Annotated in this window: 60 protein-coding genes, 2 pseudogenes and 1 riboswitch (2 of these 63 only partly in view); of the genes and pseudogenes, 39 read left to right on the top strand and 23 right to left on the bottom strand. The window is 33.7% G+C overall.

The genetic code is table 11. The annotated features are described in order from the left end of the window. The 8 genes from AAA453_RS02820 to AAA453_RS02855 form a co-directional block, all read left to right on the top strand. Positions 1 to 734, top strand: the 3' portion of a protein-coding gene (locus AAA453_RS02820; RefSeq protein WP_427706125.1) for a PTS sugar transporter subunit IIC. Its footprint begins 595 nt before the window's first position; only the last 734 of its 1,329 coding nucleotides appear in the window; its start codon lies off the left edge, out of view; its stop codon occupies positions 732 to 734. 13 nt (positions 735 to 747) lie between these two features. Further along, positions 748 to 1,644, top strand: coding sequence for a haloacid dehalogenase-like hydrolase (locus AAA453_RS02825; protein WP_427706127.1), 897 nt, complete (start codon positions 748 to 750; stop codon positions 1,642 to 1,644). 30 nt (positions 1,645 to 1,674) lie between these two features. Beyond that, on the top strand, positions 1,675 to 1,995 hold the full coding sequence (locus AAA453_RS02830; RefSeq protein ID WP_427706129.1) for a PTS sugar transporter subunit IIB: 321 nt from the start codon (positions 1,675 to 1,677) through the stop codon (positions 1,993 to 1,995). A gap of 10 nt (positions 1,996 to 2,005) precedes the next feature. Then, positions 2,006 to 2,332, top strand: a complete 327-nt coding sequence (locus AAA453_RS02835; RefSeq protein WP_069817822.1) for a PTS lactose/cellobiose transporter subunit IIA — start codon at positions 2,006 to 2,008, stop codon at positions 2,330 to 2,332. A 242-nt stretch (positions 2,333 to 2,574) separates the two neighbouring features. Beyond that, positions 2,575 to 4,518, top strand: a complete 1,944-nt coding sequence (locus AAA453_RS02840; protein ID WP_427706131.1) for a BglG family transcription antiterminator — start codon at positions 2,575 to 2,577, stop codon at positions 4,516 to 4,518. A 14-nt stretch (positions 4,519 to 4,532) separates the two neighbouring features. Continuing rightward, positions 4,533 to 4,973, top strand: coding sequence for a PTS sugar transporter subunit IIA (locus tag AAA453_RS02845; protein WP_069817824.1), 441 nt, complete (start codon positions 4,533 to 4,535; stop codon positions 4,971 to 4,973). Between the two features lie 5 nt (positions 4,974 to 4,978). Continuing rightward, positions 4,979 to 5,263, top strand: coding sequence for a PTS sugar transporter subunit IIB (locus AAA453_RS02850; protein WP_427706133.1), 285 nt, complete (start codon positions 4,979 to 4,981; stop codon positions 5,261 to 5,263). Positions 5,264 to 5,286: 23 nt separating this feature from the next. Beyond that, positions 5,287 to 6,645: a PTS ascorbate transporter subunit IIC gene (locus AAA453_RS02855; protein ID WP_069833131.1), complete on the top strand. Its 1,359-nt coding sequence runs from the start codon at positions 5,287 to 5,289 to the stop codon at positions 6,643 to 6,645. A 116-nt stretch (positions 6,646 to 6,761) separates the two neighbouring features. Here AAA453_RS02855 and AAA453_RS02860 read toward each other — a convergent pair whose 3' ends face one another. Further along, positions 6,762 to 7,118, bottom strand: a complete 357-nt coding sequence (locus AAA453_RS02860; protein ID WP_069833132.1) for an MmcQ/YjbR family DNA-binding protein — start codon at positions 7,116 to 7,118, stop codon at positions 6,762 to 6,764. A gap of 194 nt (positions 7,119 to 7,312) precedes the next feature. Here AAA453_RS02860 and AAA453_RS02865 point away from each other — a divergent pair, with 194 nt between their 5' ends. Continuing rightward, entirely contained in the window at positions 7,313 to 8,809 is a 1,497-nt protein-coding gene (locus AAA453_RS02865) for a glycosyltransferase (RefSeq protein WP_427706135.1), read from the top strand. A gap of 70 nt (positions 8,810 to 8,879) precedes the next feature. Then, a complete protein-coding gene (gene galU, locus AAA453_RS02870; RefSeq protein WP_427706137.1) occupies positions 8,880 to 9,743 on the top strand; it encodes a UTP--glucose-1-phosphate uridylyltransferase GalU in 864 nt (287 codons plus the stop codon). A 60-nt stretch (positions 9,744 to 9,803) separates the two neighbouring features. On the opposite strand, the gene AAA453_RS02875 is transcribed toward galU, so the two are convergent. Next, on the bottom strand, positions 9,804 to 11,174 hold the full coding sequence (locus AAA453_RS02875) for an MFS transporter (RefSeq protein ID WP_427706139.1): 1,371 nt from the start codon (positions 11,172 to 11,174) through the stop codon (positions 9,804 to 9,806). A 325-nt stretch (positions 11,175 to 11,499) separates the two neighbouring features. Further along, complete coding sequence (locus AAA453_RS02880; protein WP_427706141.1) at positions 11,500 to 12,213, bottom strand: IclR family transcriptional regulator; 714 nt, start codon at positions 12,211 to 12,213, stop codon at positions 11,500 to 11,502. A gap of 262 nt (positions 12,214 to 12,475) precedes the next feature. On the opposite strand from AAA453_RS02880, the gene AAA453_RS02885 reads away from it, so the two are divergent. From AAA453_RS02885 to AAA453_RS02900, 4 genes are all read left to right on the top strand, one after another. Further along, positions 12,476 to 13,423, top strand: coding sequence for a fumarylacetoacetate hydrolase family protein (locus tag AAA453_RS02885; protein ID WP_427706143.1), 948 nt, complete (start codon positions 12,476 to 12,478; stop codon positions 13,421 to 13,423). A 20-nt stretch (positions 13,424 to 13,443) separates the two neighbouring features. Then, entirely contained in the window at positions 13,444 to 13,932 is a 489-nt protein-coding gene (locus tag AAA453_RS02890) for a DinB family protein (RefSeq protein ID WP_427706145.1), read from the top strand. A gap of 28 nt (positions 13,933 to 13,960) precedes the next feature. Further along, positions 13,961 to 15,073 carry a cupin domain-containing protein gene (locus tag AAA453_RS02895; protein ID WP_427706147.1) on the top strand — a complete coding sequence of 371 codons (1,113 nt, stop codon included), beginning with the start codon at positions 13,961 to 13,963 and terminating at the stop codon, positions 15,071 to 15,073. A gap of 76 nt (positions 15,074 to 15,149) precedes the next feature. Then, positions 15,150 to 16,358 (top strand): FAD-dependent monooxygenase, encoded by a 1,209-nt coding sequence (locus AAA453_RS02900; protein WP_427706148.1) that lies wholly within the window; start codon positions 15,150 to 15,152, stop codon positions 16,356 to 16,358. 82 nt (positions 16,359 to 16,440) lie between these two features. Here the strand turns inward: AAA453_RS02900 and AAA453_RS02905 are convergent, their stop codons facing one another. The 3 genes and pseudogenes from AAA453_RS02905 to AAA453_RS02915 form a co-directional block, all read right to left on the bottom strand. Beyond that, positions 16,441 to 16,983 (bottom strand): thioesterase family protein, encoded by a 543-nt coding sequence (locus AAA453_RS02905; protein ID WP_427706150.1) that lies wholly within the window; start codon positions 16,981 to 16,983, stop codon positions 16,441 to 16,443. 12 nt (positions 16,984 to 16,995) lie between these two features. Next, a pseudogene (locus AAA453_RS02910) lies at positions 16,996 to 17,136 on the bottom strand (hypothetical protein); the annotation flags it as partial. Beyond that, the gene (locus AAA453_RS02915) at positions 17,076 to 17,258 is read right to left on the bottom strand and encodes a hypothetical protein (protein WP_427706152.1); all 183 of its coding nucleotides are present in this window, start codon (positions 17,256 to 17,258) and stop codon (positions 17,076 to 17,078) included. The gene AAA453_RS02915 and the pseudogene AAA453_RS02910, both read right to left, overlap by 61 nt. A gap of 332 nt (positions 17,259 to 17,590) precedes the next feature. Between AAA453_RS02915 and AAA453_RS02920 the strand changes: the two genes are divergently transcribed. From AAA453_RS02920 to AAA453_RS02930, 3 genes are read left to right on the top strand one after another with little or no spacing between them, the layout of a single operon-like run. After that, entirely contained in the window at positions 17,591 to 18,571 is a 981-nt protein-coding gene (locus AAA453_RS02920; protein WP_427706154.1) for a tripartite tricarboxylate transporter substrate binding protein, read from the top strand. A gap of 12 nt (positions 18,572 to 18,583) precedes the next feature. Beyond that, positions 18,584 to 19,027 carry a tripartite tricarboxylate transporter TctB family protein gene (locus tag AAA453_RS02925; protein ID WP_069817837.1) on the top strand — a complete coding sequence of 148 codons (444 nt, stop codon included), beginning with the start codon at positions 18,584 to 18,586 and terminating at the stop codon, positions 19,025 to 19,027. Positions 19,028 to 19,041: 14 nt separating this feature from the next. Beyond that, the gene (locus AAA453_RS02930; RefSeq protein WP_277575657.1) at positions 19,042 to 20,541 is read left to right on the top strand and encodes a tripartite tricarboxylate transporter permease; all 1,500 of its coding nucleotides are present in this window, start codon (positions 19,042 to 19,044) and stop codon (positions 20,539 to 20,541) included. Between the two features lie 291 nt (positions 20,542 to 20,832). Here AAA453_RS02930 and panE read toward each other — a convergent pair. Beyond that, positions 20,833 to 21,749 (bottom strand): annotated as a pseudogene (panE, locus tag AAA453_RS02935) (2-dehydropantoate 2-reductase). 307 nt (positions 21,750 to 22,056) lie between these two features. After that, a riboswitch (SAM riboswitch) is annotated at positions 22,057 to 22,161 on the top strand. Positions 22,162 to 22,253: 92 nt separating this feature from the next. Between panE and AAA453_RS02940 the strand changes: the two are divergent. The 6 genes from AAA453_RS02940 to AAA453_RS02965 all read left to right on the top strand — a co-directional run bounded on the left by AAA453_RS02940 (position 22,254) and on the right by AAA453_RS02965 (position 30,159). After that, positions 22,254 to 23,072, top strand: a complete 819-nt coding sequence (locus AAA453_RS02940; protein ID WP_427706156.1) for a MetQ/NlpA family ABC transporter substrate-binding protein — start codon at positions 22,254 to 22,256, stop codon at positions 23,070 to 23,072. Positions 23,073 to 23,156: 84 nt separating this feature from the next. Next, positions 23,157 to 24,089: a lactate/malate family dehydrogenase gene (locus AAA453_RS02945; protein ID WP_427706158.1), complete on the top strand. Its 933-nt coding sequence runs from the start codon at positions 23,157 to 23,159 to the stop codon at positions 24,087 to 24,089. Positions 24,090 to 24,291: 202 nt separating this feature from the next. Next, positions 24,292 to 26,157 (top strand): BglG family transcription antiterminator, encoded by a 1,866-nt coding sequence (locus tag AAA453_RS02950; protein WP_427706160.1) that lies wholly within the window; start codon positions 24,292 to 24,294, stop codon positions 26,155 to 26,157. Positions 26,158 to 26,236: 79 nt separating this feature from the next. Next, positions 26,237 to 28,201 (top strand): fructose-specific PTS transporter subunit EIIC, encoded by a 1,965-nt coding sequence (locus AAA453_RS02955; protein WP_427706162.1) that lies wholly within the window; start codon positions 26,237 to 26,239, stop codon positions 28,199 to 28,201. 16 nt (positions 28,202 to 28,217) lie between these two features. Further along, entirely contained in the window at positions 28,218 to 29,153 is a 936-nt protein-coding gene (gene manA / locus AAA453_RS02960; protein ID WP_427706164.1) for a mannose-6-phosphate isomerase, class I, read from the top strand. Between the two features lie 109 nt (positions 29,154 to 29,262). After that, positions 29,263 to 30,159, top strand: coding sequence for an ROK family protein (locus AAA453_RS02965; protein ID WP_427706166.1), 897 nt, complete (start codon positions 29,263 to 29,265; stop codon positions 30,157 to 30,159). Positions 30,160 to 30,244: 85 nt separating this feature from the next. Here AAA453_RS02965 and AAA453_RS02970 read toward each other — a convergent pair whose 3' ends face one another. From AAA453_RS02970 to AAA453_RS02980, 3 genes are all read right to left on the bottom strand, one after another. Further along, a complete protein-coding gene (locus tag AAA453_RS02970; protein WP_002506578.1) occupies positions 30,245 to 30,703 on the bottom strand; it encodes a threonine/serine exporter family protein in 459 nt (152 codons plus the stop codon). A gap of 12 nt (positions 30,704 to 30,715) precedes the next feature. After that, positions 30,716 to 31,468 carry a threonine/serine exporter family protein gene (locus AAA453_RS02975; protein WP_069817846.1) on the bottom strand — a complete coding sequence of 251 codons (753 nt, stop codon included), beginning with the start codon at positions 31,466 to 31,468 and terminating at the stop codon, positions 30,716 to 30,718. Positions 31,469 to 31,726: 258 nt separating this feature from the next. Continuing rightward, on the bottom strand, positions 31,727 to 33,013 hold the full coding sequence (locus AAA453_RS02980) for a homocysteine synthase (protein ID WP_069817847.1): 1,287 nt from the start codon (positions 33,011 to 33,013) through the stop codon (positions 31,727 to 31,729). Between the two features lie 224 nt (positions 33,014 to 33,237). On the opposite strand from AAA453_RS02980, the gene AAA453_RS02985 reads away from it, so the two are divergent. Together AAA453_RS02985 and AAA453_RS02990 are read left to right on the top strand one after the other, a co-directional pair. Further along, positions 33,238 to 34,137, top strand: a complete 900-nt coding sequence (locus tag AAA453_RS02985; protein WP_427706168.1) for a PLP-dependent cysteine synthase family protein — start codon at positions 33,238 to 33,240, stop codon at positions 34,135 to 34,137. Next, on the top strand, positions 34,137 to 35,282 hold the full coding sequence (locus AAA453_RS02990) for a bifunctional cystathionine gamma-lyase/homocysteine desulfhydrase (protein WP_069817849.1): 1,146 nt from the start codon (positions 34,137 to 34,139) through the stop codon (positions 35,280 to 35,282). Before AAA453_RS02985 ends, AAA453_RS02990 begins: the two co-directional genes overlap by 1 nt. A 163-nt stretch (positions 35,283 to 35,445) precedes the next feature. On the opposite strand, the gene AAA453_RS02995 is transcribed toward AAA453_RS02990, so the two are convergent. Further along, the gene (locus tag AAA453_RS02995) at positions 35,446 to 35,916 is read right to left on the bottom strand and encodes a thioesterase family protein (RefSeq protein ID WP_427706170.1); all 471 of its coding nucleotides are present in this window, start codon (positions 35,914 to 35,916) and stop codon (positions 35,446 to 35,448) included. Positions 35,917 to 36,256: 340 nt separating this feature from the next. On the opposite strand from AAA453_RS02995, the gene AAA453_RS03000 reads away from it, so the two are divergent. Together AAA453_RS03000 and AAA453_RS03005 are read left to right on the top strand one after the other, a co-directional pair. Continuing rightward, positions 36,257 to 37,339: a YkvI family membrane protein gene (locus AAA453_RS03000; RefSeq protein WP_427706172.1), complete on the top strand. Its 1,083-nt coding sequence runs from the start codon at positions 36,257 to 36,259 to the stop codon at positions 37,337 to 37,339. 124 nt (positions 37,340 to 37,463) lie between these two features. Beyond that, on the top strand, positions 37,464 to 37,670 hold the full coding sequence (locus AAA453_RS03005; RefSeq protein ID WP_002511563.1) for a hypothetical protein: 207 nt from the start codon (positions 37,464 to 37,466) through the stop codon (positions 37,668 to 37,670). Positions 37,671 to 37,904: 234 nt separating this feature from the next. Here the strand turns inward: AAA453_RS03005 and AAA453_RS03010 are convergent, their stop codons facing one another. The 7 genes from AAA453_RS03010 to AAA453_RS03040 are packed head-to-tail and all read right to left on the bottom strand — an operon-like array spanning position 37,905 to position 42,948. Continuing rightward, on the bottom strand, positions 37,905 to 38,747 hold the full coding sequence (locus AAA453_RS03010; protein ID WP_427706174.1) for an urease accessory protein UreD: 843 nt from the start codon (positions 38,745 to 38,747) through the stop codon (positions 37,905 to 37,907). Then, a complete protein-coding gene (gene ureG / locus AAA453_RS03015) occupies positions 38,747 to 39,361 on the bottom strand; it encodes an urease accessory protein UreG (protein ID WP_069817853.1) in 615 nt (204 codons plus the stop codon). Before ureG ends, AAA453_RS03010 begins: the two co-directional genes overlap by 1 nt. Positions 39,362 to 39,374: 13 nt before the next feature. Beyond that, a complete protein-coding gene (locus AAA453_RS03020) occupies positions 39,375 to 40,064 on the bottom strand; it encodes an urease accessory protein UreF (RefSeq protein ID WP_427706176.1) in 690 nt (229 codons plus the stop codon). After that, the gene (gene ureE, locus AAA453_RS03025; RefSeq protein ID WP_427706178.1) at positions 40,057 to 40,509 is read right to left on the bottom strand and encodes an urease accessory protein UreE; all 453 of its coding nucleotides are present in this window, start codon (positions 40,507 to 40,509) and stop codon (positions 40,057 to 40,059) included. Before ureE ends, AAA453_RS03020 begins: the two co-directional genes overlap by 8 nt. A gap of 10 nt (positions 40,510 to 40,519) precedes the next feature. After that, entirely contained in the window at positions 40,520 to 42,235 is a 1,716-nt protein-coding gene (gene ureC / locus AAA453_RS03030; RefSeq protein WP_046466000.1) for an urease subunit alpha, read from the bottom strand. Further along, on the bottom strand, positions 42,232 to 42,630 hold the full coding sequence (locus tag AAA453_RS03035) for an urease subunit beta (RefSeq protein ID WP_427706180.1): 399 nt from the start codon (positions 42,628 to 42,630) through the stop codon (positions 42,232 to 42,234). Before AAA453_RS03035 ends, ureC begins: the two co-directional genes overlap by 4 nt. A 15-nt stretch (positions 42,631 to 42,645) precedes the next feature. After that, on the bottom strand, positions 42,646 to 42,948 hold the full coding sequence (locus tag AAA453_RS03040) for an urease subunit gamma (protein WP_069817856.1): 303 nt from the start codon (positions 42,946 to 42,948) through the stop codon (positions 42,646 to 42,648). A gap of 215 nt (positions 42,949 to 43,163) precedes the next feature. Between AAA453_RS03040 and yut the strand changes: the two genes are divergently transcribed. The 10 genes from yut to AAA453_RS03090 all read left to right on the top strand — a co-directional run bounded on the left by yut (position 43,164) and on the right by AAA453_RS03090 (position 52,046). Further along, on the top strand, positions 43,164 to 44,069 hold the full coding sequence (gene yut / locus AAA453_RS03045) for an urea transporter (RefSeq protein WP_427706182.1): 906 nt from the start codon (positions 43,164 to 43,166) through the stop codon (positions 44,067 to 44,069). 118 nt (positions 44,070 to 44,187) lie between these two features. After that, positions 44,188 to 45,666, top strand: a complete 1,479-nt coding sequence (gene nikA / locus AAA453_RS03050) for a nickel ABC transporter substrate-binding protein (protein ID WP_427706184.1) — start codon at positions 44,188 to 44,190, stop codon at positions 45,664 to 45,666. Next, complete coding sequence (nikB, locus tag AAA453_RS03055; RefSeq protein ID WP_069833156.1) at positions 45,663 to 46,640, top strand: nickel ABC transporter permease; 978 nt, start codon at positions 45,663 to 45,665, stop codon at positions 46,638 to 46,640. Before nikA ends, nikB begins: the two co-directional genes overlap by 4 nt. Beyond that, positions 46,640 to 47,461, top strand: coding sequence for a nickel transporter permease (nikC, locus tag AAA453_RS03060; RefSeq protein WP_427706186.1), 822 nt, complete (start codon positions 46,640 to 46,642; stop codon positions 47,459 to 47,461). Before nikB ends, nikC begins: the two co-directional genes overlap by 1 nt. Beyond that, positions 47,454 to 48,233 carry an ATP-binding cassette domain-containing protein gene (locus AAA453_RS03065; RefSeq protein WP_427706188.1) on the top strand — a complete coding sequence of 260 codons (780 nt, stop codon included), beginning with the start codon at positions 47,454 to 47,456 and terminating at the stop codon, positions 48,231 to 48,233. The genes nikC and AAA453_RS03065 overlap by 8 nt, the downstream gene beginning before the upstream one ends. Then, positions 48,226 to 48,915, top strand: a complete 690-nt coding sequence (locus AAA453_RS03070; RefSeq protein WP_427706190.1) for an ATP-binding cassette domain-containing protein — start codon at positions 48,226 to 48,228, stop codon at positions 48,913 to 48,915. Before AAA453_RS03065 ends, AAA453_RS03070 begins: the two co-directional genes overlap by 8 nt. Positions 48,916 to 49,045: 130 nt before the next feature. Continuing rightward, complete coding sequence (locus AAA453_RS03075; RefSeq protein ID WP_427706192.1) at positions 49,046 to 49,963, top strand: ABC transporter substrate-binding protein; 918 nt, start codon at positions 49,046 to 49,048, stop codon at positions 49,961 to 49,963. A gap of 253 nt (positions 49,964 to 50,216) precedes the next feature. After that, positions 50,217 to 50,627, top strand: a complete 411-nt coding sequence (locus tag AAA453_RS03080) for a MarR family winged helix-turn-helix transcriptional regulator (RefSeq protein ID WP_069817864.1) — start codon at positions 50,217 to 50,219, stop codon at positions 50,625 to 50,627. Between the two features lie 165 nt (positions 50,628 to 50,792). Further along, the gene (locus tag AAA453_RS03085; RefSeq protein ID WP_427706194.1) at positions 50,793 to 51,173 is read left to right on the top strand and encodes a VOC family protein; all 381 of its coding nucleotides are present in this window, start codon (positions 50,793 to 50,795) and stop codon (positions 51,171 to 51,173) included. Between the two features lie 57 nt (positions 51,174 to 51,230). Further along, positions 51,231 to 52,046 (top strand): Cof-type HAD-IIB family hydrolase, encoded by an 816-nt coding sequence (locus AAA453_RS03090; protein ID WP_427706196.1) that lies wholly within the window; start codon positions 51,231 to 51,233, stop codon positions 52,044 to 52,046. A gap of 87 nt (positions 52,047 to 52,133) precedes the next feature. On the opposite strand, the gene AAA453_RS03095 is transcribed toward AAA453_RS03090, so the two are convergent. Together AAA453_RS03095 and AAA453_RS03100 are read right to left on the bottom strand one after the other, a co-directional pair. After that, positions 52,134 to 52,556 carry a universal stress protein gene (locus tag AAA453_RS03095; protein ID WP_069817867.1) on the bottom strand — a complete coding sequence of 141 codons (423 nt, stop codon included), beginning with the start codon at positions 52,554 to 52,556 and terminating at the stop codon, positions 52,134 to 52,136. Between the two features lie 77 nt (positions 52,557 to 52,633). Next, positions 52,634 to 53,698: a quinone-dependent dihydroorotate dehydrogenase gene (locus AAA453_RS03100; RefSeq protein WP_427706198.1), complete on the bottom strand. Its 1,065-nt coding sequence runs from the start codon at positions 53,696 to 53,698 to the stop codon at positions 52,634 to 52,636. Between the two features lie 266 nt (positions 53,699 to 53,964). Between AAA453_RS03100 and AAA453_RS03105 the strand changes: the two genes are divergently transcribed. Further along, the gene (locus AAA453_RS03105) at positions 53,965 to 54,819 is read left to right on the top strand and encodes a fructosamine kinase family protein (protein WP_427706200.1); all 855 of its coding nucleotides are present in this window, start codon (positions 53,965 to 53,967) and stop codon (positions 54,817 to 54,819) included. A gap of 106 nt (positions 54,820 to 54,925) precedes the next feature. Here AAA453_RS03105 and AAA453_RS03110 read toward each other — a convergent pair whose 3' ends face one another. Both AAA453_RS03110 and AAA453_RS03115 read right to left on the bottom strand, forming a co-directional pair. Further along, complete coding sequence (locus AAA453_RS03110; protein WP_069817870.1) at positions 54,926 to 55,159, bottom strand: DUF896 domain-containing protein; 234 nt, start codon at positions 55,157 to 55,159, stop codon at positions 54,926 to 54,928. Further along, positions 55,143 to 56,114 carry an LLM class oxidoreductase gene (locus AAA453_RS03115; protein ID WP_427706202.1) on the bottom strand — a complete coding sequence of 324 codons (972 nt, stop codon included), beginning with the start codon at positions 56,112 to 56,114 and terminating at the stop codon, positions 55,143 to 55,145. Before AAA453_RS03115 ends, AAA453_RS03110 begins: the two co-directional genes overlap by 17 nt. 314 nt (positions 56,115 to 56,428) lie before the next feature. Here AAA453_RS03115 and AAA453_RS03120 point away from each other — a divergent pair, with 314 nt between their 5' ends. Continuing rightward, positions 56,429 to 57,223 carry a trypsin-like serine peptidase gene (locus AAA453_RS03120; RefSeq protein WP_069817872.1) on the top strand — a complete coding sequence of 265 codons (795 nt, stop codon included), beginning with the start codon at positions 56,429 to 56,431 and terminating at the stop codon, positions 57,221 to 57,223. A gap of 64 nt (positions 57,224 to 57,287) precedes the next feature. Here AAA453_RS03120 and AAA453_RS03125 read toward each other — a convergent pair whose 3' ends face one another. Then, positions 57,288 to 57,671 carry the 3' portion of a TetR/AcrR family transcriptional regulator gene (locus AAA453_RS03125; RefSeq protein WP_427706204.1) on the bottom strand. It continues 180 nt past the right edge of the window, so the window shows 384 of its 564 coding nt (coding positions 181-564); its start codon lies beyond the right edge, outside the window; its stop codon occupies positions 57,288 to 57,290.

A 57,671-nucleotide genomic window follows, 5' to 3' on the forward strand; every position in this document is an offset into this window, starting at 1 on the left:
ATTTACCGTTTGGCAACATCCATGAATTAATTGTTAATACATTAGGCGTACCGTTAAGTCTGATGGGAGGAAGCTTGATCGGTACCATTATCTTAGTTGGTCTTAATAGTGCTTTTTGGTTTGTTGGTATCCATGGTGCAAACGTAGTAAATGCAGTTATGCAACCAATTTGGTTGAAAAATATTGATGAAAACCGTCTAGCATATCAAGCCAATCCACACGGAGACTTACCGCATATCATAACGCAGCCATTTATTGATAATTTTGTATTTATGGGTGGTGGCGGCTCAACAATAGGTCTAGTCATCGTAATTGCGATATTAGCTTTTAAAAAACGTTCCAGTAAAATCACAAAAACGATGGCACCACTTACTTTAATGCCGGGAATATTTAATATTAATGAACCAACATTGTTTGGTTTGCCTGTTGTACTTAATGTGAGATTAATTATTCCATTTGTATTAGCACCAATGATTAATGCGACGATAACGTATTTCGCAATGTCGAGCGGGATTGTGCATCTCACCAATGGGACGGCGATGCCATGGACGATACCACCTATCATCAGTGGATTTTTAGCGACAGGGCATTATAGTGGTTCATTGGTTCAAATTGTATGTATCATTATCGATATTTTACTCTATTACCCATTTTATAGAGCAATGGAGAAATATAATTTATATTTAGAAGATAAAGAAGTAAACGGAAAAAAAGAAACGGAAGAACCAAAATAAAGGAGTAGATAATATGGTTAAGAGATTATTAAGTGCTAATGCCTCAGAAATAGTGAAAATGACGGCCGAAGAATTAAAACAAAGTATCAAAGCAAGTGATGGTCGCGTTGTTTTAGCAGAGAATGTTGTTACGCGTACACCAGTCATACCAGACATAACAAATGCAGAACTATCACGTGCATTCGGAGCAGATTTGATTTTATTAAATGGATTAGACGCGTTCAATCCTAAAGTAGAAAATATAGATGAGAAAAAACATGTCATTAAAGAATTAAGACGTCTTGTTGCAAGACCTATAGGTGTCAATTTAGAACCAGTAGATGAGCAAGCGAGCATGGCAGAAGAAAAATTAAATATTGCTAAAGGACGACAAGCAAGTTCGAAAACAGTAAAAGCTTTAGAAAAATTAGGCATAAACTTTATTTGCATGACAGGTAATCCAGGTACTGGCGTATCTAATGAAAAAATTGTTGGTGCAATTGCTGAGACAAGAGCAAATTTTTCAGGATTGATTATAGCCGGAAAAATGCACAGTGCAGGTGTAGATGAACCTGTAATTACTAAAGCATATGTTGAAAAATTTATTGATGCAGGTGCTGATATTATTTTAGTACCATCTATTGGAACAGTTCCAGGATTTGATGAAGCACAATTAAAAGACATAGTGAAAGCAGTCCATCATCATGGTGGTTTAGTCATGTCAGCAATAGGGACAAGTCAAGAGAGTTCTGACGCCAGTACAATTAGGGACTTCGCAATTCGAAATAAAATATGCGGTGTGGATATTCAACATATTGGTGACGCAGGCTATGGCGGTTTAGCTCCTGTAGAAAATATTTTTGAATTAAGTAAAGCGATACGTGGACAACGCCACACATTATCCATGATAGCGAGATCAATTAACAGATAGGGTATAGTAATAATAAATGGAGGGAATTATATGGCAGAAAAAACAATAATGCTTGTATGTGCAGCTGGAATGAGTACAAGTATGTTAGTTCAGAAAATGCAAAAAGAAGCTGAAAAACAAGATTTAGACCGTGAAATATTTGCAGTCTCAACGACAGAAGCGGATCAAAAAATTGAAGATGCTCAAGTAGATGTTTTGTTATTAGGTCCACAAGTCCGTTTTAAAAAAGATGAATATACTAAAAAATGTACAGACAAAAACATACCTGTAGAAGTCATTGAAATGACAGATTACGGTACGATGAACGGCGCAAACGTATTAAGTGCAGCGGAACGTTTAATGAGCGAATAGGGGTGGAACAATGACTGAAGAAGAGAAGAATTTGGAATTTGCAATGTCGCTCATTGCTTATAGTGGTGATGCTAAAAGTCATGCGATGGAAGCCATATTTGCAGCTAAAAAAAGTGCGTTTGATGAAGCGGAAACGAAACTGAAACAAGCTGAAGCTGCTTTGCTTGAAGCACATCATGTACAAACGAATATGTTAACAAAGGAAGCACAAGGTGAACATATCAATTTGACGCTGTTAACAGTGCATAGTCAAGACCATTTAATGACAGCAATCACTTTTAAGGATATTGCCCAGGAAATGATAGATTTATATAAAGAAGTAAAAAATAATAAATAATTGTATGATTTGTTATGGTATTGAATCAATGTCAGCAAAAGATGTAAAAGTTTAATTACTTTTACATCTTTTTTGTTTTGAAAAATAAACAAAGAAGTATCAAATTAGGTCTATGCATTTTATAATTTAAAAATAGTATTTTTTATTTAGATGTGCAACTTTTCGTATTGTGAGACGAAATAGATTACACATCCACACGTACAAGAAAGCGATTACAATATAACTGTAAGGAGGTTGCTGATGTGTTAAGCAAGAGACAACATCATATATTAACGTACTTACTTGAACGTGAAGCCTTTGTTCAAATTCATAATTTAGCAACACAGTTCAATGTATCTGAAAGAACAATACAATATGACCTTGAATACATTGAAACTATGGAAGATAAATTAGATTTAACGATTCATCGGAATAAATATGAGGGGATAAAGATTACAACGACAGCGCTTCAGTTGGCAACATTAGAGCCAAAATATACGGGAACATCGATGCATTATTCAAAGAAAGAACGCATATTATATATCACTTTGAAGTTGTTTGAATCGATTGAACCCACATCATCCCAAGTATTAGCAACATTGGTTTCAGTAACACGTCGTACAATTGTTGAAGATTTAAAAAATGTTCAATCTTGGTTAGAAGAAAACGATTTGTTTCTTGAGTACAAGAAAAATAAAGGGTTTGTAATTCAGGGTGAGGAAAATGCTTATCGTAAAGCCTATGCCACACGTGTACATGAATATTTTCAAACGCACACACATCACATGGGTCATCAACTTTTTTCGAATAAAGAGTTAGAACAAATTCGTTTAACAGTAACTTCTATATTATTAGATGCAAAATATCAATTAGTTCAAAGTGCAATTGATGGATTGATTTATCACATTTTGATTGCGCTTCATCGTACAAATGAACATTTTGCCTTCGATATACCTGATAAAGAGTATGAAAAGCTCGCTAAAACAGAGCAATTTCATATTGCACTTAAAATTAAAGAAAAATTAGAAGCTATTTTTCAGATTGAATTTCCAAAAAGTGAAGCAGCTTTTATTACTTTACATTTATTGGGTGCTAAAACGTCAGAAGTGAATGAACTCAATCAACAAATAGGCGATTTAGAGATATTAACAGAACAATTGATTGAACGTATGAGTGGTGAGTTAGGACTAGATTTAATGTCTGATAGCAAATTAGCAAATGGTTTAATCGTACATTTGAGACCTGCAATTCATCGATTGAAGTTTGATATGACGCATGCGAACCCTTTAAATAAGGAAATCCATACGCAGTATCACCATATTATAGAAGGAATTAAAAGGCATGTATGGGGCATTGAAGAAAATTACCAAATACACTTTACTGATGATGAATTATCGTATATCACATTGCATTTTGCTTCTGCGATTGAACGGATTTCAGCAGTGACCACAAATGCCATTAAAGTCGTGTTACTTTGTGGATCAGGTATAGGAACATCTCAATTATTAAAAAGTAGGATGGATCATATTTATCCAGAATTAGAAATTGTAGATGCTTATTCTATATATGAAATAGATGAAGTAATGCTAAAACATGAAGGTATTGATTATATCATTTCTACGGTTCCTTTTGAACAAGCAAGCGTACCAGTAATTAGGGTTTCGCCATTTTTAAATAAAGACGATCGAAAGCAATTAAATGAAATTATTAACCATTCAAGAGAGCGATATGTAAATGATGTTAAAGGGTTAGGGCCAACGTTACAAGAAGTATTACCACAATCTCGAATATTGACACAACAGCAAACACTTTTAAGAAATGATGCAATTAGACAATGTGTATCACCGCTTGTAAATGATCAAATCGTAGATGAGGCCTATGCTGCTGACATTATTGAACAATTAGATGCATTTGGACCTTATATGGTAATTAGTCCTCATATTGCATTGATTCATGCTAACCATAAACATGTTAAACAACCTGTGGGATTTAGTTTAGTTCATTTTAAAACGGGTGTGATCTTTAATCATCAGCAATATGATCCAGTGCATATCATTATTACATTAGCTACGGAGCAGCCGCAGATACATTTAAATGCTTTGCGACAATTTAGCGAGCTAATCATGGAGGAAGCAACGAGAGCAACACTGTTTTCTGGAAATATAGCAGATATCATGTCATGTATTCGTGATGTAAGTCAACATTAATAAGGGGGATATAAATGAGTCCGGAAATTTTATCATCGGATAAAGTACAGATACGAGATCGAGTGGATGATTGGAAACATGCAATTCGTGTTGCATCTGAACCTCTGCTAGAACAAGGGTACTTTAAACAACAATACATTGAAAAGATGATTTATAGCGTAGAAGAATTAGGGCCCTATATTGTAATAGCACCTGAAATTGCAATAGCGCATGCTAGACCGAGTGATGATGTTAAAAAAATAGGATTAAGTTTATTGAAATTGAATCACCATATTAACTTTTCTGAGAACGGACATCATGCGTCTCTCGTGTTTGTATTAAGCGCTGTTGATAACGAGGGACATTTAGAAATTTTAAGAAATTTAGCAACAATCTTAGGGGATTCGAACACAGTTAATAAATTATTAGCAGCAACAGACATTGATGAAATAATAAATATATTTAAAGGAGAATGATGAAAATGAAAATTTTAGTTGTATGTGGTCACGGTTTAGGAAGTAGCTTTATGGTGGAAATGAATGCACAGGAAGCTTTAAAAAATTTAAATGCACCATCAGACTTTAAAGTTGAACACAGTGATGTCATGTCTGCAAGCCCTGATATGGCAGATTTATTTATTTGCGGTAGAGATTTAGAAGAAAATACAAAGCACTTAGGGGACGTTATTGTTTTAGATAACATTCTAGATAAAGAAGAGTTACAAAATAAATTGAATGAGAAATTAAGTGATTTGAACATTTTATAAATTAGAAGTAAGGGGGCAACGTTATGAAACCTATCCTAGATTTTATCGTTGATATTTTGAGTCAACCTGCTATATTAGTTGCTTTAATTGCTTTAATAGGTCTAATTATGCAGAAAAAATCAGCCACTGACATCACGTCCGGTACGATTAAAACGATACTTGGATTTTTAGTGTTAAGTGCAGGGGCGAATGTTGTAACACAATCATTAGAACCATTTGGAAAAATATTCCAACACGCTTTTGGCGTGCAAGGTGTCGTACCTAATAACGAAGCGATTATTTCAATTGCTTTAGAACAATATGGCACAACAGCAGCATTAATTATGGTATTTGGGATGATTGTTAATATCATTATCGCACGTATTACGAATTTGAAATATATCTTTTTAACAGGTCATCATACATTTTATATGGCAGCCTTTTTAGCTATATTACTGTCAGTAGGTAATATCACTGGGACATTGACAGTAATCACAGGATCTATTATTTTAGGATTGATTATGGCTATATTACCAGCGTTAGCACAACCAACAATGAAGAAAATAACTGGGACTAACCAAGTCGCTTTAGGTCACTTTGGTACGATCAGTTATTGGGCAGCTGGAGAGATTGGAAAGTTATTTAAAGGAAAGTCTAAATCAACAGAAGAAATTAATTTTCCTAAAGGCTTGAGCTTTTTAAGAGAAAGTACAATCAGTATTTCATTAACAATGACATTACTCTATTTTGTGGCAGCGTTATTTGCGGGTCCAACCTTCGTACATACAGAAATTAGTGACGGTCAAAACTTTATTGTATTTTCACTGATTCAAGGGGTTACTTTTGCAGCTGGTGTGTTTATCATATTAACGGGTGTACGTTTAATATTGGCTGAAATCGTGCCGGCGTTTAAAGGTATTTCTGAAAAATTAGTACCTAACACAAAACCAGCATTAGACTGTCCTATAGTCTTCCCTTATGCACAAAATGCTGTATTAATTGGCTTTTTTGTCAGTTTTATAGTTGGGGTCTTGGGCATGTTCGTCTTATTCTTATTTGGTGGGGTAGTTATACTTCCAGGTGTAGTAGCTCACTTCTTCCTTGGGGCAACGGCTGGCGTATTTGGTAACGCGCGTGGTGGTATTAGAGGTGCAATAGCAGGTTCAGCATTAAATGGCTTGTTAATTACATTCTTACCACTGCTGTTCTTGCCATTCCTAGGTGAACTTGGTGGCGCAGCAACGACATTCTCAGATACAGATTTCTTAGTTGTAGGTATCGTCTTTGGTAATATTGCGAAATATCTAGGGCTTATCGGTATCGCCGTTTTAGTCTTAATCTTAGCAGCGGCAGCAATTTTATTACAAAAACGTACGAATCAAAAAGAAGCAGAGGAACAGTAAAATTAAATAATTAAAATAAAACAGGTGAGCATCTTATAAATTAAGGATGCTTACCTGTTTTTTTATGTCAATTTAGTATGAAGTCTTATTAAAAATAATCAATGAAACTGTAAAAGTTAATTTGTTAGCTCATAACTTTCTGCTATTAAATCTTTAATATGATTTATAGAGTTAATCTCATTTAAATTGATACTTATCCAATTGGATTTATCCATGTGATAGGCTTTGTAAAATCCTTCTTTTTTTCTTAAAGGTCCAATAAATTCTTGTCTGATTTTCAAATTTAATACATCTATTTCATCAGAGCCATTTAACCCTAATTTGTCTTGAGCAATATTCATCACTAAAGCAAACCATTTTTTGTTAGCTTTATGTCTTAAAGCTGCAAAATTCGAATAAGTTTTCCAAGGGTAATCTGGTTTCACATCATACTTACGATTTACATAATTAAAAACTTCTTCCCTATCTAACATCATTTCACCTTCTTAATCATTATCTTCCCGATTTGTTTTAATTTAATCTCTAGCAAAATTCATTTTTGTTAGTTTACAATATAATTGTTCATTATATTAAATTGTAAAATGAAATTAAATAACAATTTAAATACATATGATTTATGTGGTACAATATTGATATTGCAAGTGAAGATATCGGGGGAATGTTATAAATGTTGTACACAATTACATCAACATTACCACCAGTTCATGGTGGAAGAACGAAAGCGTTATTAAATAGAATTCAATTAATGCATAATGATTTAAATGAAACAAACACAATATTAACGACAAATTATAATCCTAACTATTATGACGTTATTAAATCATTTGTGGAAAATAATAAATTAAATGCTCAAATTAGAGTAGAAAATATTTATGATTGGCTATCTGATTTTAAGTTATTATATAATCCACACGCTAATAGTGACACAATAGAATATCATGAAGTTGAACGGGATATTGAAGGATTAACAAGTGAAATCAGAAAGAATAATAGGGATGTCGTTCGTTATTATGACGGCGATACATATGTTCTATATAGAAAATTCAGAACAGGAAGTAATATTTTAGAATTCGAAGATTTTATGACGCCTTATTGTAAAAAAAGAGTAGAGAGACATCAATATAATACTTATGGAGAATTGCATAAAAAAGTTTATTTTTCCACTAAAAATTATGGGAAAATTGCAGAAAAGTTCTACGATAGAGAAGGTTATAAATATTGTGAAAAGTTTTTTGCTGATGATGAGAACACAACACTATTATTAGTTCAATTATATAAAGAGGGTAAACATTTTAAAGCATTTGAAAATGAAAAACAGCTTTTTCAATATTATTTCCAAAACCGTTTAAAGGATGGAGATATTGTCTTTAATGACGCCAGACTTTTAGACGGAGCATTACTACAACAAACGAATAATACTAAAAATGTGTTGGTTTTTCACAACTCACATTTAGACGGCAGTAATGTAAAAAATTCCTATAAATATGCACTTACAAATTCAGAACGTGTCACTAAATATTTAGTGTTAACGAACCATCAAAAAAAAGATATACAAAATTTATATTCTATTGATGATGACCGTTTTGCTGTAATTCCCCACTTTATTGAAGTAGCGGAGCCTTCTCGTGAACCTTCAAGTTTTAAAGATCAATTTATCTATATAGGTAGATTTGGATTACAAAAACAATTAGACCATCTTATAAAGGCGTATAAATTATTTCGTGAAGCAGGTTACACAAGTAAATTAGTATTATATGGAAAAGATGAAGCGGATCAATTAAAAATGATTAAAGATTTAATAAATGAATATGCTTTAAATGAGTACGTTGAGATTAATGATTATACATCCAATCCATTAGCAGAATTTAAAGCTTCAAGAGCATCATTATTAACAAGTGATTTTGAAGGATTTGGCTTAACAATTATGGAAAGTATAGCAGTTGGATGCCCTGTTATTTCGTATGATGTTAAATATGGCCCCCGAGAAATAATTGAAAATGGACAGAACGGATACTTAGTCGAACCTAATAATATTTCATATTTTGCAAAAAGCATGATGAAAATTGTTGATGAACCACTTAACAACGTAAAAAATAATGAACGATTAAAACATCAAACAGCAATTGATAATTATGCTGAATTATTGGAGCAACTTAGACGATAGAAATTAAGCAAATATTAAAATTACAAAACGCAAAATGTGGATCTGTGTTTAGATATAGAGGAGAAAATTTATGCAAATTAAAAAAGCGATTATACCCGCAGCAGGTTTAGGTACGAGATTTTTACCAGCAACAAAGGCCATGCCGAAAGAAATGTTGCCAATATTAGATAAACCTACGATTCAATATATAGTTGAAGAAGCAGTGAATGCTGGTATAGAAGATATTATTATAGTTACAGGTAAACATAAAAGAGCAATAGAAGATCATTTTGATAATCAAAACGAACTTGAAATGATACTTAAATCTAAGGGCAAAACAGACTTATTAAATGCAGTACAATATTCAAGTAATTTAGCTAATATGTTCTATGTAAGGCAAAAAGAACAAAAAGGTCTAGGTCACGCGATATGGTCGGCGAAACAATTCATTGGTAATGAACCTTTTGCGGTATTATTGGGTGATGATATTGTGAAGTCAAATACACCAGCAATTAAACAATTAATGAATCAATATGACAAAACTGGTAAACCAATCATTGGTGTGCAAACAGTGAATGAAAGTGAAACACACAGATATGGTATTGTGGATCCATTAGAATCAAATGATCGATTATTTGGTGTTCGACAATTTGTAGAAAAACCTGAAAAAGGCACGGCACCATCAAACTTAGCGATTATGGGACGTTATGTATTAACACCAGAGATATTTGATTATTTAGAAAGCCAAGAAATAGGTACAGGTGGGGAAATACAATTAACAGATGCAATTGAACGGTTAAATAGTGACGATTGCGTTTATGCTTTCGATTTCGAAGGAAATCGCTATGATGTTGGTGAGAAATCAGGATTTGTCAAAACAACAATACAGTTTGCTTTAGATAATGAAGAAATGTCTGAAGATATAATTGATTTTATTAAATCACTAAATATATAATATGAATAAAGCATAAAAAAAATCTCAACCAACATTGGTTGAGATTTTTTGGTTATTAAGTTATTTAACTTCGTTTGGTACGTCTTTCGGCACGTTTTTGGCCTGATATGTTTTTTTATATTCTTCACTTGCATGCTGCATTGGTATTAAATAAAGTGCTAAGGCAGCTATTAAACCTGGAATAGCAAAAGCGATAAAGTACAACGGCATAGGTAATGCAAATGTGAGTAAAAAGCCACCCATTAGTGGTCCAATCATTCCGCCGACTCTCCCAATACCAGAAGCTGTACCTAGCGCTGTGGATCTAATATAAGCTGGGAAATATTGCGATACGAAAGCTTGAACGAGATTTTGTGAACCTATGGTAGCAGCGCCTGCGATTGCAATTAAGATATAAATAACAAATATATTAACATCTTTACCTAAAGACAATAGAGATAAAGAGATAGCGCCAGCAATGTATAATGGCACAAGTAGTTTTTTGGAACCAAATTTGTCGCATAGTCTTCCGATTATAAGTGTTCCAATGATTGCTCCAACTTGTAATACGATTAAAAATACTAAACTAGAATTTAATTCATATCCAGCACGCATCATTAAATTTGGTAGCCATGTATTTAAACCAAAAATCATTAACAAACAGCAAAAGAAAGTTAACCAAAATAAGACTGTACTGAGCGCCCGATTTTCTTTAAATAGGTCCATTAAAGGCACTTTAGTAGTAGAAACTTCGATATCTTTTATCGTATCGTTCATAGATATGTTAAGTTTTGGATCAATTTTTCTTAATGTATTTACTGCTTCTTTTTTCCTATTAGTACGATTTAAATAACTAAAAGTCTCAGGTAATTGTTTAAGTAAAAAAGGTAGTGCAAATATAGGTAAAATTGCTACCCAAAAGATTGAACGCCAACCTCCGATAGGCATTAATGTTAACCCTAATACTGGTGCAAGAATACCACCAATTGAGTAGCCACATAACACAATTGAAACTACAAGATTTTTCATTCTTTCAGGTGCAAAATCAGTTGCTAGTGCAATGACATTAGGCATGATACCCCCCAAACCTAAACCTGCTAAAAAGCGATAGATGCCAAACTGTGTTGTATTTGCAGCAAACCCACAAAGACATGTAAATAAGCTGAATAAAATCAATGTGATTGCTATGACATTTTTTCTACCAATACGATCAGCTAAAATGCCAAAACCTATAGCCCCAAACATCATACCGAATAGGCCATAGCTACTTAAAGTACCTGCTTCAATTTCGGAGAGCCCCCAATCCTCAATTAACATAGGTACTGCTGTCCCGTACAAAACTAAATCATAGCCGTCGAAAATAATAAGAAAAAAGCTCCAAAAAATTAATTTGAAATGAAATTTGTTGAACTTACTTTTATTAACTACTTTGGTTGTATTGATTTCCCCCATAAATATACCCTCCATGAAATTAAACACTAATAATAAAATATAATAATAAAACAGTATATTTATCATATTAGTGTCCTTTGTTCTTTAGTGGTGATTATATAGGTGTTTTTTTACAATTACAATGAAAAATGTGAAAATTAAGAATATTTAACTGTTATGGAGTGGTAATTCAAACTGTTAGAAAACTAAGTAGAAAAGGGGTGAGTAGCGAAATCAATATGACATTTAAAGCTTAAAAAAATCACCCATTAAAATAATTTAATGGGTGATTATATATTCAATTATTAGACTAAGCTACAGAAAATAATTTAAATTATCTTGAATATTAAAGGTGTAATCCTAATAATTTAGAAATTTCTTTTTGTTTTTCTAATAAATAATATGTATCTGGTGAGTCTACCGAATCTGGTAAATTGTCTTTTACTCCTATAACAGAAATGATTCCTTCTAATTCTTTATTAAATGTAAACACAGGGAAAGAAACAGAAGAAATTGCAGGGATCAACGGTTCTTCAGCAAAAGCAATTTGTTGATTGTGAATTTTATTTAATTCTTCATCTTCGTACTCTTTTTGAGTTTCATCAAAAAAGGTTGCAAATATTTTACCGGAAGAAGATTTCGGGGGGAGTACTGTACCAATTTGTGCACCAATATTTAAAATACCTTCTGCATGCCAAATTTTTGTAACGACTGGGCCTCGTCTAGTGATTACTGAATACAGCACTGTATTATTATTGTGACGGCCAATTTCTTGTAAGTATGGTGTCACAATAGCTAGAGAGTCTAAATTACCCATTGCCGACATACCCAGTTGTATGAGTTGGTTCCCTAAATGATATTCACCTGTAGCTGGATTACGATAGACTAATTCATTATTAGCTAAAGTATTCATATACTTATATAAGTTACTTTTCGTAATAGAAGTAATTTGTTGAATCTCACTAAATTTCATAGGAGATTTAGATTTCTGTAAAACATTCAATATTTTAATACCTGTATCTAAAGATTGGATATAGTCTTTACTCTTTTTATCCGCCATTTATTACTCACGCTCCTTCATGCAACCAAATTATAGCACAATATTCTACCACTATACATTTCCTAAATTTTAGTTTGAAATAATAACTTTTTATACTAATAGAAATGAATTACTACGAAAAGGAAGATTGACAATTTTCTGACAATTAATTATAATTGTTTACAAATGGTGAACTCATTATCACATGAGTGGAAAATCATTAGAAAAAATAAGTTTTTATTGATAAAGAAAACTTAAATTTTAAAACAAAGGGAGATATTTTATGAAACTGATTACTTTTAAAACAAATGGTTATTCTAGGTTAGGTACATTAACAGAAAAAAATGAAGTAGTAGATTTAAACTACGCATTTCAAGCTTTATTACAAAGCAAGGAGAAATATCGTAGTGAAACGATTGCTGAAGCATATGTTCCATCTGATGCGAAGGGGTTCATTGAAGGTGGAGAAGAAAGTTTAAACTATGCTAAAGAAGCAATCGAGTTTGCACAAGCTAAACCAGATGTATTTAATCATCAATTAATTTATAAAAAAGAAGACGTGAAAATAGAGGCGCCTATTCAAAATCCAGGAAAAATGTTTTGCGTAGGACATAATTATGAAGAACACATTAAAGAAATGGGTCGTGACTTACCTGAAAATCCAGTAGTATTTGCTAAATTTGATAATACAATCGTTGGTCCAGAAGACGATATTGTTCATTATCCTATCTCAGATAAATTAGATTATGACGCAGAACTTGCTTTTGTAATAGGTAAAGAAGCAAAAAACGTACCTGAAGCAGACGCACTTAATTATGTAGCAGGATACACAATCGTTAACGATGTGACTTATCGTGATATTCAACAAAGAACATTACAATGGCTACAAGGAAAAACAGTAGATGGCACAGCGCCAATGGGGCCATGGATTATGACTTCTGATGAATTACAAGATCCAGACGGATTAGAGTTGGTACTCACTTTAAATGGTGAAGAAATGCAACGTTCAAATACATCTAATCATGTATTCACAGTTCAAAAATTAGTTGCTTTCTTATCTGGATTAGCAACATTGAAACCAGGAGATATCGTTTTAACAGGTACACCAGGTGGCGTAGGTTCAGCACGTGATCCACAAGTATTTATGAAAGATGGCGATGTCGTAAAAATAGAAATCGATAAAATAGGTGCTTTAGAAAATAAAGTAGTTGCAGAAAATAAACAAAAATAAATTTGAAGGAGGCATATAAAATGTCGAAAATAGAAACGTATATCGAATCAATTCAAAGTACTTTAGATAATATTTTAGAAGTAGTAGATGGTTTGCCAGAAGAAACGATACGTTGGAATCCAACAGAAGATGAATGGTCTATTTTACAAATTTTAAATCATGTTAAAGAAGCGACTTCATATTGGTTAAGCGAAACTGAAACAGTATTATCAGAACCAGGTTCAAAATGGGGAAGAGGTTTGAAAGATGAAGCTAGATTAGAAGCAGTGTCTAACCCAGAAGCATTAAATGTTGAAAATGTTATACAATCAATTTCAAATTTGAAAGACGAAGTAAATGAAAGACTTTCAAAAATTGACGAAAGCCGTTTAACAGAAGAAAATCCACATCGAAATTTCGAAAAATTTGGTAATAAACCTGTTTCATTTATTATTGAACATTTTATTGACGAGCATATTGAAAAGCATCTTGGACAAATTAAAAGAAATTTAAGTAAAGTAACTGAATAAAATCATATTATAAAGGGGAGATTTTTTTATGGCAGATAAAGGAAGTTTCTTACAAGACAATGACGTAAAAGATTTCACACGAGATATTCAACAATATAATTTAGGACCACTTTGGGAAGCTATTCCTGAAGTAATGAATAAGACACCACAATCACAGGCACAGGCTTATTTATGGAGTGGGGAATTGTTGAAGAAGAAATTATCAGAGGCAGCGGAAATATTTACGCCTGACAGAGGTGGCGAGCGTCGTGCTATCTATTTTCAAAACCCAGGTTTAACTTATCGTCAACCATGGGGACATGTATCAACAACTCAGACGCTTTATGCAGCAGTGCAATTATTACAACCAGGAGAAGAAGCTCCTTCACATCGACATACGCAAAGTGCACTCAGATTTATAACTGAAGGAGAAGGCGCATATACAATTGTTCAAGGTGAACGTATATTTATGGAAGAAGGGGACTTTTTAACAACGCCTAAAAATTTATGGCATGGTCATGGTCATTTAGGTGATGAACCAATGATATGGATGGATGCGTTAGATATTCCTACTATTTATAATCTAGGTGGTACTTTCTTTGAACCATACGAAGATGGATTGCAACAACCTGATGTTCCAGATAACTTCTCTGAAAAAAGATATCGAGGTGGAATGGTACGTCCAATTGGTGATGACAAATTTGATGTAGCACCACTGGCTAACTATAAATGGGATCGTACTGTAGATGCAATCAACGGTCTTATGAACTTTGAACCTGATCCATATGATGGATTTACAGTTGAATATATTAATCCGTCAACAGGAAAATCTGCTAACCCAACGGTCGGCTCTAGAATGACACATTTACCTAAAGGCCATCATACAAAAGCACATAGACATACACACTCAGTTATATATTGTGTGCATAGAGGATCTGGTTATACCGTTATTAATGGTATGAAATTTAATTGGAAAAAAGGGGATTACTTTGTAGTTCCAAACTGGAATTGGCATGAACATGTAGCAAGTGAAGATTCATATTTATTCTCAGTTAATGATATTCCAATTATGGATCGCTTTGAGTTAGAAAGAGGAAATAGTTTAGAAGAAAACAAGGGGCATCAAAAAATAATTAGCGAATTTACAGACGATTTTCGTTAATAACATTACATGATATAAAATAACTTAATCATAATAATTTTTTAAAGTTGATTTTTAAAACAAGGGGGTAAACATCATGAGTAATGAAAATAAAAAAATGATCATTATTGGCGGCGGTATTGGAGGTTTAGCAACAGCTTTGGGTGCTGCTCAGAATGGAAATGATGTTAAAGTTTTAGAAAAGGCACCAGAAATCAAAGAAATTGGCGCGGGTATTCAACTTGCAGCGAATGGTACAAATGTATTACAAAAATTAGGCGTAATGGATAAGATTAATGAAGTAGCTGTTTTTCCAAAACGGTTAGTATTAATGAACGCATTTACGGGTGAAGAATTATCTGCGCTAGATATCGATTCAAACTATCGTGAGAGATATGGTGCACCTTATATCGTACTTCATCGTTCTGATTTGCATCGTATTTTATTAGAAGCATGTGAAGAACATCCTGGTATTGAATTATCTACAAATCAATACATCAAAAACATAGAAACAAAAAACAACGGAGATGTAAAAGTTATAGCTAAAAATGGTGATAGCCATGAAGCAAATGCTGTTATCGGCGCAGATGGTTTATGGTCTACTACACGCGGTTATTTAATTGATGACGAACCTATTTGTTCAGGATATGTTGCATATAGAGGTGCAATTCCAATGGAAGAAGTTACTAATATTGGTAATCTGGACGACGTCTATATGTGGATTGGTCCTGATATGCATGTTGTACAATATCCAGTACGTAAAGGTGAACTTTATAACCAAGTTGTTGTATTTAAAAGTAAAAACTATCAACCAGGTAATGAACTCGCAGATGACTGGGGTACACCAGAAGAAATGGATGAAGTATTCTCAGGAACATGTGATAAAGTGCAAACTGCAGTTTCCTATATTTCAAGACAAAAAAGATGGCCAATGTTTGATCGCAAGCCAATTGATAAATGGTCAGAAGGCAACTTCACATTGATGGGCGACGCGGCGCACCCAATGCTACAGTATCTTGCTCAAGGCGCATGCCAAGCTTTAGAAGATGCATCATTCATGGCTGATATGTTAGAAAAACATGAAACAAATTATGAACAAGCATTTAAAGAATTTGAAGAAGAGCGTAAACCACGCACCACATTTGTACAAGAAAATGCACGTGTATGGGGCGAAATCATACATGGTAAAAATAAAGTGAATAATCTATTAAGAAACGCAATTTTGAAAGCGCGTACAGAACATGATTATCAATATGTAGATCAATATCATGGTGGGCATTTTCAAAATGAAGAAGTAAGTCATTAAAATATTTCATAAATTGAGCTATAAAGCATCTATGTCGTAGATGCTTTATAGCTTTTTTTAATTCTTATGAAATTTAAGATAGTTATTCTTTATAATAAACAAATTGGCTCGTCGTCGCGAGTAAAATTCCATCATAGCTCCATATTTCTCCAGTTTGATCAAAGAAGCCATCATAGAATTTTAGCGCACGCGTATGACCTAAGACTTCTCGATCGCCATGTGTTTTAAGTGTTTCTGAATCAGCATGAAAATAAATGGTAAGTGAAACTGTTCCAATCGGTACCATTTTTTCACGACGCACCCAAATACGTGGAAAGAAAGCATCACATATTGAAGTAAGTGAGAGAAAATCGAGGTTTCTCTTTGGATTGTCTTGTATCCATTGAAGCGTCGTTGAATCATGAGCATTGTTAGATTGTGTTTGTGATAACGCGAGTGGTGCCCCTTTAATAATTCGTATATCATAATTCTGTAACCAAGGTGGTGCGCCCTCTATAGAAGGAAGTGCAACTTTTTCAGCAGCTGGTACATTAGGGAAAGCTATCTCGGTAGTAGACCAAGTATCTCGTCGTTGAGCAGTAACAGCCGTTCCAGTAATGACAGTTTTATCATTTTGAGAAAGCACAATATACCAATGCTGAGTGGATCTATTTGTTCGAGTTGGTGTTGCTATAATATTAAAATCGCCATCAGCTACAGGTGCTGCGTAGTTGATAGTTAATGATGCGGTTCTCCTAATCGTTCTGGATGTTCTAAGACGGCACGAAGTAACGTAGATGCAATAACACCACCAAACGGCCCAATCATATTGGCATACTTTTCGGACGTATGGCCACTATAAACACCTGGCGTTTCTTCAGTTAGTTGTGTAGCTTTATCAAATGGATGATTCTGTCCCATAGTAAATCCCCCCCCCAAAAATTATGCGTTTAATCCTTATTAATACATATTTGATTAAAATAGAATTTTAAAGAAAGCATTATACTTAATATATCCTGTTTCTACTGTGATTAAGCATTTATTTTAACTACTAGATAAAGTATTATAACGAAGATTATTGATTCCCTTTTTAAATAATACTTAGCACTTTTATTAATATTTTAATATAACTTTTAAAATGTTAACTTTCAAATAAGAAAAACATAAAAAGCATAAATTAATGTTTTAATAGACTGAATTATCTGATAATATAAAGTTAGTTTGTAAACGCTTTCAACAAAAGGGGGATTAGGATGAAAAGATGGGGGATTTTAATTGTCATTTTTTCAATTGTGCTAGCAAGTTGTGGCAAAGATAATAATTCGAATGCGTCAAATAAGGAATTTCCCAATGAAACGGTAGAAATTGTTGCACCGGCTTCTCCAGGAGGCGGGTGGGATACAACAGCTCGTGCCATTCAAAAAATTATGATTGATGAAAACTTAACCAAGCAAAATGTCAATGTTATTAATAAACCTGGAGGTGGTGGAGAGGTAGGTTGGCAATATTTAAAATCACGTTCACCGAACACCATATCTATTAATTCTAGTTTATTATTATCTAATAATGAATTAGGGCTAAGTGATTTAAGTACAGATGATTTCACTCCTATTGCTATTTTAGCAACTGAATGGATTAGTTTAACAGCATCTAATCAATCTAATTTAAGCTCTGGTAAAGAAGTGATGGAAAAACTAAAAGAAGATCCAGAATCCTTAACTATAGGTGTTGCACCAGGTTTAGGAAACAATGATCATTTAGCATTTGTTCAAGCAGCAAAAGAACAAGGTGTTGATGTAGAAAAAATAGATTTCCTTGTGTATAAGAGTGGAGGAGATTTACAAACGGCTTTATTAGGTGGTCACGTAGATGTTGCATCTACTGCAGTCTCTGAAGTTAAAGAACAACACCAAACTGGGAAATTAAAAATGTTGGCAGTCACTGCAGATAAACCAGTTGAAGGTATTGAAGAAGTGCCTACTTGGGAAGAACAAGGTGTTGATGTCGTATTTCCACATTGGCGTGGGGTCATGGGACCGAAAGATATGACACCACAACAACGTGAATATTGGGATACTACAATGAAAAAAGTAGTTGAATCTGACAGATGGCAAGAAATAAGAAAAAACAATGATTGGGAAAACTTTTACAAAGATAGCGAAGAAAGTGAAGCGTTCTTAAAAGAACAACGCAAGAAATATAAAAAATTAGTCGAAGATTCAGGTCTGAAATAAGGGGGAGTATAAATGTCACGACTTGTCTTTCCAGTATTATTAATATTATTTGGTGTAGTTTATTTAGTATTAACAATTAATATACCAAAATCAAACATTGGAGACCCTAATAGTCCGATGTATTTTCCAATGTTAGTTGGTTTATTACTTCTTATAATGAGCATTGTTTATTTTTATCAAGAGTTTAAAAAACGTCACGAAGAATTCACAGCTTTTTCACAATTACTAGAAAGAAAAACATTTATACGTATCGTTTTAACAATTATCTTAACAGTGATATACGCTTTAATATTCGAACGTCTTGGTTTTTTAATTTCAACAATTATATTCTTAGGTGCGATTATGTTCTTAATTAATGGATATAAAAGATGGTTACAAAATATTTTAGTTACGGTGATTTTTTCTGGCATTGCATGGTACACATTCGCACAATTATTGAATGTCAGTTTACCTTAAGGAGGGTGATTTAAATGGGGATTGATGCAGGTAGTTTTTTAGAAGGATTATCAACTGCGTTTCATCCGATGAACCTTTTATGGGTACTTATCGGTGGTTTTCTAGGTACAGTGGTAGGTATGTTACCTGGATTAGGACCTGCGACTGCGGTTGCAGTACTGATACCTGTGACATTCGGTATGGAACCAGTAAGTGCACTGATTTTGATGGTTTCAATTTATTATGGCGCCATGTACGGTGGCTCGAGAAGTTCGATTTTATTAAATACGCCAGGTGATGGTTCAGCGATTGCAGCTACATTTGATGGTTACCCGATGACCAAAAATGGAGAGGCTGGTAAAGCACTAACTATCTCAGCTATAGCTTCATTAATAGGTGGTATTACTGCAGTGTTTGGTTTTATCATTTTAGCTAAGCCATTGTCTGCCTTCGCTTTAAAATTTGGTCCACAAGAATATTTTTTACTATTCTTATTTACACTTTCAGCTATTGTAACTTTATCATCTGGAAAGATGGTTAAGGGGTTTATTGCCACGAGTATCGGTTTAATCGTTAGTACAGTAGGTGTTGATTTACAAACAAGTATTTATCGTTTCACTTTTGACATACCTCATCTAAGTGAAGGTATCAACTTCTTAGTAGTTATCATTGGTGTATATGCAGTAGCAGAAGTGTTATATAATTATTTACATTTAGATGCATTGAAACCACCTAAAGCTGATGTAGGATCAATGAAATTATCAAAAGAAGATTGGAAACGAACAAGAGGTGCTATGTTTCGACAAAGCCCTATTGGATTTCTAATAGGTGTTTTACCAGGAGCTGGTGGCTCTATTGCGGCAATGTTAAGCTATTCAACCGAAAAACAAATTTCTAAAAATGGTAAGAATTTTGGGAAAGGTCAAATAGAAGGTGTAGCTGCGCCAGAAGCTTCTAATAATGCTGCATCAGTAGGTGCTTTAATACCATTATTAACGATGGGCGTTCCAGGCTCAGGGACAACAGCTGTGATTTTAGGTGCGGTAGTTATGCTAGGCTTACAACCAGGGCCTTTATTATTTGCAAACGAACCTGAAACGATATGGACACTCGTTAATAGCATGTTTATCGGTAATATATTTTTAGTGATTTTAAACATTGCTTTAATAGGATTGTTATTAAAGATATTACGTACACCGCCAAAAGTTTTATATCCACTTATTTTGGTGCTAGCGTTTATCGGTACATATACATTAGGTTATAGTATAACTGATTTCTATATTTTAATTATTTTCGGTATTATTGGATTAGTTATGAAATTATTAGATTTTCCACTTGCACCTTTGATTTTGGCAGCAATTATAGGTTCAGATATGGAACAGAATTTCCGTAAAAGCTTAATAGTTAGTAATAACAATGTAGGAGATATATTTTTGGGATCCCCAATTAGTATCGTTTTATCATTGATGACTATTTTAGCGTTGTTCTATCCGCTGATTATAAATGGTTTCAAAAAATTAATGATAAAAAAATAACATAATGAAACTTTTCAATATGTTTTATTATGAATACTTTCAAAACATAAATAAACCAAGTGCTTTTATAGCACTTGGTTTATTTTTTATAGGTATTTTTCCTTGAGACAATCTTTCTTTAATAATAAAATTATTTTTGTTTAAATAAAGTCAGTGATTTGTGCCGACTCCGGCGGGAAAAGCACTAGCCGAAGACTACAGGCTGAGGTGTGCCCGCGGAAAGCGTGCACAAAAAAATGCCAACAAAACAATAGATTTTGTCGACACTCTGAAATCAATAATAAATAGTTATTATTGAAGCATTTCTTTATATACTTTTTGGTTTTGATAAACAGTAGTTAGTAGAGGCGCATCTATTTGGTATGATGCGCCAAATGTAACAAATAACCTTGTAAATGATCTGCTTCAATATTTAATCCTTTTTCCATATCTCGTTGCATAGAAGTCTTGAAGTGATAAGATAATTTCGGCAGTGATTTCATATATTGATCGACGATATTATCCGAAATGGGCGCATTATGTGCACGCATAATTGAAGCGGCTTCGTTGTATAGTGACTCAATAAAATCTACGCCTCCCACGCTATCACGAATTGGTCCAATTGGCGCATGCATGAGTGTAGTAAGACTTGATAGTACAGTGATCATTAAATATTTATGCCACATACCTTGCTGGATATTTGAACTTAAAATAAATTCAGCCTTAGTATTTGAAAAAGCTTGAGCAATTTGTTCAGCACGTTCACTTTGGTCGCCATTCAATTCACCAAAAAAGAGTTTGTCAAAAGGACTTGTATGAACGATTTCACCTACGGGGTTTATCGTCGTTTCAATGACACAATAGCCACCCATGACTTTATTGTCGCCAAAAGTTGACTGTAACTTCGGTAGATGTGCGATTCCATTAAGTAATGGAATAATCACCGTATTGCCATTAACAAATGGTGTTAAATCTTCAAGGGCATGTTCTAAATGATAAGACTTAGAAGACAAGAGTACTACATCAAATGGTTTCACGCGGTCTTTTCTTGTAATAAGTTGAGGGTTAAAATGATAGTCACCTTTTTCGCTATGAATAGATAGACCATTTCGTTCTAGATATGCTTTTCTTTTTGAACGTACTAGAAATGTAACGTTTTGACCACCTTCAGCTAGGCGACCACCAAAGTAACCACCGATACCACCTGCTCCTAAGACTAAAATTCTCATTATTATGCAACTCCTCATGTTATGTATTGTTTCTATCTCGTTAATGTATATATACCACTTCATAAAATTATTACGCATACTTTTATATATATTTTATATTATTATTGTAGATGTATATATTAAATTAAGGTATTATTCTTTCTTTAAACTCCTCAAATTATAAAGTTATTTATCAGAATGATTATTGTTTCACATGGAACGAAAGTGAAAATATTTATGAAAGCAAATGATTTAGAATTTTCTAAAAACTCATTGACTAATCATGATCGCGATGCTAGGATTAAAACAATCAATTGCATATGATTTACTCTTATCTAGAGTGGTGGAGGGATGTGCCCTATGAAGCCCAGCAACCGTCGTTTTTGAAATGGTGCTAATTCACAGAAAGTAATTTTACTTTCAAAGATGAGAGAAGGTGGATACTTTCTCTTGAAAATGAAGAGAAAGTATTTTTTTATACATAGCTTTAGTCGTAAAGTAAAACAAATTATAAGGAGAGATTTGATGAAAAGGGTTATAAGTTTAGTTTCATTATTAGTATTAGTAGTTATATTGGCAGCATGCGGAAATTCAAAGGGCGAAGGTGAAGATAAAAAAATCACGATAGCAACATCTCCAGCACCACATGGCGAAGTGCTTAAACATGCTAAAAAAGCAATGAAAGAAGAAGGTTATGATTTAGAAATTAAGACGGTGAATGACTATAAAGTACCTAATAAATTATTGGATAAAGGCGATGTAGATGCAAACTTTTTCCAACATGTACCTTATCTAAAAGCTGAAAAAGAAGATCATAACTATAATATTGAAGAAGTAGGAAAAGTCTTAACTACGCCAATGGGTGTTTACAGTAAAAAATATAAAGATATTAAAGATATCCCTAAAGGATCAACGATTTATGTATCGAACAACCCTGCTGAAGAAGGACGCTTCTTATCATTTTTTGTTGATAAAGGCTTAATTAAAATTAAAAAAGGTGTAAATATTGAAGATGCAAAATTTGAGGATATTGTAGAAAATAAAAAAGATTTAAAATTTAATAACAAACAAGGCGCTGAATTTCTACCTAAAACATATAACAGTAAAGAAGGCGCGGCAGTTATTATGAATTCTAACTATGCTATCGATAACGGTCTAACACCACATAAAGATTCGATTGCAGTTGAGGATAAATCATCACCATTTGCAAATATAGTTGCCGTTCAAAAAGGACATAAAAATGATAAAAAATACCAAACGTTAATTAAAGTACTACAATCAAAAGATACACAAGACTTTATTAAAAAAGAATACGGTCAAGATGTCATTCCATATGAAAAATAAGATATAACACAATGCGTTTGTTACATTTTATATAGTAGTTAAAAGTATCATATATTAATATTCTATAGATAAGGTAGGGATAAAATGTCCAAAATAGGAATCATTGGACTTGGTAAAGTAGGAAGCCAAGTACTCACAGACGTCCAAAATTTAAATTTATTCTCAGATATTGTATTAATTGATACAGATACAGAAAGAGCAAGTGGTGAAGCACTGGATCATTTGCACACGCAAGGTTTACCGAATTCAACACACATCAATATTCGAGAAAGTAGTTATGAAGATTTAGCTGATGCATCATTCATTGTGATTACAGCGAGTGTGCCAACAGATCCTAATGAGGGCGATCGTGTATTGCTTGCGAAAGGTAACCGAATTATGATTGAGGAAGTCATGAAACAAATTAATCAAGTGACACAAGATGCGATTGTTATTTTAGTTTCCAATCCAGTAGATACAATTACTTATATGAGCAATGCATCTCAATATCCTTCTCATAAAATAATGGGTACTGGAACAGCTTTGGAAACATCTCGCTTTAAAACATTGATTGCGAAATATTACCAAGTTGACCCTAAGAATGTTGAAGCATTTGTGATTGGAGAACATGGACAACATGCAGTGCCAGTATGGAGTAAAGTTAGAATTTATGGCATGACATTAGATGAATTTGAACAATTGACGCATACGTCACCAATCGATAAAACACGTATAACTTCAGAAATTGATCAGGTATCTATGGATGTGTTTTATAAAAAAGGATGGACAAATGTAGCGATATCGAAAGTAGTTAATTATTTAATACAAGCAATTGCATTAAACCAACAGACCATCATGCCGTTAACTTCAATAAGTAATGAATATGGTTTGAATGAGAGTGCCTTTAGTCTACCTACATTAGTGGCACGTGAGGGTATTAAACAGAGGTTTGAAATTCAACTCAGCCAAACAGAAATTGAACAGCTTAAAGTGGCACATCAATATATACAACAAACAATTAGTAAAGTAACAAACTAATAATTGAGAGATAGTAACGAATGATAATTTCAGTTGCTATCTCTTTTTTATTTAAAACAATAATTTACAGCAGAAATTAATGCAACGTTATGCAAACAGTGAACTCCTTGCTTATATAATGAGTTATAGCTACAATGTATTTGATATTATAGGAAGCGCTTACTAATAAGGCGTGTAATAATGTGGAAAGTGCGGTGCAGCTATGCAAGAAAGACATGCTAAACTTATTCGTTTAATATTAAATAATAACAATGATTATTTAAGTGCAAACGAAATAGCGAACTACTTGAATGTTTCCAACAGAACTGTACGAAGTGATATTAAGTATATTAATAGCGAGTTAGTGGAAGAACTTATTGTTAGTGTAAAAGGTAGAGGATATAAAATGAATCGTACCTTATATAGTGTGGAACAATTGACAGAAATCGTTACAGCATTTACGAATAAAGAAAGTGAAATACTGTTGAAATTAGGCTATCAGTTGCTAATGCATCAACAACCTATGACCATTGATCAATTGGAAAACGACTTTGATTTAACAAAATCAGAAGTAAATGACTATTTAAATAGAATACAATCATGGTGTACATCATTTGATATTAGTGTAAACATTACTAAGAAAAAAGGTATCACAGTTAATGGTAACGAAATGAATATAAGAAATGCGATTCTGCATTTAAATCAGCTCTCGACAAAAGACCAGACCGTAGAGCAATTCATTCTAAATGAAATACCGGAAGCACATATTCAAATGATATTTCAAATTATTAAAAGTAACTTAAGTGATTACCAAATACAAACTTCCGATATTCGAATTCGACAATTGCTTATACATCTTATTATTATATTTAAAAGAAACAATGACGATGATGCTTCGTGGGTTATAGATGAAGAATCACAAATTATAGCCCAACATTGTATAGACGAAATAAATCAAAAATTAGCATATGGGTTAAGTGATGAAACTGCAAAATTGTTTTCATTTTTTATTAGTTACTATTTTAATAAATACGATTTAGGCTTAGAAAAAGTGTTCGTTAAAAGTTACATCGATAGAATGATATATCAAATGGAAAAAAGTGTAGGAGTGAATTTCACCCAAGATAAAGCATTGCGAGACAATGTTTATTCACATTTTAGTAGAACCTATTTACGCATTGCTAAAAATGTCTACATTAACAATCCATTAACGGAAGATATTAAAAAACATTATCCTTTTGTTTTTAACACCTTATATGAAACTGTAAATCATCTGTCTAAAGACGCAAAAATAAATCTAGTAGAAGATGAAATTGCATTTTTAGCATTACATTTTCAATCATCCATAGATCGTAATGAGAAAAATCGTTTTAATATCGTAATTACTTGCTATTATGGTTTGGGTATTTCAAGTTTATTGGAAGCTAAGATAGCAAATTTAGATGATAGGATATACGTGATAGATACATTGAAGTTAGAAGATGTGTCACAGTATGATTTTTCAGGTGTCGATTCTTTAATTACGACACACTTTGTAGATAAATCTCAGGTGCCAGATACATTGCAAGTAATGGAAGTTTCGCCACTATTTTCCAACGAAGATGCTAATAAAATTCAATCCTTTATACGCCATAAGCAAAATCCTGTGCTAAATCAGGATGAATTAGCAGCCATTCAATTTGATGTACACTCAGACAAACAAGAGCTAACAGAAGCATCCTATGTATTTGAACAGGCGCAAATTATTTTCAGAGACAACCATTCAGTTACCGAAAAATATATTCAAAGTGCTTTAGAAAGAGAAAAATTTTCTTCTACTTTTATAGGAAAGGGTATTAGTATTCCCCATGGCGACCCTGAAAAGGTGCTGAAATCACACGTGGTCATTTTTAAAAATATGCAGGGTTTTGGCTGGAAACAAAATAGGGCGAAATTAGTCTTTTTCTTAGCAATAGCAGAACAAGATATTCCAGCCATGAAAAAAATCATTCATACGATAGCTAATTTAACTGAAAATGATGTAGATCAGTTGCTAGTGCTTGAAGATCAAATTTTAAAAGATAAAGTAATTCAGTTAGTGAAAGAATAATTGCCACTACCAACGGCAATTATTCTTTTTTATATGCTTATGAATGCGTTTACAATTATAAGTAAGGAGGATGAACGTTATGAAAATTTTAGCGATAACATCGTGTCCAAATGGGATAGCACACACGTATATGGCTCAAGAGAAATTAGAGCAAGCAGGTAAAGAAATGGGTGTAGACATTAAAGTAGAGACGCAGGGAGGCGTCGGTGCTGAAAATGTTTTAACAGCGAAAGAAATTAGAGAAGCGGATGGGATTATCATTGCCGCAGACCGCCAAGTAGATTTATCTCGATTTGATGGGAAATTATTAATTAATGAAAGTGTTCGAGAAGGTATTCATAAACCACAAGAACTCATTCAACGTATTATCGATAAAGATGCGCACATACATCATGACGCTAATGCGACAGGCACTTCTAATCAAGATGATGAAGAGCAAAAAAGCGGCGTGCAAATGATATATCAACATTTGATGAATGGTGTTTCATTTATGGTTCCATTTATCGTTGTTGGTGGACTATTAATGGCGATTGCATTGACTTTAGGGGGCAAAGCTACACCTGAAGGTTTAGTAATACCAGAAGATTCATTTTGGAAATCAATTGAAAATATTGGGAATTTAGCATTTAGCTTTATGGTCCCTATCTTGGCAGGTTATATTGCTGTAAGTATTGCAGATAAACCGGGACTTGTGCCAGGGATGATCGGTGGTGCGATTGCTGCTGATGGTAGTTTTTATGGTAGTGACGCAGGTGCAGGATTTTTAGGTGGTATCGTAGCAGGTTTCATAGCGGGTTATATTGCAAAATGGATAAAAAATATTAAAATACCAAAAGCAATGGCTCCAATTATGCCGATTATCATTATACCGATAATATCTTCACTTATCGTAGGGCTCATTTTTATTTTCTTAATTGGCGCACCGATTGCTAGTATTTTTGAAGGCTTAACGACATGGCTGAAAGGTATGCAAGGAACAAATATCGTGATTTTAGCGTTGATTATTGGCGCAATGATTGCTTTTGATATGGGTGGACCAGTAAATAAAGTTGCATTTCTATTTGGTTCAGCACTGATTGCTGAAGGAAACTATGCGGTAATGGGTATGGTTGCTGTTGCGGTATGTACACCACCTATTGGTCTAGGTCTTGCAACATTTATCAACAAACGCAAGTTTAATAAAGGTGAAGTAGAAATGGGTAAAGCTTCATTTACAATGGGATTATTTGGTATAACGGAAGGTGCGATTCCTTTTGCTGCCCAAGATCCTTTACGTATTATACCTTCTAATATGGTAGGAGCCATGATTGCTGCGGCGATTGCAGCAATTGGTGGTGTAGGTGATAGAGTAGCGCATGGTGGACCTATCGTAGCTGTGCTTGGTGGTATTGATCAAGTGCTCTGGTTCTTTATAGCAGTAATTGTAGGTAGTGTTGTGACAATGTTCTCAGTATTGACACTAAGAAGAAAAACACCAGCAATAGCTGGAGATGCAGCGCATACAGACGCAGGAATGGCTGCGCAAACTCAGAATGATACAGAAGTAGCAACGCAAAATAGCGCTGAAATAAGCGAAGATAAACAAGCAACAACAGATGACGAAATTGAAGTGTTTCAGCAAGAGGTAATTGAAATATCAGAGAAGAAATTGACAAGAGACGAAGCAATTGAACATCTTGTAGGTCAATTAAATAAATATGATTATATTACAGATATGGAAAGACTGAAAGCAGACGTCTTAAAACGAGAAATGGAGTCGACAACGGCTATAGGCATGAATGTGGCAATTCCTCATGCTAAATCAGACGCAGTGAAAAAACCAATCGTAGCAGTTATGAATAATAAACAAGGCGTGAATTGGGATAGTTTAGATGGCACATTACCAAAAATTGTTTTCTTAATTGCAGTACCAAGTGATAGTAGTGATACTCACTTGAAATTGTTACAGCGTTTATCTAGAGCGCTAATGGATGATGATATCCGTCAAAGTTTAATCGATGCAACACATACAGAACAAATATACGATATACTAAAAGAAATATAAGTGGAGGTATGCGCATATGCCATTATTCTTACAACCCGTTTTTCAAGAACGTATATGGGGCGGTACGGCTTTAAAATCATTCAATTATGACATCCCTAATGAATATACAGGTGAATGTTGGGGGATTTCAGCACATCCCAATGGACCGAATATAATTGAGAATGGTAAACATAAAGGTAAAACACTAGAAACAGTATGGAATGAAGATAAAGCATTATTTGGTGAAACTGGTGATGCTAAATTTCCTTTATTAACGAAAATATTAGATGCAAACGATAAATTATCAGTTCAAGTCCATCCAAATGATGAATATGCACAAAAATATGAAGGTGAATATGGCAAAACAGAGTGTTGGTATATTCTAGATGCACAAGAAGATGCAGAGATTATTTATGATGTAAACGCTAAAAATCAGGATGAATTAAATGAAATGATTGATCAACAACAATTTGATACCCTTTTTAAAACAGTAAAAGTACAAGCAGGAGATTTCTTCTATGTACCAGCTGGAACAGTACACGCTATTGGAAAAGGTATTATGATTTTAGAAACACAACAATCTTCGGATACGACATATAGAATATATGATTATGATCGTGTAGATAAAGATGGAAACAAACGTGATTTGCACTTAGAACAGAGTAAAGCAGTAATTCATCTTTCAGAAGACTCACCTAATACAACGCCAATATATGAAAATATCCAAGGACAGCAGTACACACAATTTGTGTCCAATGATTTTTTCACAGTTGAACGTTGGGTAATCGATGGTAACTTAAATTATAGAAAACCGCAGGACTATTGTCTTGTTTCAATTGTTGAAGGCAGCGGACAAATCATTGTAGACGGAAGCGACTACAGTTTAAACAAAGGTGCGCACTTTATACTGACAACAGAAGACGATGAGATTCAATTTAATGGTGACATGACGATGATTGTCAGCCATGTATAAATAAGGAGAGGCGAGATGAATTTGATTTGTCACAAGGCAAATTGGTTTTGTCTGTGCCTCTTTTTATACATAATTAAGATAAAATAATAAATGATGGAGTTGGTGCTTGATGTTGAAAATTTGTGTTGATATTGGAGGAACTAAAACGATTGTTGGGCTTATCAATGAAGACTTAGAAATCGTAGCGAGTCAAAAATTTAAAACGAATAAAGATGTGCCAGAAAAGGAATTCAATGAAATTATAAGTCTGGCGAATGACTATATAACAAATTATAAGGACGTCGATAAGACTGTTTTAAATATTGCGATGCCAGGGCCGTGTGATTATACTCAAGGCGTATTTTTAAACCCACCTAATTTGCAAAAATATAATGGATTTAATGCGGGTGCTTATATAACGCAGAATAGTGAATTTAAGCCACAATTTGTTAATGATACGGATGCTGCAATTTTAGCAGAACATCAGTATATAAAAGCACAAACTGAGGATTTTATTTATTTAACGATTAGTACAGGTGTTGGCATGGCCTATATGAAACAAGGACAATTAGTTTCTGGCGTTGACGGGAATTTTGGTGAGATTGGCCATACAGTAATTAAAAGTGATAGCAGTTACCAATGTCCTGTCTGTAAGCAATATGGCTGTGTTGAAAATGAAATTTCCGGTTTAGCGATTAGCAGAAAAGCGAGTGATATTTCACAAAGAGAAGTGAGTACGAAAGAAGCTATTGAAATGTACGTCCAAGGGGAAGATGAAACAATAATTCAAATGATTGAAGAAGTGTTAAAACTAACTCAACAACTGTGTACAAATTTATTTAGTGTATTTAATATTTATCATATTGTATTAGGTGGTGGCGTGACACAAAGTGCATTGCCTTATAAAGAAAGTATAGAAACATATGTAAAAGCACATCATTTAATACGCAATAGTCCGATTAGTATTAAAATAAGTGATTTAGAAGCCAATGTATTAACGGGTTTATATTTTGTGAATGAATCCTAATAAAAGACTACACATGTATTGTATTACTATCAAATAACGTTTTTATAAACCTATTTGAAGTGTATAACAATAGTGTGTAGTCTTTTTAAAGTTTATTTCTTTTAATAGCTAAGTATTTTCGTATATTCAATGTTTTAGATAATTGATCTGAAATCAACAAACCTAAAGCAATTGCACCTGCTATCAAAATAGCGCGAATGAATGTGTTAGTCGCGTCAGTAAAATTAAGCGTAACGAGCTGTTGTGTCGCACTGAAAGCAATACTACCTGGAACAAGTGGAATAATGCCAGGGATCATAAATAGCACAACAGGCGCTTTATATATTCGACTCATAGTATGGCTGATTAAACCTAGTGTTAAACTACCCAATAAACTTGTATATATTGTATCCATTTGTCCGTGCTCGCTTAAAATAAAATGGACGATATAACCCATGGCTCCAGCAAATCCAGCAGGAAGAAATACCTTTTTATGCGAATCGTAAATCACGTTGAAGAAATAGGAGGCGCTGAAACTGCATAAGAATGTAATTAAAATAGTCATGAAGAATCCTCCTTAAAATAGTGAATACGCAATTGCTATGCCTGAACCAATCGCAAAAGCAATAACTAATGCTTCCAAAAATTTTGCTGTAAACATAAGCATGTGACGGCCAAATAAATCTTGTATTGCGGTTGTTATTAATACGCCAGGAACGATTGGCATAACTGAAGCAAGCATGGCAGGTCCAAACATATTATCAACATTGAATAATTTAGACCCAAAGATAACGATTGTTCCTATTACAAAAGAGGCTACAAATTCAGGGATAAACATAGTCAGTGACTTGCTATGCATAAATTCTACAATTAAAAATCCTGTAGCACCAGCTATGATTGCGGTAATCGCATCTGGCCATGTACCATTTTGTAAATATAAAAAGCTCAGCGAGATAATGCCAGCTGCTATCCCTTTCTTCCACAGTGGAATTGTTACTGATGTGCGATCTATATTTTTTAAAAGGTCGTAAGCTTCTTCTATAGATAATTGATTACTTGTGAGTTTCCGTGAAATTGCGTTAACTTGAAATATTTTCAATAAGTTGGTGGTATTTTTATTAATACGCAAAATGCGTGTATCGTGTTCTTCACTTAGTGAAAAGTTGATGAACACATTTATGACATATCCTTGGCTATTGTAATAGCCCATACAAATTGCTATACGACGCATAGTATCTTCAACACGTGATACTTCAGCGCCAGAGGACAAAAGTATTTTACCGGTAAGTAATATGACATTCATGGTTATTTTATCTTTTTGATTATCCAAACATGCACCTCCCACTTATTGGCTAATTATTGTTATTATCCCAATATTAATTAACAAACACAAAGGTAAATCTCTTTATGATATAGAATAAAGGCGTTAAAATATAAAAATTACACATACAGGAGACTTCGGTTTGTGTGGTAGGATAATAGCGCGCAGTCTAAAAACGCCCAAACAAATCAAAGTTGGGCGTTTTTGATGTTATATATTTTTAGAGTGTGAACTAGATTCTTAGCATCACTAAGGAAATTTTTTTCATTAATTTCCAAGTGATGCTTTAAAACCTTTATCAAGATCTGAAATGATGTCTTCTACTTTTTCTGTTCCAACTGATAATCTTACAAGTTCTGGAAGTACACCTGAAGCTTTTTGTTCTTCTGGTGACAATTGTAAGTGTGTTGTGCTTGCAGGATGAATAATTAATGATTTAGAATCACCAACGTTTGCAACGTGTGAGAATAAATCTAATCCTTCAACAAAATTAGCAATATCGTCTACTGAACCATCAACGCCAAATGTAAGTATAGCGCCTTGGCCATCTGGTAAATATTTTTGAGCTAATTCATTGTAAGCATTGTTTTCTAAACCTGGATAGTTCACCCATGTTACATTTGGATGTTTTTCTAAGTATTGTGCGATACGTAAAGCATTTTCTGAATGACGTTCCATACGTAGGTGTAATGTTTCTAAACCAATCAAGAATTCATGAACATTGAAAGGTGATACAGATGCACCTAAATCACGTAATAATTGAACACGTGCTTTAGTGATATATGCAGCTTCTCCTACATCTTTCGCATAAGACACGCCATGATAACTAGGGTCTGGTTCTACTAAGCCAGGGAATTTACCGTTATCCCAATTGAATTTACCACTATCAACAATGACACCACCGATTGAAGTACCATGTCCACCAATAAATTTAGTAGCTGAATGAACAATAATGTCAGCACCGTACTCAAACGGACGTAATAAATAAGGCGTTGGGAATGTATTGTCAACAATTAATGGAACACCATTATCATGTGCAATATCTGCAACAGCTTCTATATCTAGAACATCAATACGAGGGTTGCCAATTGTTTCTGCATAAACAACTTTCGTTTTATCTGTAATAGCATTTTTAAAGTTTTCAGGATTGCTAGGATCTACAAAATGGACTTTAATGCCTAATTTTTTGAATGTCACTTTTAATAAATTATATGTACCACCGTACAAGTTTGAAGAAGCAACAATTTCATCACCTGTCTCAACAATGTTTAATAATGCGAGATGTATTGCAGCTTGTCCTGAAGCAGTAGCTAAAGCGCCAACGCCTCCTTCTAGAGCCGTGATGCGTTCTTCAAAGACATTTTGTGTTGGATTCATAATTCTCGTGTAAATATTACCGTCTTCTTGTAGCGAAAATAATTTTTGTGCATGGTCTGTACTATCAAATACATAACTCGTTGTTTGGTGGATAGGTACTGCACGTGATTTTGAATCATCCACTTGTTGACCGCCATGAATTGATAATGTGTCTAAATGCCATGAATTCTGACTCATAATGTAAATCCTCCTATAAATTTGAATTTTCTGATAACTAACACTATACAAGAGCTATATAGTGAATTCAAGTATTCTTATTAAAAAAGTAAGGATTTATTTTAAGTGTTTTGCAATATTTTAATTATAAAATTTGCAAAAAGGGATGAAACTATTTATAATTCATATCAGTATAGTAGGGAATAAACAAAAACATTAAAAACACCTGTGTGTGGAGGACTATAATGATTGCATATGATTTAATCGGCAATACACCTATGGTATTATTAAAATCTTTTAGTAATGAAGATGTTCAAATTTATGCTAAATTAGAACAATTCAATCCTGGCGGCAGTATTAAAGATAGACTTGGAAAGTATTTAATTGAAAAAGCTTTAGAGAACAACTTAATACAAAAAGGTGGAACTGTAGTAGAGGCATCAGCAGGCAATACGGGTATTGGCGTAGCTATTGCAGCTAACCATCATAATATAAATGCAGTGATTTTTGCACCTGAAGGTTTTGCAGAAGAAAAAATATCCATTATTAAAGCTTTAGGTGCTGAGGTTAGAAGAACTGAGAAAGCATTAGGCATGCAAGGTGCTCAAGAAGCAGCAAAGCAATTTGAATTGCAAACGGGCGCACTTTATTTAAATCAATTTGAATCTGCGAACAACCCCAAAGCATATTTAGAAACGTTGGGTAAAGAAATTACAGGAAAGTTGCCTGAAGTAGATTATTTTGTAGCAGGTATAGGTTCAGGCGGTACATTTACAGGTGTGGCAGAACATTTAACTTCATTTAATGTAGAGAATGTCATTGTTGAGCCAGAAGGTTCTATATTAAGTGGAGGAGCTCAACACGCCCATGATATTGAAGGCATCGGTTCTGAAAAGTGGCCTCAGTTTTTACCTGAATCCTTAGTTTCTGATATTGTGAAAGTGTCTGATAAAGACGCTTTTGAAAATGTAGCATTATTGGCAAAACGAGAAGGCTTACTTGTAGGAAGTTCCTCTGGTGCAGTCTTACAAGGTGCATTAGAAGTAAAAAAACATATCAATAGTGGCATTATAGTAACGATTTTTCCTGATGGTAGTGATCGATACATGTCACAAAAAATCTTTAATTATAAGGAGAATCATTAATGAATAAAAAAACACAATTAATTCACGGCGGATCTACTACTGATCCATATACAGGTGCAGTAACTACACCAATTTATCAAACAAGTACATTTATGCAAGATGACATCGGTGATATGAGACAGGGATATGAATATTCTCGTTCAGCTAATCCAACACGTAGTTCATTAGAAGGCCTTATTGCTGATTTAGAGCATGGTCAATATGGTTATGCATTTGGTTCTGGTATGGCAGCCATATCTGCAGTAATCATGTTATTAGACGAAGGTGATCATTTATTAATAAATTCCGACGTTTATGGCGGCACATACAGAGCACTAACAAAAGTATTTTCACGTTTTGGAATAAAAGCAGATTTCATAGATACAACACATATAGATGAAGTGGAACAATATATTAAACCAGAAACAAAAATGTTATATATTGAAACACCATCAAACCCATTGTTACGAGTAACAGATATTAAAAAATCAGCTGAAATTGCGCAGAAACATAATTTGATATCAGTTGTTGATAATACATTTATGACACCCTATTTCCAAAACCCATTAACATTGGGTATTGATATCGTATTGCATTCAGCTACAAAATACATTGGTGGTCATAGTGATGTTGTTTCTGGTCTAGTTGCTACAAATGATGAGGACCTAGCTGAGCGTATTGGATTTATTCAAAATTCAACAGGTGGCGTGTTGGGACCACAAGATAGTTATTTATTAATTCGTGGTATTAAAACATTAGGGCTAAGAATGGAACAAGTACAACGTAATGCACTTTCAATTATTGAAATGTTGCAACAACATCCAAATGTTAAACAAGTATTCCATCCAAGTATCGCTGAACATTTAAACCATGATATCCACGAAGCACAATCAGAAGGACATACTGGGGTTGTTGCTTTTGAAGTTGAGGATATAGAAAGCGCCAAAGCAGTTATTCGAGAATCACAATATTTCACATTAGCTGAAAGTTTAGGCGCAGTAGAAAGTTTAATTTCTGTACCAGCATTAATGACACATGCATCTATTCCTAAAGACATTCGTGCCAAAGAAGGTATTGCAGATGGTCTAATTCGTCTCTCAGTTGGAATTGAAGACACTGAAGATTTAGTAACAGATTTAAAACAAGCTTTAGATCACTTAAACTAATTAATAAGAGAGCCTCTAATCATTTAGAGGCTCTCTTTGTTATATAAGATAATATTTTGTGTGTTATCAATATGTTACTGTTTGGAGCCTTTGCCTGCTATATTGAGAAATGCTTACTGAATCTAAATTTAGATTCAATAAAAGTCTTCTAAGTATCGCATAGTTATTTTCTAGGTATACTAATCACATGACCGAGTTGTTTAGGTACCTCGAAAGATTGTTGACGATCAAAATAAGCTTTGATTTTATCATAAACAGGTTGAGGAAAATTCATGCTACGGCGTGTTTGATTACTTACACCCATCATAATAACTTCATATGTAGCGTTACGTTCGTCTTGCTGATTATACATTGTTAAGAAGAGGTGAACTCTTTTGGCATCATAATCATAAATGCGAACTTTAATATAAAACGAATCATCTAGTAGTAATTCTTTTAAAAATGAAATATGTGCTTCCATACTAAATATCGTTACTTCTTGATTAGGACGATATGAAATTGATAAATCTACAGATTCAAAGAAACCAACAACTGCATCGCTGAATATTGAATAATATTGTGCGTCGTGCATATGGTTGTTACGGTCAATCCAAGATGGTTGTACAGTATTTCTATATATGTATTCTTCTACCATGAGACCACTCCTATAATTATCTATTAATATTGGACTACATAATTGTATCAGTTTTATAGTGAAAAGTTTAAAAATTTGTTTTCTCTATAATGATATTATTATTAGTTGAAAAGTGCGTATTATATAATGTAAATACCATCAAGGATAAGTGTTTTTAGCGGTTTGAAAATTAAAGCCAAGTGAGTTACTATGAATATGTAAACGTTTACATTGCTGTGGGAGACAATACGAAGTTACATTGATAGATGTGTACAAAGGGGTTATATAATGTAATGCGATCTATTTCACAATGATGATTTTACGTTTTTAACAAAAATTACTACTAACAAAGGGGATTACTATGAAGAAGGTATTTTTAATAGGTAGTGCCTTAATTGGTATCATTGTAGGCGCCGGATTTGCTTCAGGACAAGAAATTCTACAATATTTTACTAGTTTCGGTATGATGGGCATATTTGCAGCAATTGTTTCAACAATGCTATTTTCATATATTGGTATGGTGCTTGTATGGCTAGGTAGTAAGTTTAAAGCTCAGAGTCATAATGATGTAATACATAAATTAACAGGCGGTACATTGTTTGGTAAAGTGCTTGCATGGGTGATAGATATTGTACTCATCATCGCCTTGTTTGGATTTGGTGTCGTAATGCTCGCTGGTGGTGGCTCGAACTTTGAGCAACAGTTTGGTATACCGGCAGTCATTGGAACGCTATTAATGGTTCTTTTAGTATTTTTATTCGGTATGTTACGTGTAGATAATGTGGTTAAAGTTATCGGTAATATTACACCGTTATTGATTATAGCTATTCTAGTTGTTGCTGTGTATTGCTTGTTTACAATGTCAGGTACGTTTACTGAACTTACTGACATAGCTAAGGAACATACATCAGCGGTGCCGAATTGGTTTATTTCAGGCGTTAATTACGTTTCGTTAAATATCAGTTTAGGAGCAACTATGGCAATCGTTATGGGTGGTAGTGAGAAAAATCCTAAGATAGCTGCATGGGGCGGTTTCATCGGAGGATTCGTTTTAGGTGTGATGATCATGATAAGTCATTTTGCGATACTTTCTAAAATTGAAACGGTAGGAGATTTACCAATGCCGATGTTAGGGCTTGTCAATGATATCTCACCAATTTTAGGTGTCCTTATGTCTATCATTATCTATTTAATGATATTTAATACGTGTTTAGGTATGTTCTATTCACTTGCTACACGTTTTACTACTCCTGAAACAATACAGTTTAAAGTATTTTATATCGTATCTATTTTAATTGGCTTTGCAGTAAGCTTTGCAGGATTTACAGACTTAATGTCGTTCTTTTATCCATTTATTGGTTATTTAGGATTAGTATTAATTGTGGTATTAATTTACGCACCATTTAAAGTTAAACGATTAGAGAAAAAAGGACAATTACCATAATATAATAGAAATAAAATCACTATGATCATTTATATAGGCTTTATTTTACAAATTTGAATATTAAGATAGAATGAATAGGCATAGAACTAAGAAAAACAGATTGTATTGTGAGAGGAGTACTATTATGGTATTTGTTGCATTAATATTATTTATTTTATCTTTAGTCTTACTTATTTATTCTATTGCATTATTAATGGGCAAAGATGGTTCGTTATTTAGTTTGTTTACGGACGGTGAAAAAACTTTAACTAAAGGGCAAAAGTTATTGATTTATATCGTTACGATTGTTTTATTAGTGATAAGTTTAGTCTGGTTACTTAATTTAATTTAAAAGTTGTGTCTGTAGTTAAAAATTTATATATATTTAAAAAGCCTTTAAGAATATTTTGAGTTCTTAAAGGCTTTTTTACTATCGATAGAACGTTATGAACTTTGATTTTATGCATGCTTCCCTTAGAATCGGGCAAAATCGTAAATTTTTAAATATAAAAAGGACTAATCCATTATTAAATGGATTAGTCCTTTTATTTTGAGGCTAGGTGTTTATGTCCAACCTCGAGAACAACTAATATTTTCTTAAAAAGTCAACGTCACGATTGAAGATTTCTTTAACAACGTAAGTTTGTAATGTCGTTAAAATCTTTTCAATTACTTGCGTTTTGTTAGATAAAATACGAATGCTAAAACCATGTGTTGGTAAGTGTGTAATACCAAAGCGACAATCATATGCTTGTTGCAAGTGTTTAATTTGATCGAATACGTTATCTATGAATTTTTGGTTAACATTTGGGTGGATAAAATAACAAGAACCCAAGTGACTATAATGCTCCATATAACCGATATCATCAACTTTATTTTTAGTTGGATCAAGTAACATATTATCAAATACAACGAGATCATCATCTACATAAATTTCATTTAATAAATGCATATATGTGTAGCTAAAGGCTTTACCTTCTTTAGAATATCCAGGTGTTAAAATATCTGTATAAAATAAAGCTGCTGTTGAACTCAAGTTAAATGTATTATGTTGGTAGAATTTGGCATTTTCAAAAGCGATAATTGGGTCGCCTACATATTCCGCATAAGCGTTATCTTTAATATTGAAATTTTGATATTGTTCCACATGGTCATTCAACGTTTTATAAATCTTTGTTGCACCTTGCGAAGTTAATATGACTTTCGCATTAGTGTCTATATTGAAGTTCATGTTATAGCGATCACCATCTAAATAACCGCCACCTACGTTTACAATATAAAATGTAGGAATATCAGAGCCGTTTAAGTAAACTGGACGCATTACTTTTAATGCTCTTTCAAAAAAGATATCACGCGCAACAGATTTTTTTCCGTTATTAAAAACAGTTAGATCTAATTGGCCGGTCCATTGTGGATTTGATTCAGACATTAAGCTAATCCTTTAAGAAATACATCTTGTTCAATCCACTCAAGTACATTGTCTAAGCCTTCATCGGTTTTAAGGTTTGTAAAAGTGAATGGGCGGTTACCGCGGAATGCTTTTGTATCTTCTGCCATGCGTTCTAATGATGCATCAACATAAGGCGCTAAGTCAGTCTTATTGATTACAAAGTAGTCAGATTTAATCATACCTTGTCCACCTTTGCGTGGAATTTTTTCGCCTTGTGCCACATCAATAATATAAATTGAAAAATCAACGAGTTCCGGACTGAAAGTTGCAGCTAAGTTATCGCCACCAGATTCAATGAAAATAAGTTCTATATCTTCATTGCGTTCTTTTAATTCATCAATTGCTGCAAAGTTCATTGACGCATCTTCACGAATTGCTGTGTGTGGGCATCCACCTGTTTCAACACCGATAATTCTATCTTCAGGTAATACACCTGAGTTAACTAATATTTTTTCATCTTCTTTTGTATATATATCATTAGTGATAACACCAATGCTTAAGTCTTTTGCTAAACGTTTAACAATTTTCTCGATAAGTTGGGTTTTACCTGCACCGACAGGGCCCCCGATACCTATTTTAACTGTCTCTGTCATAAAAATTGTCCTCCTAAGATATAAAAATTCTTACATTGACGTTCTCGTGTTCCATCTGGTTGATTTCTAATCCTGGCGCAGTAATGCCTAATTGGGATTCATCCAATGTCATGATATGGTCTCTTGTCTCTTTCATAAGTGGAATCATATGATGGACAATACGTTGACCAGCAGTTTGCCCTAAAGGAATTGCACGTACAGCATTTTGAGTTAAACTAGACACGTTTTGATATAAATAATAATCAATAATTGTTTCGATATCGACCCCTAAATGATGTCCGAGCATCGTAAAACAAATGGCAGGATGCAACTTGGCTTTCTTCTCTTTTAGTTGTGCATTGTACCAGTCAATCCAGTCACTATCATAAAGTTCTGAAGCGAGTTTGACCATGCGGTTACCCATTTGTTTTGAACCTTGTCGTGTTTCTTTTGGTAAGTTTTGCACGAAAAGAATTTTATCTAATCGCAATATAGATTCTGAATCATTTTGATTGAGCGCATCATAGACAAGGCGCATGGCTAAGCCATCTGCGTATGTCAATTGTTCGTTTAAGAATAGCGTGAGCCATTGTTGGAAGCTTTCTTCGTCATGTACTGTGTCCCGCTGAATATAAGTTTCAAGTCCAAATGAATGACTAAATGCACCTGTCGGAAATTGGGAATCACAAAATTGAAACAGACGTAGGTGTGCATGATCAGTCATGTGAATGACCTATATGTCTAAATGCTTTATTTACTTTACGATCTTCATGTTCGTATGGAATCCCTAAATCTTTTAATAAAGATTCTACTAAGTAGTCGTATTGTACAAGCATTTCAGTTTCTGTAAATTGTGCTGGCAAATGTCTGTTTCCAAGTTGATGCGCGATCTCTCCCATTTCTTGGAGCGTACGTGGTTTAATAACGAGTAAATCTTCAGAATTCACATCTACGATAATCATATTCGTATCGTCTTTATATAAAATATCACCATATTGTAAATCAATAGGTTGTTTTAAACGTATACCAATTTCATTACCATGGTCTGTCGTTACACGCTGAATACGTTTAACTAAATCAGAGTTTTCCAAGTATACTTTTTCTGTATGCTTACCTTTTTCACTATCAGCAATGTTAGCGATATTTCCTACAATTTCTTCGATGATCATTTTTTACCTCCTAGAATAAGAAATAGCGTTGAGTTAACGGTAGTTCAGTAGCTGGTTCACTTGTGATTTTTTCACCGTCTACGAATACTTCATATGTTTGTGGATCAACATCTATTTTTGGTGTTGCATTGTTGTTTTTCATATCTGCTTTACTTAACTTACGAATATTGCGAACAGGTCTCACTTTACGTTTTAAGCCGAGTACTTTATCAATATCATTTTCGTATGCTGTTGAAGATACGAAAGTCATTGAAGTACTTTGCATATTGCCACCTAGTTGTCCGTACATTTTACGGTACTTCAATGGTTCGGAAGTAGGGATAGAACCGTTAGCATCTCCATTAATGGCTGTATTAATGAGTCCGCCTTTAAGGATAACGTCTGGTTTTACGCCAAAGAAAGCAGGTTCCCACATGATAATATCGGCGAGTTTGCCTTCTTCAATAGAACCAACGTAATCTGAAATACCATGTGTAATTGCAGGGTTAATCGTATATTTCGCTATATAACGTTTGATACGATTATTGTCATTATGTTTACTGTCACCTTCTAATGCGCCGCGTTGTTCTTTCATACGGTGCGCAACTTGCCAAGTACGTGTGATAACTTCACCGACACGTCCCATAGCTTGAGAATCAGAACTTACCATACTAAATACGCCAATATCATGTAATACATCTTCTGCTGCAATTGTTTCTTTACGAATACGTGAATCAGCAAATGCGATATCTTCAGGGATTGCAGCGTTTAAGTGATGGGTAATCATGACCATATCTAAATGTTCGTCTACAGTATTTACTGTGTATGGAAGCGTTGGGTTTGTAGAAGAAGGTAAGATGTTTGGATAGGCAGCAGATTTAATTAAATCTGGCGCGTGGCCACCACCAGCACCTTCTGTATGGTACATGTGTAATACGCGGTTTTTTACTGCGGCCATCGTTTCTTCCATGAAACCAGCTTCATTTAATGTATCGGCGTGTAATGCGATTTGAACATCATAGTCATCTGCGACTTGTAAAGCATGGTCTAATGCTGAGGGCGTTGCGCCCCAGTCTTCATGTACTTTTAAGCCAATCGCACCAGCATGTACTTGTTCTACTAATGCAGTGTGATTTACTGCTTGTCCTTTACCAGTGAAACCGATATTTAATGGCAATGATTCCGCTGCTTCTAACATGCGGTGTAGGTGCCATGGTCCTGGAGTAACTGTAGTTGCTTTTGCACCTTCAGATGCACCAGTACCGCCACCAATATGTGTAGTTATACCACTTTCAAGTGCAACTTGTGACTGTTCAGGGTTAATAAAGTGAACGTGTGTATCGATACCACCCGCAGTTACGATTTTGCCTTCTGCAGAAATGATATCCGTCGTAGCACCAATGATAATATCTACGTTATCCATAATATCAGGGTTACCAGCTTTGCCGACTGCCATAATATAGCCATTTTTGATACCTATATCAGCTTTAATGATTTTATCGTAGTCGATAATCATTGCATTTGTCATAACTAAATCTGCAACTTGTTTATCATCACGCGTGACATTAGGGTTTTGAGCCATGCCATCTCTGATAGATTTACCGCCACCAAATGTTGCTTCGTCGCCATACGTAGCGTAATCTTTTTCTACTCTTGCAAATAAATTTGTATCTCCAAGTCTTACAGAGTCACCAACAGTTGGACCATAAAGACTTGTATATTGTGATTGCGTCATTTTAAAACTCATGCTTTATACCCACTTTCTTTATTCGCATTTTCGTTTTCTTCATTAACTTCTTCTGTTGATAAATCTTCATCTCGATAGACACGAGATTCATCAATTGGCCCGTTTACTGCACCATGAAAACCATAAATTTTTCGTTTGCCAGAATATTCAACGAGTTGAATTTCTTTCTCATCACCTGGTTCAAAACGAACGGCTGCACCTGCCGGAATATCTAGTCGTTTACCATAGGCTTTTTCGTGGTCAAAATCTAGCGCTGGATTTGCTTCAAAAAAGTGATAATGTGAGCCAACTTGTATTGGTCGATCTCCAGTATTTTTCACATTAAGTATTGTGGATTTATGACCTTTATTTACTTCTATTTCTGTACGTTTAACTATAATTTCACCAGGTTTCATAATATAAATCCTCCTTTAAACGATTGGGTGATGGACGGTAATCAATTTAGTTCCGTCAGGGAAAGTCGCTTCAATTTCCATTTCTGTTAGCATGTCGGCAACGCCTTCCATTACATCATCTTCACTTAATATTTGTTTTCCGTAACTCATCAGTTCAGCCACGGTTTTCCCATCTCTAGCACCTTCAAGCAGTTCAAAACTAATTATGGCTACTGCCTCAGGATAATTTAATTTTAAACCGCGTTGTTGACGTCTACGTGCTAAATCTGATGCTACGACTAACATCAACTTATCTTGTTCACGTTGTGTAAAATGCACGAGCTTCACTACCTTTCCATTATTTATATCGTGTACGTTAATTATGTCCGCTATATAATGATATTCCGAATACTATTTAACTACAAGAATAACCCCTTGAGAGTGTGAAAAAATAAAAAAATGAATTTTATTACGGGCGATATGTATCTCTTTAAATTTAGTGGATATTAATATATTATTATTTAAGTCAAAGTATATAGAAATCAGGTGACGATGTGGACGCTATTCGGATAATATTGAAGAATATTGCGCAAGTATTATTATTGAACAATCCATGGACAGGGTTGTTTGTTTTAGTAGGTATTTTTGTAGGTAATTGGAAAGTGGGGCTAATGGCTTTGAGTGCAAGTGTCATTTCCTTATTACTTGCAAAACGAACGAATTATTCCGAAGAGGAAATCAATACAGGATTGGCCGGATTTAATCCCGTACTTACTGCCATTGCATTAACATTATTTTTAGTACCAGAATGGTATAGTGTGGTTATTGTATTAGTGGCAATTATTATAACAATGCCTATTGGTTCGGCATTTAGAGAGTTTTTCAAACCATTTGGTGTGCCAATGTTAACAATGCCGTATGTATTTGTAAGTTGGATTGTATTACTCATGTCATTCCAATTTAAATTTGTGAATGCAGATGTAAATATTTTACCGAATACTGTTCAGGAAATTGAGTTTTCTGGTCATAGTATCGACTTTATAAGTGCATTTTTAACGGGCTTCAGTGAAATCTTTTTACTCAAAAATATGATTGCAGGTATATTAATTCTTATTGGTATTTTTATTGCTTCTCGAAAAGCTGGTATATTTGCAATAATTGCAAATATTATAGGTTTTGCAGCAGTCACGGTACTTGGTGGCAATCACGACCAAATTAATGATGGTCTGTTTGGCTATAATGTCATACTTACAGTGTTAGCTTTAGGTGTCGCGTTTAGTACTAGAATTCCGCGTTATATAAGTATTGTGTTAGGCATTCTGCTAACTGTCGTTTTACATGCAGGCATGACTACGCTATTAACGCCATTTGGCTTGCCGGTATTTACATTGCCATTTATTATTGCTACGTGGATTATGCTATTTGCGGGTAATCAAATGAAAGAACAACAAATAGAGTGATATAATATTTAAACTTAAAACAATAGGGCTGAAAGGATAGTAAGCCTTATTGTATGAGTTTTAAACTATAAATTTCTAATTGATTTTAAGAGTGATTTTTTAGAAAGAAGGAATATAAATGAAAAAAATAGTTGTATTGTTTGCAACCGCGGCAATTACTTTAGCAGGTTGCAGTGGATCTGGAAGTCAATCTAAAGGAAACACTTTAGACATTGAATTACCTTTAAAAACAACTTCAATCGCCCCTTATGAAACAGATGTACCAGTGAAAATTGGCGCAGCAGAATCTTTGTTTAAAGCCTCCGCAGAAGGAAAAGTTCAAAAATTATTAGTTGAATCATATAATCAAAAGTCACCAACTCAACTAGATCTAAAATTAAAAGATGATATTAAATTCCAAAATGGTAAAAAAGTGACTGGTAAAGCAGTGAAATCTAGTTTAGAAGAAAGTATTGAGAAAAGTGACTTAGTAAAAGGTTCACTTCCTATCAAAGACATTAAAGTAGATGGACAAAATGTTACGATTACGACAAAAGAAGCATATCCTGAGTTAGTTTCAGAGCTTGCTAGTCCATTTTCTGCAATCTATGATACGGAAGCAGAAGGCGATGTAAATAAAACCCCTGTTGGTACTGGGCCATATCAAATTAAAGACTATAAGCAATCTCAAAAAATTAAGTTAGATCAAAATAAAGACTACTGGCAAGGTAAACCGAAACTAGATCATATCAATGTTACATATCAAGAGGATGGTAACGCACGGACAAGTGATTTAGAATCAGGTAAAGCAGATGTCATTACAGATGTACCTGTTGAAAAAGTAAAAACACTAAAAGAGAGTGATAAAACAAAAGTATCAAATGTCTCAGGATTTAGAACAGGCTTACTCTTGTATAACCATACAAGCGATAAGATGACGCAACCTGTACGCGAAGCACTTGATAAAGTCATAGATCGTGAAAGTATTGCTGAAAATGTGTCTAAAGGTCACGCTAAACCAGCGACTGGGCCTTTTAATACCAAATTAGATTTCATAGAGAATCAACAAGTACAGAAACAAGATATAGATAAAGCCAAGCAAATCATGGAAAAAGAAGGCTATACAAAAGAACATCCATTACAATTAACAGTTTCAACATATAATGGACGTCCAGAGCTTCCAAAAATTGCACAAGTCATCCAATCAGATGCTAAAAAAGCAAATATTGATATTAAATTACGTAATGTCGATGATATTCAAGGTTATCTCAAAGATAAAAGTCAGTGGGATGCGTCACTTTATAGCTTTGGTACGATTCCAAGAGGAGACACAGGTTATTTCTTCAACCAAGCGTACAAACCAGAAGGTGCGATTAACGCAGGTGATTATGACAATGACAAAGTGACTGAACTAATAAATCAATTTAATAAAACAGTAGATACAAATGAACGTCATCATTTAACGAATGAAATTATTGATATAACGAACAAAGACTTAGCAAATAGTTATATTTCATATAATGATAATATCGTCGGTATGAGTAAAGATGTAGAAAACTTAAAAGCAACACCTGAAGGCGTCTACCTTATCGATTATAAAGTAGATAAAAAACAATGATATTAAAAAATATACTTTCTAGAATTGGACAAATGATCATTGTATTGTTTGTCCTTTCTACTATCACGTTTATATTAATGAAACTTACGCCAGGAGACCCAGTCGACAAAATCTTACATTTAGATGTAGCTAATGTTTCAAGTGAACAAATTGAAGCCACTAAACAAAAATTAGGTTTAGATCAACCCGTAGTCATCCAATATATTCAATGGTTAGGACAAATTGTACAATTGAACTTTGGTACGAGTTATCAAACCGGTGAACCTGTAATCAATGAATTGATTTATTATACGCCACCTACAGCATTCATAGCTGTTTTGACTATTATTATTGTTTTTATTGTAGCAGTGCCATTAGGTATTATTGCAGCGAAATACTATCATACTTGGATTGATACATTGATCCGTATAGTAACATCTTTTACTGTTAGTATACCGTCTTTCTTTTTGGGAACATTATTGATTTATGTGTTTGCTCAAAAACTCAACTTACTCCCATCATCCGGATTAGATTCGTTAGCGGGGTACGTCTTACCTGTGATAGCACTTAGCATAGGTATGAGTGCCTATTATGTCAGGTTAATGCGTTCTAATTTAGTAGAATTGTATCAATCAAAAGAAGTAGAAGCGGCTCGTCTCAGAGGGATGTCTGAACGTTATATTTTATGGAAAGACTTGTTTAAACCTGCTATTTTACCGGTCGTTACAGTCTTGGGTATGTCTATAGGCAGTCTTATTGGAGGCACAGTGGTTATTGAAAACTTATTTGGCATACCAGGTATTGGCCATTTCTTAGTCGATAGTATTCGAGCAAGGGATTATCCTGTCGTGCAAGGAGCAGTCCTTATGATCGGGTTCCTTGTAGTTCTAGCTAACACAATCAGTGACTTACTGCTATTATGGCTAGATCCAAAACGGCGATACAATAAAAAACGTAAAAAGACTAAAGTAGCGCGTCAGGATGGTGAGATGTAATGAAACATATGAATAAACACAATCTCATTTTCTATGTTTTTGCCTTCTATCTCATCATAATTATCATAGCGCAATTTTTTGTTTCAACTCATAGTGCATTAGAAGTACATTTAGGTAATGCTTTGGAAACGCCAAGTTTGGTCCATTGGTTAGGCACAGATGATTATGGTAGAGATTTATTATCGAGAGTTATTGTTGGAGCAAGATACACTTTACTCATTAGTTTGGTTACATTACTTGTTACAGTAATTATTGGTGTACCACTTGGACTTTTAGCAGGCTACAAAAAAGGCATCGTTGATACAGTGATTATGCGTTTAATTGACATTGGACTAAGTATTCCAGAATTTGTATTGATGATTGCATTTGCCAGCTTTTTTAAACCAAGTATTTGGAATTTAGTCATCGCCATTACAATAATTAAATGGATGACATATACAAGACTTACGCGTTCTGTAGTAAGCAGTGAAATGATGAAACCTTATATACAAATGGCTAAGCTTTTTAATGTGCCAACGCGTACAATTATTTGGAAGCATTTTTTACCACAAGTTACGCCATCTATTATTGTGCTGATGACTGTGGATTTTGGTAAAATCATACTTTATATTTCATCACTATCCTTTTTAGGATTAGGTGCGCAACCACCTTCACCTGAATGGGGTGCAATGCTTAATGCTGGACGTGACTATATTAGTTCTTATCCATTATTATTAATTGTGCCAGCAACTTTAATTACACTAACAATATTATTATTCAATTTAGCTGGTGATGCGTTACGAGATAAATTATTAAAAGGGAAGCGTGATTTGGATGACTAATATACTCGAGATATCCAATCTATCAATCAAAGATAATTCAGGAACTGAACTCATCCATAATATCAATCTAGGACTAAAGCAATTTAAAGTGAATGTCCTAGTTGGTGAAAGTGGTTCTGGTAAAAGTTTAACTGCTAAAGCACTTGTTCAACGTGTACCACGCGCATTAGATATGGAATTCGATGCACTACATTACAAAAATCAAGTTGTCAGAGATATGCATACTTTATTAGGCAAAGAAATAGGCTTTATTTCTCAGGACTACACACACAGCTTTAATGATCATACAAAACTTGGTAAGCAACTTATGGCTATTTATAGAATGCACTATAAAGTGAAAAAAACAGTGGCAAAGCAATTTGTCACAAAAGCATTACAATGGGTAGATTTAGCACCTGATCAAGTTATGGAACGATACTGTTTTAGCTTATCTGGAGGCCAACTTGCCAGGGTACAAATTGCGAGTGTTTTGATGTTAAACCCAGAAGTCATTATCGCTGATGAACCAACCTCATCATTAGATGCGATAACGGGTTATAATGTAATGAATTTAATTAAACATTTAGCAGAAGTGCATCAAGTGACGTTATTAATCATCACACATAATTTATCCCACGTTTTAGATTTTAGTGACTGGATTCATGTAATTCGTCACGGAGAAGTGATAGATTCTAATCATGTTACAGCCTTTAAAAATCACAATGTAAAACCCTATAGCTTGGAGCTATTTAATTCCCGTAGCCAGCTAAGAAGGGAGAATGTTTATGATTGAATTAACAGGAATAAACTTTAAATATGATCAAGCGCCTATTTTAACTCATATTGACCTGACTATAAAAGCGGATGAAATTATTGGTATCGTAGGTGAAAGTGGTTCAGGAAAGACCACTTTAGCGCATCTCATGCTAGGTTTACTTCAACCGACCGAGGGACAAATCAACACACATGGATTAACATTATTACCTATATTTCAGCATGCATATGATAGTTTTAATCCGAAGTTTAATATAGGAAAATCCTTAGCAGAACCTATACAGTATTATAAAGGCACGGATACGAGTGATGTAAATCGAAGAATGAAAGCATTGATGACATTTATGGAATTAGATGCTAAGTTGTTAGATAGGTTACCTGATGAATTAAGTGGCGGCCAATTACAGCGATTTAATACAATACGTACACTGATGTTGGAACCAGATATGCTCTTATGTGATGAAATCACAGCTAGCTTAGATGTTATTGCAGAGCAAAAAATGATTGAAGTACTAAAAGATTATCATCACAGAACACAAAAAGGCATGTTGATGATTTCGCATGATATGGCCTTTTTAAATCATTTGGTTGAAAGAGTTATTGTAATGAAAAATGGTCACATTGTAGACGATTTTAGTATAGAAGATTTATTTAGTGATCAACGGCATGAATATACAAAACAGTTACTTTCTATATATTAAGAAAGTAACTGTTTATTTATATAACATTCACAATCATTTAGAATTTCAAATAGTAATTCTTTATATATGATTGTGTTTAATACAACTTCCTGTATAATTTAAAATACTATAAAAAAGGGGGACATAAACAATGAAGAAACTATTATTACCTTTGTTAGTGTTGGTGCTTGTACTTGCAGCGTGTAGCAATGGCTCAGAAGGTAAGTCGTCTAAAAAAGATAGCGAAAAAACAACTTACAAACAAGACTCAGGAGATAAAGTGAAAATACCTAAAGATCCTAAGCGTATTGTCGTTTTAGGGGCAACATATGCAGGTGGTTTAAAACAACTTGATGCAAATGTTGTAGGTGTTGCGAATATCGTTGATGACAGTAAAGTATTAAAAGAAAAATTTAAAGATGTTGAGAAGGTAGATGCTGAAAATGTAGAAAGCGTCGCGAAACTCAAACCAGATTTAATCATTACTTATAATACAGATAAAAACTTAAAAAAAATGAAAAAAATAGCGCCTACTGTTGCCTTTGATTATGCAAAACATGACTATAAAGAACAACACTTAGAACTTGGGAAAATTGTTGGCAAAGAAGATAAAGCAAAAAAATGGGTTGAAGACTGGGAGCAAAAAACAAAAGATGATGGTAAAGCAATTAAAGATGCCATTGGCGCAGATACAACAGTGTCTATCATCAAAGACTTTGATAAAAAAATCTATGCACTAGGTAAGACATATGGTCATGGTAGTGAGATTTTATATGACTCATTTGGTCTGAAAATGCCAGAGACAGTAGAAAAAGCAACGAAGAAAAATGATTTAGCTGATATCTCAGAAGAAGAGCTTCCTGAAATGGCTGGCGATTATGTTGTGACTCCTGTAGCAAAAGGGTCAGACTTATCATTTGAAAATAAAGAAATTTGGAAAAATACTGAAGCGGTACAAAACAATCATACATTTAAAGTAGATGAAGGTATTTATTGGTTGAATGATCCATATTCATTAGAATATGAACGTAAAGATCTAAAAGAGAAATTATTAAATAGCAATTCATAGTGAGCTGAACATACTGAGAGGACTTTTTATTTATAAAGCCTTCCAGTATGTTTTTTTATTAAAAAGTAAGTTGCTAGTTGTATTTAGGCGTACTTTTTTATTTAATAATGAATGTGTTAATCTTAAGTGAATGCGCTCACTTTTTAATGGTAAATTATGGGATTAACAGTTGAATCAAGCTTAGACGTAATTTAAATCGATAAATTCAAATAAGAATAAATAGAGATGTTAGATAAGTATTGGGGGATGTTATATGGAACAACAGCAAAAAATAAATAATTGGATTGAAATGACAAAATATGTGCACTATACAGAATCATTAATAGAAAAAACGTTAAAACAACAATATCATTTAAGCTTAAAAGAATTTTATGTACTATACGAAATTTATAAAGCAACAGGAAAAAAATATAAAATGAATGATTTAATCAAAATTGTAGATTTGAGTCAAAGTGCAATGTCGCGTTTAATCGTTAGGATAGAAAGAATGGATTGTCCGCTCGTTTATAGACAAGAATGTGTTGAAGATCAGCGTGCTATGTATATCTATCTAACTGAAGAAGGATTAACAATGACTAAAAAGGCATTAAACACATATGAACAATTGATTGAAAAGATCGACCTATCGCAAATTCGTAAACTCACTCAAATTAATGATGATTAATTCGTTAGATTTTAGCTTTTATAGTATAACCTAGGAAATAATTACTTGAACTATAAGTATAATCACAATGTAAGTGGATAAGGATTATGTAGTTTAAAGCAGATGATTAATGCCCCATATAGAGTGAGATATGGTATGGTGAGTAAAAATAGGGGGCATGTTAAAATGGATATACAATCAGCGTGGCTAAATTTACCAGTAAAAGACCTTAAAGCAAGCGAAGCATTTTATAGCGCAATTGGCTTTAAAATTCAGCAAAATGACGCTGTTTTGGATAAAATGAGAGGAATTCAAACGATTGATAATAAAATTATCATGCTTATTGAGCATAGCCAATTTAAAAAAGCAGCTCACCTTTCTAATATAGGCTCAAATGAAGCATTAGTTTCTATTTCCGTATCCCAGTTCCAAGAGGTTGATGCATTATTGAATAAAGTTGAAGAAGCAGGCGGTAAAGTATTGCAGAGCGGTACGATGCTAGAAGGGTTTTATGGTGGTTTGTTTAGTGACATAGATGGTCATTTATTTAATATTATTGTGATGTAAAGTAAGTAGTAACATATATTGTTAGGGTTGATAACGAATTTGGAAGGATGTATACCGATGATAAAAGCAATTGCAGTAGACAAAGATGGAACGTTATTTAAATCCAATCATACGTTTGATGAAATATATTTTGAAAAAATATTTGAAGAAGTAACGAAACGTAATATAAAATTTATTGTAGCAAGTGGAAACCAATATGCGCAATTACGATCATATTTCCCAGGCAAGGAATCACAAATTACGTATGTAGCAGAAAATGGTGCTGTTACATATGTTAATGATACGTTAGTATCTTCCTCACATTTTGACCAGCAACTTACTTTTGACATTTTACAGACAATTATGGTGGATTATAATATCTCTGACGTTATAGTAAGTGGGATTAAATCAGCATATGTTAAAAGTAATTGTAGCGATGAGTTTATGAATTTTATTACCAACTATTACTATGATATTGAAAAAGTTGAAAACTTTAGTGATATCAAAGATGACCAGTTTGTTAAAGTGGCGATGAGAATCAAAGATGACGATATCGTAAAGCAAGTTAAAGCTGGTTTGGAAAGTGAATATGCACACGAAATACGTGCCGTGACAAGCGGTGCTGAGAGTGTGGATCTTATTTTACCTGGTGTGAATAAAGGTGTGGCGATTCAAGCACTTTTAAACCAATGGGGAATAGATAAAGACGAATTATTAGCTTTTGGAGATGCTAATAATGACTTAGAAATGCTTGCACTGACGACCCATAGTTATGCTATGGCAAAATGTAGTCCAGAACTTGAAAAAATAGCCCAACATCGTGCACCATCTAATGATGACTCTGGTGTATTACAAGTGATTGAAAGATACTTGAATCAAGAGGATCAAGAATAAATAGAAGTCGAAAATAATCGACGATAATGCTAAAAAAATAAGGAAGCTTCCAAGATTTAGATGGAGGCTTCCTTATTTATATACCTATTATTTTATAATTAATACAGGAAGATTCGCGCTGTTAGCAATTTTATGAGTGACATTGCCTAGGACATTTTTAATGTCTGATTTTGCACGTTTATTACTCATGACGATAATGTCATAATGATTTTCTTCTACTTCTTGTAGAATAGATTGCTTGATGTACCCTGTACTAAATCTCACGCGAACATTTAAACCAAGATCTTCTAATTTTTGAACAAATGGATCAAGTTCTTTGCCCTTTTCGTTTGCTAATTCTTCAAAATGTTTACCATCATAGCGTACTGAGGTTTGCAATTCTCCTTCAGAAATAACATTGAAAATTGTAATTTCTGCGTCATCTACGCCAGCAGTTAAGTTTTGTAGTTCTTTCGGAACGTTATCGAATGTGTTGCCAAAGTCATAAGCTAATAGTATTTTCTTGTACATAATAGCGCCTCCTTTATTATTTACATACCCTAATAAAAATAATGTAATATGATTTTAAATTAAATAATTGCTGAATTTTATACGTCTAATCCTATAATATCACTTATATGCGCATAACCTTCTGTTTTAAGATATTTTGCCAAGTTCTTATTTAATTTTTTAGTAAGACCTGGACCTTCAAATACTAATGCACTATAGAGTTGTACCAGTGAAGCACCATGGCGCATCATTGTAATAACGTCATTTGTATTAAATATACCACCAGTACCAATAATTAAAAACTGACCATTTGTTTGTTTGTAAGCATAAGAAATGAGTTCTAGATTACGCTCAAATAGTGGTCTACCACTTAAACCACCAGTTTCATGTTGATTGTCAGAATGTAACTGTTCACGTTTTTGAGTGGTATTAGCTAAAATAATGCCATCAAAAGTTTCAACGATAAGGTCCAACATACGACCTAAACTATCTAAATCAAGATCTGAAGTCAGCTTGATAAAAATAGGAACGTTGATATCGTGACTGTCTTTATATGATTGAATTGCAGAACAAAGCTGTGAGAATTCATCTTTGTCATGGAAGCTTTGTAAATTTTTAGTGTTAGGTGAGCTAATATTCACAGTAAAGAAAGTTACATCATTTCTAAATGTATCAATTACTTTTATATAATCTTGATAACGTGATTCATAATCAGTAAATTTATTCACGCCCACATTCAAACCTACAGGTATTTGATAGCTATATTTACGTAAGTTACTAAGTGCCTTATTCATACCTAAATTGTTGAAGCCCATACGGTTAATTAAAGCATTATCCTCAACTAATCGGTACATACGTGGTTTTGGATTACCAGGCTGTGGTTTAGGTGTAACACCACCGAGTTCTATTGCACCAAATCCTGCTTTTTCTAAAGCTTTAGGAACTTCACAAGATTTATCAAAGCCTGCTGCAAGACCAATTGGATTGTCAAAATGAATACCATGAATTTTTTGATGTAGGGCCGCATGCTCATAATGAAATAATTGTTCGATGACTGGTAATAATTTAGAATGTTTTTGTACGAATTTCAGTGCGTCGATCGTCATACCATGTGCTTTTTCAGGATCATATTGAAATAAAATAGGTTTGATTAGTTTATACATGAGATTATCACTCCGTTAATCGAATTTTATTAGTATTGAAAATATGTATTTAAGCCAAAAGTTAATTTATATTGTTGGCCATATTGAAAATGATGTCTTTAATAGACTAGCATTTTACTGAATATATGCCTAGAGTAAATCAAGATAATTTTAAGAAGTGTCACATAAAATGTATGACAATAAGCATTATTGATTAATATATGTTGAAAACGGTAATAATAATGAAGTAACGATATTATAGTTGAAAAGTTATGGAGGGGTTACAAATGAAACAAGAATGGCAAGCACAACTTCCATTAAATCATATAGAATCTATATCATCTGTTGGTGGTGGAGATGTGAATGAAGCATTTCAAGTGAAAACGCCCGATGAAACTTATTTTTTACTCGTGCAACGTGATCGTAATGAAGCGTTCTTTGCAGCAGAGATTGCAGGTTTAAACCTTTTTGAGCAAGCTCAAATTACTGCGCCTAAAGTAATTGGGAGTGGAGAAATTAATGGCGATGCTTATTTATTATTAACCTTTTTAGATGAAGGTACGACCGGTAGTCAAAAAGAATTAGGACAGCTTGTTGCGAAAATGCATAGCCAACAATCAGCTGGAAAATTTGGCTTTGATTTACCTTATGAAGGCGGAGATATTTCATTTGATAATAGCTGGACAGATTCATGGACAACATTATTCGTGGAACGCCGTCTGGATCATTTAAAAGATGAATTATTGCGATTAAAACGCTGGACAGATGATGATGCTCAAACATATGCACATGTACGTAAGGTCATTATAGAGGCGTTGAATCAACATACAAGCAAACCATCCTTGTTGCATGGAGACTTATGGGGAGGCAACTACATGTTCTTGGAAGATGGTTCGCCTGCGCTATTTGATCCGGCACCCTTATATGGTGATAGAGAATTTGATTTAGGTATTACTACTGTGTTTGGTGGTTTTACTCAAGCATTTTATGATGAATATAATAAGCATTATCCATTGAGCGATGGCGCAGAGGCACGCTTAGAATTTTATCGACTTTATTTATTAATGGTGCACTTAGTAAAATTTGGAAATATGTATGCGAATAGTGTTGATCGCTCAATGCAACAAATTTTAAATGATTGATATAAGTAACTGCATATTGTGAAACTTAGAAATAACAAACGGCTGTGCGCTTTGATATGAAAGCGCACAGCCGTTTTTTGTGAATATTTATTATATAGTTATAAATTTAATTTAAATCTAAAGTGCCCATATTTTCACGTAATTCATAGACTTTATCTGGCGTAATGTCTTCACCTAAAGGGTCAACGACTTTCAAAGTTGAGAATGTGTTAACAACTTGTCCACGAATCATTTGTAAATATTCTTGTCTTAACACATGTTGTTCTTGTTTTTCTTCAATGCTCAATGTTTCAACTTTTTCTTTATTTGCGAGTATATTAATTCTATCTAATAGTGTCATAATTTTTTTCCTCCTGTAATTCATGAGGTGGAAAGTGTGGAATAATATAATTTCCTACCTCTGTTAATATATTTTTATAAGTTCTTTCATTTTCAACTAAATGTAGCATGATATGATTCGTACCTATACGTTCATATGATTTTAATATTTTTATTAAAGTATTTCTACCTAAGCGATAGCCACCTTTAATAGGTTTAACCAACTCATTTGGATTCATCGACAAATCGATAACAAGTGGATGCATAAAAGGTTTGAATACATCGTTTTGATGCCAATCTTGTAATAATTTCTTTTGCTTTTGAAAATCTTGTGGGTAAAACATCCAACCATCCATGTGCGCTTTTAACCAAGATATATCTTGGTTTGAATACCCAGTAGCAAACATTGGAATATGCTTATGTTTTGGTAATATTTGTAAACCGGCATCCTCATATAATTCAAATATAGAATTTGAGATTTGTGGCGAATGTGTTTTCCATAAATCATTTATAGAGGTTATCGCTGTTTGAAATTGCTCAGTTAAATGGTCTGTATTTACTTTAAAAGCTGGAAATTCGAATGATCGATCTCCTGTAGCAACACCTAACAATAATCGCTCATTTGAAATCAAGTCAAGAGAAGTAGTAGCTTTCGCTATATGAATTGGATGACGTAATGTAGCAACAATACTAGATGTTCCGAGAGCGATTTTCGATGTCTTGGCGCTGAGATAAGTTAAAAATACAAACGGATCGTAGTTTGTCGTTACATTTCCTAAATGTGGGCTATAAAGCGGACTGTCCCGTACAAAAAGGCTTGTAAATCCAAGTGTTTCAGCGTATTGTGCTAAATCAACTTGATGTTCCAACGACAATGCGATGTGTTCAGAATTATCAAAAGGTAACGTTAAGCCTAACGTCAAATGATCCTGTTGAAAAGTCCGTTTGAAACCATTGTGTTTTTGAATTGTTGTCACGTCTATCCCTCCTAACTTTACTTAAACAACAAGTATTAACTAACTAACACCTGTTGCTTAAATGTATTGTATTACGTTATGAAATATAATGCAAACAACATGTTTATCGATTTATTGTTTAAACGACATAAGGAGAAATGTGTTGTTTTGAAAGTGATACTATTTTCGAAGATAGGGTATAAGCTAAGAATATACTATTAAAAAAACTTATAAATTAAGGTGATATATTTTCAAAAGCTAATATTAACATTTGATTATTTTTGAAAATTTCTTTAAATTTTAATAGTATAATATATTTTGATGGAGGGTTATTTATGTTTACAAGAAAAATGATAGGTAGTATAGCTTTTTCTTTAGTAATGTTATTCGCAATTGCACCATTTAGTAGTTTTGCAGCTACGGATACGCAAAATAACGATACAACAACTCAGCCAACACAAACGCAACAAAATGATAATACAACTAATAATCAATCATCAGAAGTTATGCCAAGGGTCATATTACCTGATGAAGATAGAACACAAATTGAAAATACCACTACAGGTCATTATCAATCAGTAGGGTACATGAATATGGGATCAAATATAGCGACAGGTGTAGTCATCGATAAAAATACTGTATTAACAAATAAGCATGTTGCTAATCTTTCAAACGGCGATATGACATTTGCACCTGCAGCTAAAAATGAAGGTTCATTTCCGTATGGTGAATTTACGGAAAAAGATGTCCAACCTTATCCTGGTCAAGAAGATTTAGTACTTGTACATTTCAATACCAATGATGAAGGGCAGTCTGTAGGTGATGTAGTACAACCTGCAACAATCCAAGATGCATCAAGTGTTAGTAAAGGTGATCCTGTGACAGTAACTGGCTACCCGGGTGATAAATCATTAGCTACAATGTGGGAAAGTAAGGGGGAAGTACTGACAAATAATGGTACGCAACTTACATATGGTGCGAGTACATTTGGCGGCAACTCTGGTTCTCCAATCTTTAATGCGAATAATGAAGTAGTAGGATTACATTACGGTGGCGTAGAAGGCGAAAGTAACAATGGCGTCGCGTTAACTGGTGATGTACTAGACTTTATTAATGAAAACAAAAAATAGTTTTTTGAAAAATATTAAGCCTCTAGAGCAAATATGCATTGCTTTAGAGGCTTTTTTGTATAATTTATTTTAATACTTGGCTCATAAACAAAGGTAGTGCTTTTTCGATATAGTTACGTGCAGAAGTATTACTCGTATGAAACCAATGTTTAGCTGTGCCATATAGCCCCCAAGATAAAAAGCGAGCACTCGTAGCTAATGCTTCTCTGTCTTCATTTGGATGTTTTTGTACAATTAACGTTAAGAAAATATCTTCCAGTTCTTCTTTCACTCTCTTTTCAACTACTTCACCATATGCAGCACTATTTAATTTACATTCATTATGTGTTTCTTCAATATAACTCGTAATTGTGATGAACGTTTTGCATAATGTTTCATCATTAAGTTCAGAAGATAAGGTTAAGTTATCGTTTAAATTTTTAAGAATGGTTTCTGACAATGTGTAGTC

Origin of the sequence: Staphylococcus parequorum (assembly GCF_039237145.1) — a bacterium.
In the GTDB taxonomy this organism is placed as follows: Bacteria; Bacillota; Bacilli; order Staphylococcales; family Staphylococcaceae; genus Staphylococcus; species Staphylococcus equorum_A.

What these genes read in the sequence shown, in the direction of transcription:
- AAA453_RS02945 (WP_427706158.1), top strand. Translation starts at nt 23,157, where the DNA reads ATGTCCAAAATAGGAATCATTGGACTTGGTAAAGTAGGAAGCCAAGTA.
- ureE (WP_427706178.1), bottom strand. Translation starts at nt 40,509, where the DNA reads ATGATCATCGAAGAAATTGTAGGAAATATCGCTAACATTGCTGATAGT.
- AAA453_RS03065 (WP_427706188.1), top strand. Translation starts at nt 47,454, where the DNA reads ATGACTAATATACTCGAGATATCCAATCTATCAATCAAAGATAATTCA.
- AAA453_RS02990 (WP_069817849.1), top strand. Translation starts at nt 34,137, where the DNA reads ATGAATAAAAAAACACAATTAATTCACGGCGGATCTACTACTGATCCA.
- AAA453_RS02830 (WP_427706129.1), top strand. Translation starts at nt 1,675, where the DNA reads ATGGCAGAAAAAACAATAATGCTTGTATGTGCAGCTGGAATGAGTACA.
- AAA453_RS02900 (WP_427706148.1), top strand. Translation starts at nt 15,150, where the DNA reads ATGAGTAATGAAAATAAAAAAATGATCATTATTGGCGGCGGTATTGGA.
- AAA453_RS02845 (WP_069817824.1), top strand. Translation starts at nt 4,533, where the DNA reads ATGAGTCCGGAAATTTTATCATCGGATAAAGTACAGATACGAGATCGA.
- AAA453_RS03020 (WP_427706176.1), bottom strand. Translation starts at nt 40,064, where the DNA reads ATGACTGATCATGCACACCTACGTCTGTTTCAATTTTGTGATTCCCAA.
- AAA453_RS02890 (WP_427706145.1), top strand. Translation starts at nt 13,444, where the DNA reads ATGTCGAAAATAGAAACGTATATCGAATCAATTCAAAGTACTTTAGAT.
- AAA453_RS03005 (WP_002511563.1), top strand. Translation starts at nt 37,464, where the DNA reads ATGGTATTTGTTGCATTAATATTATTTATTTTATCTTTAGTCTTACTT.
- nikA (WP_427706184.1), top strand. Translation starts at nt 44,188, where the DNA reads ATGAAAAAAATAGTTGTATTGTTTGCAACCGCGGCAATTACTTTAGCA.
- AAA453_RS02855 (WP_069833131.1), top strand. Translation starts at nt 5,287, where the DNA reads ATGAAACCTATCCTAGATTTTATCGTTGATATTTTGAGTCAACCTGCT.
- AAA453_RS02995 (WP_427706170.1), bottom strand. Translation starts at nt 35,916, where the DNA reads ATGGTAGAAGAATACATATATAGAAATACTGTACAACCATCTTGGATT.
- AAA453_RS03080 (WP_069817864.1), top strand. Translation starts at nt 50,217, where the DNA reads ATGGAACAACAGCAAAAAATAAATAATTGGATTGAAATGACAAAATAT.
- AAA453_RS02950 (WP_427706160.1), top strand. Translation starts at nt 24,292, where the DNA reads ATGCAAGAAAGACATGCTAAACTTATTCGTTTAATATTAAATAATAAC.
- AAA453_RS02885 (WP_427706143.1), top strand. Translation starts at nt 12,476, where the DNA reads ATGAAACTGATTACTTTTAAAACAAATGGTTATTCTAGGTTAGGTACA.
- AAA453_RS02930 (WP_277575657.1), top strand. Translation starts at nt 19,042, where the DNA reads ATGGGGATTGATGCAGGTAGTTTTTTAGAAGGATTATCAACTGCGTTT.
- ureC (WP_046466000.1), bottom strand. Translation starts at nt 42,235, where the DNA reads ATGAGTTTTAAAATGACGCAATCACAATATACAAGTCTTTATGGTCCA.
- AAA453_RS02965 (WP_427706166.1), top strand. Translation starts at nt 29,263, where the DNA reads ATGTTGAAAATTTGTGTTGATATTGGAGGAACTAAAACGATTGTTGGG.
- AAA453_RS02825 (WP_427706127.1), top strand. Translation starts at nt 748, where the DNA reads ATGGTTAAGAGATTATTAAGTGCTAATGCCTCAGAAATAGTGAAAATG.
- AAA453_RS03035 (WP_427706180.1), bottom strand. Translation starts at nt 42,630, where the DNA reads ATGAAACCTGGTGAAATTATAGTTAAACGTACAGAAATAGAAGTAAAT.
- AAA453_RS02920 (WP_427706154.1), top strand. Translation starts at nt 17,591, where the DNA reads ATGAAAAGATGGGGGATTTTAATTGTCATTTTTTCAATTGTGCTAGCA.
- AAA453_RS02985 (WP_427706168.1), top strand. Translation starts at nt 33,238, where the DNA reads ATGATTGCATATGATTTAATCGGCAATACACCTATGGTATTATTAAAA.
- AAA453_RS03090 (WP_427706196.1), top strand. Translation starts at nt 51,231, where the DNA reads ATGATAAAAGCAATTGCAGTAGACAAAGATGGAACGTTATTTAAATCC.
- AAA453_RS03110 (WP_069817870.1), bottom strand. Translation starts at nt 55,159, where the DNA reads ATGACACTATTAGATAGAATTAATATACTCGCAAATAAAGAAAAAGTT.
- AAA453_RS03070 (WP_427706190.1), top strand. Translation starts at nt 48,226, where the DNA reads ATGATTGAATTAACAGGAATAAACTTTAAATATGATCAAGCGCCTATT.
- AAA453_RS02880 (WP_427706141.1), bottom strand. Translation starts at nt 12,213, where the DNA reads ATGGCGGATAAAAAGAGTAAAGACTATATCCAATCTTTAGATACAGGT.
- AAA453_RS02970 (WP_002506578.1), bottom strand. Translation starts at nt 30,703, where the DNA reads ATGACTATTTTAATTACATTCTTATGCAGTTTCAGCGCCTCCTATTTC.
- AAA453_RS02925 (WP_069817837.1), top strand. Translation starts at nt 18,584, where the DNA reads ATGTCACGACTTGTCTTTCCAGTATTATTAATATTATTTGGTGTAGTT.
- ureG (WP_069817853.1), bottom strand. Translation starts at nt 39,361, where the DNA reads ATGACAGAGACAGTTAAAATAGGTATCGGGGGCCCTGTCGGTGCAGGT.
- AAA453_RS02865 (WP_427706135.1), top strand. Translation starts at nt 7,313, where the DNA reads ATGTTGTACACAATTACATCAACATTACCACCAGTTCATGGTGGAAGA.
- AAA453_RS02940 (WP_427706156.1), top strand. Translation starts at nt 22,254, where the DNA reads ATGAAAAGGGTTATAAGTTTAGTTTCATTATTAGTATTAGTAGTTATA.
- AAA453_RS03000 (WP_427706172.1), top strand. Translation starts at nt 36,257, where the DNA reads ATGAAGAAGGTATTTTTAATAGGTAGTGCCTTAATTGGTATCATTGTA.
- nikC (WP_427706186.1), top strand. Translation starts at nt 46,640, where the DNA reads ATGAAACATATGAATAAACACAATCTCATTTTCTATGTTTTTGCCTTC.
- AAA453_RS02860 (WP_069833132.1), bottom strand. Translation starts at nt 7,118, where the DNA reads ATGTTAGATAGGGAAGAAGTTTTTAATTATGTAAATCGTAAGTATGAT.
- nikB (WP_069833156.1), top strand. Translation starts at nt 45,663, where the DNA reads ATGATATTAAAAAATATACTTTCTAGAATTGGACAAATGATCATTGTA.
- AAA453_RS02915 (WP_427706152.1), bottom strand. Translation starts at nt 17,258, where the DNA reads ATGGGACAGAATCATCCATTTGATAAAGCTACACAACTAACTGAAGAA.
- AAA453_RS03105 (WP_427706200.1), top strand. Translation starts at nt 53,965, where the DNA reads ATGAAACAAGAATGGCAAGCACAACTTCCATTAAATCATATAGAATCT.
- AAA453_RS02980 (WP_069817847.1), bottom strand. Translation starts at nt 33,013, where the DNA reads ATGAGTCAGAATTCATGGCATTTAGACACATTATCAATTCATGGCGGT.
- AAA453_RS02850 (WP_427706133.1), top strand. Translation starts at nt 4,979, where the DNA reads ATGAAAATTTTAGTTGTATGTGGTCACGGTTTAGGAAGTAGCTTTATG.
- manA (WP_427706164.1), top strand. Translation starts at nt 28,218, where the DNA reads ATGCCATTATTCTTACAACCCGTTTTTCAAGAACGTATATGGGGCGGT.
- AAA453_RS03095 (WP_069817867.1), bottom strand. Translation starts at nt 52,556, where the DNA reads ATGTACAAGAAAATACTATTAGCTTATGACTTTGGCAACACATTCGAT.
- AAA453_RS02955 (WP_427706162.1), top strand. Translation starts at nt 26,237, where the DNA reads ATGAAAATTTTAGCGATAACATCGTGTCCAAATGGGATAGCACACACG.
- AAA453_RS02875 (WP_427706139.1), bottom strand. Translation starts at nt 11,174, where the DNA reads ATGGGGGAAATCAATACAACCAAAGTAGTTAATAAAAGTAAGTTCAAC.
- AAA453_RS02895 (WP_427706147.1), top strand. Translation starts at nt 13,961, where the DNA reads ATGGCAGATAAAGGAAGTTTCTTACAAGACAATGACGTAAAAGATTTC.
- AAA453_RS02835 (WP_069817822.1), top strand. Translation starts at nt 2,006, where the DNA reads ATGACTGAAGAAGAGAAGAATTTGGAATTTGCAATGTCGCTCATTGCT.
- AAA453_RS03120 (WP_069817872.1), top strand. Translation starts at nt 56,429, where the DNA reads ATGTTTACAAGAAAAATGATAGGTAGTATAGCTTTTTCTTTAGTAATG.
- galU (WP_427706137.1), top strand. Translation starts at nt 8,880, where the DNA reads ATGCAAATTAAAAAAGCGATTATACCCGCAGCAGGTTTAGGTACGAGA.
- AAA453_RS03010 (WP_427706174.1), bottom strand. Translation starts at nt 38,747, where the DNA reads ATGTCTGAATCAAATCCACAATGGACCGGCCAATTAGATCTAACTGTT.
- AAA453_RS03075 (WP_427706192.1), top strand. Translation starts at nt 49,046, where the DNA reads ATGAAGAAACTATTATTACCTTTGTTAGTGTTGGTGCTTGTACTTGCA.
- AAA453_RS03100 (WP_427706198.1), bottom strand. Translation starts at nt 53,698, where the DNA reads ATGTATAAACTAATCAAACCTATTTTATTTCAATATGATCCTGAAAAA.
- AAA453_RS03085 (WP_427706194.1), top strand. Translation starts at nt 50,793, where the DNA reads ATGGATATACAATCAGCGTGGCTAAATTTACCAGTAAAAGACCTTAAA.